The organism is Psychrobacter sp. AOP7-A1-24, assembly GCF_052376235.1.
Lineage (GTDB): Bacteria > Pseudomonadota > Gammaproteobacteria > Pseudomonadales > Moraxellaceae > Psychrobacter.
Window position 1 is genome coordinate 115,343 of sequence record NZ_JBQSVM010000002.1, and the last position, 57,671, is coordinate 173,013.

The following is a 57,671-nucleotide window of genomic DNA, read 5'->3' on the forward strand; positions in this document are numbered from 1 at the left end:
CTGTTTTGATCTAAGTCATAAGATAAGCTGAGTGGTGAGAATTTTTCGATGTCTGTTTGAGTAACACCGACATTTTCTAAAATCTGTGCCTCAGTCTTTATTTCAGTATCTACTTCTACGCTATCACTTTCCTGCAGTTTGCTGACTGCGGACTGCTGATTGGTCATTAAGATGGTGTCTGCATTTTCAACTGTTGTACCACTCATCGCCGTTTGAGACTCAGCCAAGACCACCTTTGGGTTACCTGAGATCGTGCTTTGAAACGTCTTTGCCAAATCAACAGGTTGTTTGGTTGTAGTATAACTTGGCGTTTTACCTTGCTCAGCAACCTTGTCAAAACAAGCTAAACGAGCCGCACTAGACTGTACTTGAGTACATTCAGAAAATAGTTCGGCTTGTTTAGCAATAAATTCTTTGCTGATTATTTTGCTGCTTTGTGTGCTCACATTAGAAGATATCGCATTGTTATCGAGATCCTGTAATAGGTCAAGATCCTCATATTCAAACGCAGCTTCGGGTGCTGGCAGTTCGTTATAGGTTTGAGAGTCATCAGCAGCTTGTACTTGTATCGCGGTACAACCCAACGCAAGAGCAACTGCAATACGAAGAGGCATATTTGCATTCTGGTAAGACGGTTCTTGGCGACGCTGAGTAATAGTATGGGCAAACATAAGTGTCCTTTATCTAACTAGCACAGTGCTAGCAGAGTATATGAGGTAATCAATATAGCCATTAGCGTTATCGCTAAAATAGAATTGACTAAGTATGTCAGTTAATCGCAGATATTAGGAGCAGAAAAAAAGGAAATGGTTGCCCCTGCTGCATTGTTTCTTTATTGTAATGAAAATATAAGCATGATACTAGCTTTATCGATAGTTAAAATAAGCACCCATCTATATAATTATATATATAACAAATACTTATTAAATATTCTATCTTATGAATTTAATGATATTAAAAAAGCCAGCATACTCTTTTTAGTATACTGGCCTTGTTAATACTCTTAAGAATTTTCAAAAAATCACACTGGCTTTTTAAGCATTAGTTATCAAATATTAATCATTCAGCGCATCCAATGTCTGCTCAAACTCTACGCGACCTATCTCACCGACTTGTTGCTGTGTCAGCTGACCTTCTTGATAGTATAGCAGCGCAGGCGGACCGAACAGCTTATAACGTGACAAAATGGCTTTTGATTCTTCGGTTGTTTCTGTGATATCAAGCCTCACTAGTTGCCAGTCTTGCATTTGATCTGGACGATTATGAAACAAGTTCTTATCCATAATGCGGCACTCAATACACCACTCTGCTGTCAGATCGACAATCACATTCGGATTGGCTGCTACAATGGCATCTAACTCAGCCAACGTAGTGATCGTTTTATCCGTAGTGCTACCATTATTTACTGGTTGACCAGATGTTGACTGTACCATCATCGGTGCTGAACCCAATGATGCTAATGGATGCAAGCTATCGTCATTGCCCAGTGCAGCGCCAACAATTAAACAGGCTGCCCAAATACCGGCGATAAGGCTCAATGCTTGAGTCAGCATACGACCTTTACCCAGCCAACTCCACGCCCATGTTGCCACAACCATAAACCATAACGCCCATACCATAAGCATAACTGGCGATATAAAGACACGTTCAATCAATAACAAGGCTACAGCAAATAGTAATAAAGCAAAACCTTGTTTGACCCAATTCATCCACTCGCCCGCTTTTGGCATAATCTTGCCTTGAGTAGCACCAATCAAAATAAGTGGCACTGACAAACCAAACCCAAGCATAAATAAAGCGGCAAAGCCGAGCAAAGGACTACCAATAGTAGAAACCGCTAATAATGCCCCAAACAATGGTGCGGAAACGCAAGGCGACACGACTAACGCAGATAAAAATCCAGCAATCAAACTGCCGCCTGTACTACCAAGCTTACTGTCGCCTGCTTGACTTAACCCTTGCATTTTTTGACTAATCGCTTGTGGTAATCGCACACTGAAAAGCCCCAGCATGTATAGCGCAAGTAGTACAAACACAATGGCAAAGCTGATGAGAATAACAGGGTTTTGTAGCCAACCAATAATACCTAAAGATTCACCAAAGACTGCGATGACAGCGCCTAAAATACCATAAGCAGTCGCGACCCCAATCGCATAACTGGTGGTCAAGACGACACCGCGTTTGACCGTTGGGTTTTTTTCACGGGCGACAATATTCGCCACAATAGGTAGCATTGGTAGAACACACGGCGTTAAAGCTAAGCCTAAGCCTGCTAAAAATAATAATGCTAACGCCAACCAAGGGTGAGAAGCTAAACCAAAAGGATCGCCATCGACAAAGCTATTGTCTAAGGCGCTTTCGCCATTAATTGTCTCACCCGATACGTTGCTGTCTGCTGCAGAAATCGTACTCATCGCCGCACTACTGTCTAAAGAGTCATACTCTACAGCGCTGTCATCTATTAAGTCATAATCAATAGCACCATCTTCTGTCAGAGCTTTCGTATCATCAGGTACAGCATTATCAAGAACTGCTGTACTTGGCTCTTCTGGTGTCTCGGTAGCATTTGCAGATGAATTAGTTGTACTCGCAGTACTATCGCTATTTACCGTTGCCTGTGCCGAGGCGGCTTCAATACTGACAGTCGTATTAATCTTTTCAGGTGGATAGCACAGTCCCGCTTTTGCACAACCCTGCCAACCGACAACAATAGCAGCATCTTCTATATTTTCACCACTGTTGTTCGTCAGTGTGGTGGTAGCGACCATGTTTGCTTGATCAAATACCAACACCTGACCGAAGGTCGGATCATCTATTGAATAAGGTGTCTGGCTGAAGGTAAAAGGTGCAGCAGTCACGCCAGCGGGTAGCGTAAGCTTGATTTGTTTTTTATAGACATAATACTCAGGAGTGATATCGAAGTTAATAGCCAACCGCGTACCCGATTCGACAGGAGTGCTATTCGTACTCACCTGAAACGCTTGATCTACTGGCAAAAATTTTGACTTTGATGAGCTTTCACTACTACCGAAAAGATCACCTAATCCTGCCGCTTGTACCGTTGATGTCGCTGATAAACCTGTCAGCAATGAACCACTAGCGATAGCAAGCGCTAAGATACGGGCTTTTTTTGAATGAGTAGATACGCTAGATGATGAGGACTTTCGTGATGTCTTGATGGACATGAATGGCTACCTATTATTACCGATATATGGATCAATCTGCTCGATATTTATCTGCGTGTCGCCGCAATATCTATCTTGGTTTTAACTTTTTCTGGTGGATAGCATAGTCCAGCGGTTGCACACCCTTGCCAGCCAATAATAATAGGTGCGTTTTTGGCCCCCTTACCATTACTCGTCGTCAACGTCGTGGTTGCAATGACACTCCTTTGCGTAAATACAGGAACCTGACCAAAGGTCGGATCATCGACTGATACTGGTGCTTGATTAAAAGTAAACGGCGTAGCGCTTATTCCTTTAGGGAAGCTCAACGTCAGCTTATCTTTATAGACATAATGCCCTGGCGTAATCTCAAAGCTGATCGACAATCGTGTGCCTTTAGAAGTCGCTTTGGTATTACTGACTACCTGAAAAGCTTCATCAACTGGTAGGAATTTTGATTTTGCTGAGGAACTATTTTTAAATAAGTCATTTAGCCCTGCTGCTTGTGCATTGATCGACGTCATTGACAAGGCAGTTGCCAACGAAGTACTTGCAACTGTTAGAACCAATTTATAAAGATTTTTAGAAAAGTATTTATTAGACTTTTGAATCGACATAGATGATTACCTTTAATTGCAGTTTGCGATGACTGTTTTGCTGAATACCTAGATATATTTATAGCACTGACTATAAGGCTTGTATTAAACAGCAGGCAGTTTGTCTACTGATAAAAAATATCAACCAATAGAAGAGTATTGGTTGATATTTATAAATTATTGAAAGCGCATTAATGAATGAGTATTTCATTCTACAAAGCTATATCAGTATTAGAGTTTATACTCTATACGTCTATTATTACGCTTTATAGCTGAGCATAAAGATCCGTATCTTGCCCTTCGCCACCTTGTTGCCCATCAGCACCCAACGAAAACAAATCATAAGGTCGCCCTTCACTACCTGGTGCAACATACTGCATCTCATTTTCCCAGCCATCGGTTGGATAACCACCTTTGATATACCCACCTTCAGGATAGTTTTTTGCATCAGCAGGCGGTGTCGTAAGCGCTTCTAGACCTTGAGCAGTTGTCGGATAGCGCGAATTATCAACCTTGTACATATCTAGCGCGTTTGAGACAGTAGCAAGCGCAGTCTCAGTTGTTTTAACACGGGCCCTATCACTTTGACCGACTACTTTTGGTACCACCAAGCCAGCAAGAATGGCTAGGATAACGATAACAACCATAATCTCGATAAGAGTGAACCCTGCTTGACCAGACTCTCTCGCTGCACTGCAGTGCATGGCTGAAGCAGCTATCTTGTGGTCATTTGCAATATTTGAATGGGATTGCGTATCCTGAATAGCACTTTTTGGCGTCATATTTACTTGGAATTTATTAGTCATAATCATCGCTTTGGTCATCGCAGTTATGTAAACAGTAAAAGTGGCGTTCTATCGTGGCTCTCATCAATGAGCTCTAAAACTATCGTCACTATAAACCATGGTTTTATTTTTATCCAGCGCAGTGCCCAGTTTGAGTTTGGGTTTACTATTTTAACCGAAGCTAAATGTTGGCTGACCCAAATGTGCGATTATTAACTCGCGCTTACTATAGCGCGAGGCGCTTATTCACCATAGTAGAAATATCGTCTGGTCAACAATATACAACAGTAAGCAAACCTTAAGAAAGCTAATCCAAGGTTTAGTAAGCAAGTTAAGTGATCAGAATAGAATAAAAAATAGTTAGATAGAGATTTTGGAGATTGAAATTTAGCTATAAGTAAAGAATATGATAGTTCACTGGCTAGCGCATGAACCTAGCCTGCTAAATCATTCATATTGACGATGGGTAGCATAACCGCCATCACAATAATCATGACTACCACACCCATTAGTACCAGCATTAGAGGCTCAAGTAGTGATAATAAGGTGCTGATAAAATTGGTAGCTTCTGCCTCCTGCATATTGGCGGCACGGCTAAGCATACCTTCAAGCTCACCTGAGTTTTCTCCACTTTTTATCATCTGTACCATCATCGGCGGAAAATAAGTAGATTTCTCTAGTTGACTAGACAAGCTAGAGCCTTCTGTCACCCTGTCAGCAGCAGTGATAATAGTTTTTTGAATATGTAAATTGGTCGTGACCGCGGCACCGATATGTAATGCCTCAATTAACGGTACTCCCGAACGTACTAGTATCGCAAGGGTACTAGCAAATCGTGCGGCATTCAGTCCTTTGGACAATCTAGCTAATATGGGCAATCTAAGCACCACACTATCAATTGATAATTTGCCTGCCTGCGTTTGGGCAAAACGGTAGAATAAAAAAGCGGTACTTGCCAATACCAATAGTATCAACCACCACCACTGAGTAATAATATTCGATAGCGTGAGAACGACTTGGGTAATGAGAGGTAGCGCTTGCTCAGATTGCTCAAAAACTTTGACAATCTTGGGTACGACGAAACTCATCAGTCCCATAATTACCGCAACTGCCATGACCATTAGGACAATCGGATAGACCATTGTCCCTTGGATTTTCTTTTGGAGGGCAAAACGGTTTTCGGTGTAGTCTGCTAGCTGATTGAGGATAAGGTCAAGATGACCAGATTTTTCGCCTGCGGCGATGGTGGCGATATATAACGGCGGAAAGCTAGCAGCTTGTTGTAGAGCACGCGCTAAACTCAGCCCTTCTAAGACATGTGAGCGCACTGCAAGCATTAGAGATTTGATATGAGTCTTTGGTGATTGCTTAGCAACCGCGGCTAAGGTTTCTTCGAGTGGGATACCCGCTGCCAATAATACAGATAACTGACGTGTCAGCAATGCCAACTCGTATGCGGACGGCTTTTTATAGCGGCTTTTGCTTTGATTTTGTTTGTCGTTGACAGGGTTGACTTCAACTGGTGTCCATTGCTTATCACGCAGCTGCTGGCGAATTTGCCTTGCAGAATCCCCTTCTAGCAAGCCTTTTTGAACCACGCCGTGGTCGTCAAGCGCTTTAAAGTGATAGGCAGGCATAGCAACAGATATCCTAAAGGGCTTACAGGTAGACAGTTATAATGTGTGATTTAACAGCAATATATGAACTTAATATATTGATCTCAAAACAATGGCGTTGAGTCATTACTATCAGGCATCAAACCTTGTAATAACAAGACATCCAAATGCTGCTGCTGTAGCTTTTTATCAAAATCATTAACCTCAGCGATCAGCATTCTTTCAATGCGTTTATCGCTCGCAAAAACGCTCAAGCGTGCACAGATAACAGCCAACTGATAAATACGTTTTTTGCAATAACCGTCTAAACCTTGTAATAGCCTGACCATATATGGCGTCTCCAGACTGGCATAGTCATAGTCAGCGACAACCTGCTGTCCAAGGGCTGTAACGCCATAAGTAATCGACAGATGGGCACAATAATAACAACTGAATAAATAACCAACCACATGACCGATATAATAGCCTCGATCGTAAGTAAAACTACTCACGCCAAAGTGCCCAAGTACATAACTGTTGAGGCTGCCTTGGTCGCGAATCGGCTTGCCGTGCTTTAACTTACCAATCGTAGCAAAGCACAATGGGTTGCGACCATCTTGAGTTGTTAACTGCCAACCAGCGGGCTGCTGCGCAGGCATATGACGCACGATATCTGCAATGATGTCATCAACCACATGTAGCTGTTGCCAGAGTCTTTCGAGCTTATCCGTATCCATCAGGCCGCGTTTATCAAGCTGCTGCGCCAGTAAGTATTGCTGATATTCTGCAAATTGCGGCTTCAAGGTCTGTACTAAATAAGTAGGACGCGTATTGGCAGATGCCATATATAACAATCGAGTACGCTCGTGCTGAGCACGATAAAGCGCAACACGCTGCGTAGCGATACCGGTTTCTTGAGTAGCAGGTTTTGCAGCTACAGCAAGGCTATCGGATGTTTCAGACGTTACTAATTCAGTTGTTGCTTCATCGGCATCTGACAAGGTAAACAGTTTTAATAATGCCGCTTTATCAAGTGTCTCTACCGTGTCATTTTTTGGCGTGTCTTTGTCGGCATTCGGGTTCTCTATAGCAGTGCTCTTATTAACATTACTTTCTGTTTTAGCAGTTGTAGCAGTCTCTTGTTGGCCTTTGCTTTCTACATTTAGCTTTGCGGTCGGTTCAGTCATAACATACCATCAGCAGCGAAAATAAACATCGTCTCAATCCTTTTATAGACCTATCATATAAGGACGTATAATGCGTTATAAAATTAACGCTTTTGTCTCGACGACTCATCAACCCATAGTACCTGAACACAGACTCATTGTCAGCTGCCCTTAACTAAAATAGCCATAGCAAGTTACCAGAGGTCTTATATCTATGAATGACTCAACATTTATAAATAATATGTATTCACAAACTAAAAAAGCGCTAATGACATATAAATGACCTTAGCGCTTCTAATCGAGATTCTACTTAGTTAACTTGAATAAACAGCCACTAGAGCTATGCAAGATTGTTTTGTCGATACTGCTGACGGTATGCTTTTGGCGAGACACCATATACACGTTTGAACGCCTGACTAAAGGTCGAGTCTGAAGCATAACCCACCATCTCGCTGATACGGCTAATACTGTTTTGCTGTAAGCGTAAATAGCGTGCTGCTAACCGTAAGCGGTAATCAATCAGATAAGTCAGTGGCGGCATACCGACAGTATCTTTGAAACGCTGCGCAAAGCTGGAGCGCGACATTCCTGCTACTTCGGCAAGCTGATGAATGGTCCAGCTTTCACTCGGTGCCCCATGCATCGCAGCTAGCGCCTTAGTTAAAAACGGATCTTTCATGGCTTTGAGCCAGTTTTCTGTGGCTTCAGGTAAGCTTTCAATATATACGCGCAAACACTCAATCATCATAATACTTGCCCAATGATTGATTACAGCCGTTTTTCCCATACGCTCACGCTCAGACTCTAGCGTTAGTAGTTTTATTTCTACATCAATCACTTCAAATCTACCATCAGCGGCATCATTAAGCTCAGGTAATATCGATGGCAGCACTGACAGTAAAGGATTAATCATCTCTTTGTCATACTTGCATTCAATCAGTATCAAAGATGAATTGGGGTCTCCATCACCATTGATATCAAGCGTACCATCTTTGCAATTGCTTAGTAGCTTATCGAGCGGTTCGGCAACTTCACCATGGTAGTTGAGTGCGTAGCTTACATGTTTGTGCGCATTCGGAATCATGATCATGTCACCAGCGTGAGCTTCTCGTAGACCATTTCCAACATCGATGCAAAACCCACCAGACATTACTAAGTAGAATAAAATAGTGTCTTTTCTAGTGATAGAATAAGACCAGTTGCCAGTGCCATTTAGACGATAATACTTAGTTTCAAATAAATGTACGTTTTGCAGCAATACACTTAGTGCGTCCATCAATCAATTCCTCAACAATACAGATTAATAACGGTTTATTCTAAAAAGGTAATAACGTTCCCGACATCATGCTCTGTCGGTTTGCCATATGCCAGTGCTCACTCCAATAGATATTTGCTAGGCAATACAATGGCGCAATAATACTTAAATATGATGCACGATTTAGAATTTCATGTCTAATTACTTATTAGCATTACTAAATAGTGATAAAGTAGACACGGTCATACTAAACCTTAAGGAAAGTCTGTATAAAATTTTAATGAAAGGGTAGGAGTTTATCTAGTATTGAAAGTACTATTAAACTTGATATGTTTACTCTTATAGAAGTAATAGAAAGTTAAAATCAAATAGACACAAAAAAATCGCCATCAAGGGCGAGTGCTATTATTTATATTTTTATATAAAGGTAGGATTTACATGCAGATAAAACAAAATATGGGGCGACTGATGGGACTCGAACCCACGACAACCGAGATCACAACCCGGGGCTCTACCAACTGAGCTACAACCGCCATAATTATTGCCAAAGAAGAGGCAAGATTTGCAGGCTAAGTGGTGCGCCTGGCAGGATTCGAACCTGCGACCACCTCCTTAGAAGGGAGATGCTCTATCCAGCTGAGCTACAGGCGCTCTTAGAGGACTTTTATATACTAAACTTAATTTACGATATATTTTACTATATCAAAAACTAAATCGTTATACATAAAAAAAAGCCTGTAAGGCTCTTGAAATAGATGGTCGGAGTGATAGGATTCGAACCTACGACCCTCTGGTCCCAAACCAGATGCGCTACCAAACTGCGCCACACTCCGAAATTTTCTATTATCACGATAATTTGTTGATTAACTCGTTGTTGGTGATGCCGCTAACTTGTTAATGTTCCTCGCTATCGAGGTGCACATATTAAGGGGTAAAGGCGATTGTGTCAACACCTATTTTCAATTAATTTAAAATAATCGCTAATTTTTTTAAAATTACGTCAATTTTGCCAAAATAGCGGTAGTAAGACCCTTTATTTATTTATCTATCAGTCACTCACGCTGTCACTGACGACCGTATTATGTTTCATCCAGATGTGGCAACACGTCACCGTTGAGTGTACCCGTCAGAACATCAAACGGCATTAACCATAAATGGGCATTAGCTGATGCACTATTTTTGACATCATCGCTAATGTCGCTTTTAGTATCACCACTGCCACAGTGAATTTGTTGCTTGAGTGCCGCTGGCTGCCTATCACCTCCTAGCACCGGGTAAATTAACCAGACCTGTCCTGCTAAGTAAGCTTGTGCATAGCTGGTCAATTGATAAGCGTCGCTTGCACTAATTGCAGCGGCATGCGGTAAATGTTTCCACTTAATATCGATGACGTGGCTGTAGCGTCCTCTGGTCTTGTCTTGAGCTGTAATTTGACTAACTACTATATTACTCTGGTTATGATAATCATCAGAGACAGTTTTGAATATCAGTAAATCAGGCCGTATAGATAAGCACGCCAATCCCTCAGCATCGTTTAGCCAGACACTTTTGGTTTGATACAAAGGATGATAGTTGCTACTAATCTGTTGAAACATTGATGCGATACGCTGACTTGCCCATTGTTCAAAAGCTTGATTCATATCAATCAACAAACACAATCTTATCTGAGAGCTATTTTGTCTACCTGGATCGATACCGTTGCCTGTCGCAGCCGTCGTCTGCTTCAACAGCCAATATGCTAGGTTTACTAACTGCTGCGCGGCATGCAGTTTTTGCTTTTGAAGTGGTTGAACGTCTAGCTGATGCTTTGCTTTAGCATATATTACTGCTATCTGCTGTATTTCACGGTTATTTAGCGTAGACACCTGCTGCCATGGCTGCAACAGTTTTGAAGAAACAAGCTGGGGTAATAAAGGCATTAAGTAAACCAATGCACTCTTAATCAACCGATTGGCCAACATGTCATGACTTAATACACTACTTTCACAGATGAACTTATGCGGTTGCATACTATTGTGACGCAGTTGTTCTTTGATGAGCAGTCGACCTTGCAGTGATGCCTGATTGTCAATCTGAGCCTGATAATGCTTGGTTGGTTGATAATCAATCAAACGCTGCAAAAATTGCTCAATCAGCCAGTCTGATATAGGCAATGCTTTTAACGGTAAAGGAGTGGACTGAGAACTAAATTGACCAAAATTCTTCGTATTGGGTAGCTTACGATTGTTGCTCGTATCAAGATGTATCAAGTCCGATAGCATACCTTGTACCCAGTAACGGGTCTGGACAATATCGCTGGTCTGAGTAGACTGGTTTAGCTTTGGCAATATCTCAAGCGTCATGCCACTGGGTAGTAGAATAATCCCGATATAATGCCCAACTTTAAGCTGCCATTGTCCTTGCTTACGCTTGATAGTAAATACTGCAAACTCTTGCGCTATTAGCCAATCGAAATCAGATGCTTGCAAAAAATCATGCACGGTCAGACGTTGATGCTCAAACACGGTAATAACATTCATCGTAACGACACTACTGTTAGGAATACGAGTCTGACGACTAATTACCCTAATAGAATGTTCCTTGGCGTAGTATGGATTATTCGTTATCACTGAACAGTCACCCTGCTAGTACAAACGCTGATAGATAGCAGCATTGTTAAACTCACCATCTTTAGCAATCAAGTCGGCATTGATAGTATAACTATTCATACTCATAGACTGTCCAAGAAAAGAACCCTGCCCTGCAAACATTTGGGGTTCAGCAGAAGCGTTGTTTTGGTGGCTCATCGGATTATACAAGTCGTCACTCATCAATGCTTTACCGTCCTGTACGAACTGCTTGCTCGTTGGTTGCTGCTCATCCCTAAAGATATACTGCAGCACAGTCATTTGACCACCAGCTGCTTGAGCCAATTGGGGAATAATTTGTTCAACGAGAACTGTTTGTAACTGCTCTAGCTGAGTGACTGCAAATAAAAACGCATGTCCTAACTGCGCCTCTACTCCCAGTGTCTGCACGATACGTCTATTCAAGCCTGTTAGTAATTTACTCAAATCTATCGCACCTGCTTCTAAACCATCAGATAGGCCGATATCAGTGTCATTGCTGTCATAAATTGTCGATAGTAAATTAGGCTGCGGCAGACAATCAATAAAGCGAAAACGTCGGCGTAATGCCATATCAAGTGGCGCTAAAGAATGATCTTGGGTATTCATCGTGGCATAAATATCGACATTGGCAGGAACACTAAAAGTACGCCCAGAATACGCCAAACTCACTGTCATCGCATTCGGCTTGCCCGCTCGTTTATCAGGCTCTATCAAGCTAAGAAGCTCACCAAACACTCGTGATACATTAGCACGGTTAATTTCATCAATTAGTATTGCATAACGCTGCTGAGGGTCACGGGCGGCACGTTGGCATAGCTTCAGGAATGCTCCATCTTGCACCGCGTAACTCATTTGAGTTTGATTAGCGGAGCTATTATTTGCTTGAGTGGCGCCACTCATGACAGGTCGTATACCTTCTACAAACTCTTCATAACCATAGGCTTGATGGAAGCTCACCATACTAAAACGCTGCTGACCGATGTTTTGATTTTGATGGATTTGGTTGTCACGCTGTGCCTGCTGAAACTCTACTAATTGCTGTGATAAATCTTCTAGTAGCACTATACTTTCAGGCAATAAATACCACGATCCACTATTGTCTTTATCAAAATAAGCTTGGCTAGCACGATTATCAAAACTGACTGTTTGAGAGTTCGTAGGACTATGTCTGCGTAACTCTAACCAAGCTGTACTATCCAGATTTTTATCACGTGAGTTCTGAGCAGCCTTCGTCATAAAAAAAGGATGATCAATAATTTCTCGAACCTTTAGCAAATCTTGCTGTTCAGCGCGTAAGTCTAAAAACACCAAACATAATACTTCGCGCCAGCTTAGACCTTGTAGTAGCTGCTCTAATAAGTCTTCATTTTCAGTCTTGGGTAGATAGTCGGTATATTGCTTCGCGATTTGCAGCAATCTATAGGTTTTACCTGTACCAGCAACGCCCGTATAAATAATATTGGTCGGTTCATGAGCAGACATATCAGGCATAACGTTATCCAGCGGCATTGAAAACAGGTTTGAAACAGACATGCTAACATTTTGTCATTATAACGTGGCTGTCTATTGGCATGGTAACTATAGTCAACCCTCTATAAATTAGATACGGTGTCAGTCTCACTTAGTCTGCTATTTGTAGCCCTTTCACTCGGCTTCCTTGTATCTAAGTTATATTGAACTGACTATACCAATCACTTAATAATACTAATGTCCAAATGATACTGATATATAAGATAACTAGGCTACTTTAAATGGCGATCTAAACTGATGACATAACCTAGCAACATAGCCACGCTACCATTGTTTTATAAGCGCAGCAGTTCATGCTAATAATAGTAGGAAGACAATGGTTGATGTAACATAGTATTTGCAGCGGATTTTATAATCTATATTTTTCGCCACTATCATAAAAAGCTGTATTAAGAATGTCATTCAACTCATTTACGTCAAGGAATTTTGTATGCCAGGATTATTAAAAAAACTACCCACCAAGTTGACCAATAAACTGCCAGCCAAAGCATCTGACAGCACAAAATCATCAGTTGAGAAACCCAGCAGCACGCTAAAACCAATTAGCAATCAGTTTACTAAACTGTTATCCGTCACCAAATACCTGCCTGCTGGAGCACGCTCAAGTATTTTATCTAAAGCCTTTGGTAAGGTTGTCCCATATGTCGGCACCACTGGTATTTATTATGAGACGGTAGAACCAAACCAAGTCGTCGTCAGTCTCAGCAACAATAAAGCCGTCCAAAACCATATCGGTTCTATCCATGCAGTCGCCATCACGTTATTGGCTGAGACGGCAACGGGGTTTATTCTGGGTTTAAACTTACCCTCTGACCGTATCCTGCTGATTAAGTCTTACTCAGTAAATTTCCATCGCCCGATCAAAAAAGGTCAAATTGCTGCTGTAGCAAGCTTGTCTGACGAGCAACGTTTGGATATCCTAAATACTCCAAAAGGTGAGATGGTTATCCCTTGTGTCATCAAAGATCGTGAGTCTGACAGCGACCGCGATCCAATTGTGGTTGAGATGATTTGGGCATGGATACCAAAAGCTGAACTAGAGGCACGTCGGCAAGGTAAAGCGTTTGAAAAAGTCGCAGAGAATGACACTAAGACCGAGGCACCAATCGAAGAAAGCGATGTATCATCTACTCAACACAATAGTGATGATCAGTAGTTAATACACAATTGATAACCAACAAACTCAATGAGGAAACAGTATGTCTAAACTTAGTACTTCCCTATCTACGCTATCGCTCGTCGCTATGTGCTCATTGGGTTTTGTTCATAGCGCTAATGCCAACACGACGACTGCTGTTAGCATTGCTAATTCTAGCCCTGTTTTCTTAGGTGATGGCGGTACTTATCCTTTTTCAGAAGCCGTACGCGTGGGCAACACATTATATATGTCAGGGCAAATTGGCTTTAAAGATGGCAAGCTGGTCAAAGGTGGTATCAAATCTGAAACCAAGCAAGTATTAGATAATATCCATAGCACGCTATTAAAATACGGCTACCAACAGTCTGATATCGTTAAATGTATGGTTATGCTGACCGACATGGATGATTTTGATGACTTTAACAAAGTCTACAAGGCTGAATTGATGAAACCATATCCTGCACGCTCAGCTTTTGGTGTATCAGAACTAGCCGCTGGCGCAAGCGTTGAAGTTGAATGTATGGCTGCAAAATAATAGCGGCTAAAAACGCTAAAGCTTTAAAATCAGAAAAATATTAAAATAACTGGCTACTCACGTCAGTTATTTTTATCTGTTATGCCTATATTTTTTACAAGTATTTATACCAAGCTCGTGTCGTCCGTTAACGCGCTTTCTTTCGTCACTCGCAGCACTTCCTCCAATGTCGTGCGCCCTTCTATTACCTTACGTAAGCCATCTGCACGAATCGACGGGGTTTGCTGGCGTGCATACTCTTCCAGCTCATACTCGGCTGTATTGCTATGAATCATACGGCGCAATGTATCGTCGATTGGCACGACCTCATATATAGCGGTACGTCCTTTAAACCCTGACTGATTACATTTATCGCAGCCAACTGGCTTCGGCAAACGAATCGACTCATTTGCTATAGGTCCGGCATTACTCTCTTGCACTGACCCAATACCAATTTCCGTAAAAATTTTGGCTTGCTCAGTATCGGCATCTTGCCAGCTTTGACAATGTGAACACAAGGTACGCACCAAACGCTGCGCTACTACGCCAATCAGCGACGATGATAACAGAAATGGCTCAACACCCATGTCCTGCAATCGAGTGACCGCACCGATAGCAGTATTGGTATGCAGTGTCGATAATACTAAGTGCCCTGTCAAAGAAGCTTGCACAGCAATCTCTGCTGTCTCTAAATCACGAATTTCACCAACCATTACCACATCGGGATCTTGTCGCAACATTGCACGCAAACTTTTAGCAAACGTCATGTCGACCTTATTGTTGACCTGTGTTTGCCCGATACCATCAAGCTGAAACTCAATCGGATCTTCAGCAGTTAAAATATTGCGCGTTTGATCATTTAAATCGGTCAATGCAGAATATAGCGTGGTAGTTTTACCCGAGCCAGTCGGCCCTGTCACCAAAATAATGCCATGCGGGCGATGGATTAAGCGCTTTAGCTCAGTATAGTCACTATCAGACAACCCCAAATATGTCATGTTAAGGCGGCCAGCTTGCTTGTCTAGTAGGCGCATCACCACACGCTCACCAAAGCTTGATGGTAAGGTCGATACACGCACATCGACCTCTCGCCCTGCCAACCTTAAGCTAATACGACCATCTTGCGGTACCCGCTTTTCAGCGATATCCAATCTAGCCATTACTTTAATACGCGAGACTAGCAGCGGAGCCAGTTGGCGTTTTGGTGCGATGATTTCTTTTAACTCACCATCAACTCGGAAACGGACGACTAATCGCTTTTCAAAGGTTTCGATATGAATATCTGATGCGCTTAAGCGAATAGCTTCGGACAATAAGGCGTTGATCAGGCGAATGATAGGCGCATCGTCCTGCTGATCCATCAAGTCTTCAGTTTCAGGAACGCTATCTGCCAAGCTATCGAGATCAGGATGGTCTTCAAGTCCAGCAGCAATATGCTGTGACTCTCCTGTATTGCCAGCATAAACCGCATTCATACGTTTTTCAAAATCATCCGCGCTGACACTTTCGTAAGTGGGGACACCGCGAACGCCTTGCTGTTGTAGAAACCGCACCGCTTCATTGATCGCTGACAATGGGGTCGCTTTGGTAAGTACCAATGTCGGTGGCAACTCAGGATCTATCGCAAGTATGGCCAAAACCTGATGGCGTTTCGCAAAGCTGTATGGCAACTGCATCATAAAGACGACCCAATAAATGAAGATAAGATAAAAAGAACGCACGCCAAGACATGGTAGATGCCTTGTCCTTAACAGTTCGAATCAAAAAAGACTGCCAGTAAGGTTGCATGAGTTTGTTATAATAGCATTTTGTTTTAGACGGGTATTATTTTATGTGATTGGTGCTTTATACCTATCACATATTATGGCTATAAGAGTTAGCATATCATGCGATTTTTTGCAGACAGCTTGCCATTGTTTATTACAACTTTTAGATCGCTTAGATTACCCATCATACTTTGTCTGTTCCCTTCTCCCGCTCGATATTAGGATTTTCCGTTATGTCAGAGAACATTAGCATTACTAATCCAACACCACTTCTACAAGATACCTTTACTGTCGGTAGCCGTACTTTTTCTTCGCGTCTGCTGGTCGGTACAGGTAAATATAAAGATATGACAGAGACTGGAGAAGCCATTGCCGCTTCAGCAGCCGAAATCGTGACCGTTGCTATTCGCCGTGTCAATATTGGACAAAATAGCGATGAGCCCAACTTATTAGATGTAATTTCACCTGATAAATATACGATATTACCTAATACTGCTGGCTGCTTTGACGCCGAAACTGCCGTTCGTACTTGCAAGCTTGCTCGCGAGCTATTGGGCGGTCACAATTTGGTTAAGCTTGAAGTATTGGGTGATGAAAAAACCCTATATCCAAACGTTATGGAAACGCTAAAAGCGGCCAAAGTATTGATCGATGATGGTTTTGAAGTAATGGTTTATACGTCAGATGACCCTATCGTCGCACAAGAATTAGAAAGCATGGGCTGTGTCGCTATCATGCCGCTTGGTAGCTTGATTGGTTCAGGACTTGGTCTACTCAATCGTCACACGCTTAGTATCATAATTGAAAACGCTAAGGTACCAGTATTGGTTGACGCTGGTGTCGGTACTGCGTCTGATGCTGCACTTGCCATGGAGCTTGGCTGTGATGGTGTACTGATGAACTCAGCCATTGCCAATGCACAGAACCCGGTGATGATGGCACACGCAATGAAGCATGCTATGTGGGCAGGTCGCGCTGCGTTTTTGGCAGGTCGTATGCCAATGCGTAAGATGGCTACGGCCAGTTCACCTCAGACAGGTTACTTCTTTCAGTAATTTGAAGTATGGATGACATATCATAATAGAGCGTATTGATTATTTACGTATAGTGCTGTCAGTGCTATGTTTCATTACTTAATACGCTCTATAAAATAATAAAAATGTTATTTCATTGAATATCTACTTGTTATAGTTTTCGTATAACACTTATCGTTATAAAAGGATTTATTATGCGACTTCTCACAGCAGTCGACCAGTTATTCCTACTTCTTGAGTCGCGTAAACAGCCCATGCACGTTGGTGGACTGTTTGTCTTTGAGTTACCAGATAATGCTGATAGCGATTTTGTCTATCAATTGGTAAAACAAATGCAAGAATCCGATGTGCCGCCCAGCTTTCCTTTTAATCAGGTGCTTGAACACTTGGCTTTTTGGAAAAAAGATAAGGACTTTGATGTTGAGCATCATTTACATCATGTCGCTTTGCCAAGTCCTGGGCGTGTTCGCGAGCTAATGATGTATGTCTCAAGAGAGCATGGGCGTTTGTTAGATCGTGCCATGCCTTTGTGGGAATGTCACGTTATTGAAGGTATTCAGCCAGAAGTTGAAGGTGGACCTGAACGTTTTGCTTGGTACTTTAAGATTCATCACTCTTTGGTTGATGGCATCGCAGCGATGCGTCTAGTCAAAAAATCCCTGTCACAGTCGCCGACTGAACCGGTTACTTTGCCTGTCTGGTCGTTAATGGCACGCCATCGCAACCAAGTAAACGCTATCTTACCTAAGGAAAGATCGTTTAGACGCATCTTAAAAGAACAAATATCAACCATCAAACCTGTCTTTGCAGAAGTGATAGACAATATAAAAAATTACGGTGATGAAGGGTATGTTAGTACCTTTGATGCACCAATGAGTATTTTGAACAGACGCATATCGGCCTCAAGAAGAGTCGCTGCTCAGTCTTATGACATACAGCGTTTTAACGATATCGCTGAAAGGCTCAAAATTAGTAGGAACGATGTGGTACTGGCGGTATGTGCAGGCGCTATTCGTCGTTACTTAATCGCGATGGATGCGTTACCAACCAAGCCTCTTATTGCTTTTGTTCCGATGTCGCTACGTACCGACAATAGTATGTCTGGTAATCAGTTGTCATTTGTTTTAGCGAATTTGGGCACCCATTTAGACAACCCACTACGCAGAATGGAACTTATTCACCGTAGCATGAATAACGGTAAACGCCGCTTTCGACGCATGAATCAAGCGCAAGTAATCAACTACAGTGTCGTCTCCTATCTGTGGCAGGGTATCAATTTGGCTACTGGTCTATTTCCTAAAAAACAAGCCTTCAATCTCATCATCTCAAATGTACCTGGCTCTGAAAAGCCATTGTACTGGAATGGCGCACGTCTGCAGTCTTTGTACCCTGCTTCTATTGTCTTTAATGGTCAAGCGATGAATATCACTTTAGCCAGTTACTTAGATAAGATAGAGTTTGGCATCACAGCGTGTAGTAAGGCCCTACCACATATGCAAGACATACTGATGCATATAGAAGAAGAGCTCGACCTGTTAGAGACAACCAGCAAAGAGCTTGAGTTTCAAGGTATCACGGTAAAAGATAAGACACGTCAAAAAGCAAAAAAGCGGGCTCCATAATGGAACCAGCTTTTCAGTATATGTTCTAAAAGCGACTACCAGCTGTAATCATTTTTAGTTGTATGAGCTTTAGATAATATTTCTTTTCGATACGCCGATTTTAAATAACGTCACCCCAAGCTGGTACAACCATTTGCATCAATGGTTTTAGTAGCTTAACGTTACAAGCGAAGATCGAGCCTGAAGTCATAGAGTTGTGTGCGCCAGTATGATCCACTACGACACCGCGTGCTTCAGTCACAATCAATTCACCTGCCGCAATATCCCACGGCTTAATTGACATCTCAAAGTAACCATCAAAACGACCCGCAGCCACGTAGCATAAATCAAGCGCTGCTGAACCCATACGACGAACCTGACCACCTGCTTCAGAGACCTTTTGCAAACTCTCAAAGTGCTGTTTGGCAAAAGAAACTACTTCACCATTACGCTTACGCTCAAGCGGATGACCTGTCGTAAAGAAACCACCGTCGATAGTTTTACGTTCGCTCACTTGCATACGGCGATTATTTAAACGTGCGCCTTTACCACGGCTCGCTGAGAACATCTCATCACGAACAGGATCATAAACCACACCATGCTGGGTAACGCCTTTGTGCTGTACAGCGATGGATACGCAGAACTGTGGTACACCATGAACAAAGTTTTTAGTGCCATCTAGCGGATCGATAATCCAGCACCAGTCAGCATCTTCGCCGCGACCTTCTTGCATACCAAACTCTTCACCCAAAAATGAATGATTAGGATAGCTGGCTTTTAGCGTCTCAATGGTAAGCTCTTCGCTAAAGCGATCGATGCGAGTAACCAAACCATCAAGCCCTTTAGACTCAATATCTAACTCGATTTTGTGACGGTTTTGATGCGCATATAAAATCTCTTTACCAACTTTTTCAGCAGTACGCGCTGCGATGACGACCATGGGTTCCATAAATAACCTATTTGCTTAATGAATGAATATAAAAAATAAGACCAACTCTGTGCCCACAACATGCCAAACAGCCGCCGCATCACACCACATCTATGCGATTAAAAACGTGTCTTTTATACGTAAAAACTTATAAACGACAACCGCATTATACTAAAATTGTTCGATAAAAACGAAAAAACCGTCACGCTGACCACGCCCGTATTTTGGCGATCATCTAAACTGCGCAAATTGTAAAAAAGTTAGCACCTACGGCTAGCAGGCGTTTGCTCTGTTTAAGGAGCATATATCCGTTTTTATTAATACCTTTTTAGCGCATTAATTTTTAAAATAATATTGTAACGTTAAACACAGTATCTACGATAACAGCATCTTAAGCTGTTTGAGCACGCCTTCAACATCTAAACCACAGTCGGCCCACTGCTCTGCTTGGGAGCCATGTGCAATAAAGCGATCAGGAATACCGATATTAGCAATAGCTGGACGATTTTTCTTAAAGGCATCGGACTCGTTGAGCAAATACTCATTTACCGCACTACCTGCGCCGCCCATAATCATGTGCTCTTCTAGGGTTGCTATATGAGTGACCCCTTGCGCCAATAACGTCTCAAGCATTGCTGTGTCTAGCGGTTTTACCCAGCGCATATTGACCACATGTATCTGACATTCTAACGCTGAATCGTCTGCTAAGATTTCTGCGGCTTGCTGAGCAGTTGCTACCATCGTACCAAAAGCCAATAATGCCAATTTGTAAGGCGCATCAGATTTACCTAATACTAACTCAACGACCGCTTCACCAACTTTATAGTTTTGGGCTGGCTGCTTAATATCAGCACCTGTACCTGTACCACGTGGATAACGTACGGCCGTGCAGCCTGGATATTCATAGCAAGTATTGAGTAAATGGTAGCATTCGTTCTCGTCTTTCGGCGCTGCAATCACCATATTAGGCACACAACGCAAAAATCCAAAATCAAACACACCAGCATGCGTGGCACCATCTTCGCCAACTAAGCCCGCTCGATCAATGGCAAACATAACATCGAGGTTTTGTAAAGCCACGTCATGGATCAGCTGATCATATCCGCGCTGCAAGAACGTTGAATAAATCGCGACAATAGGTTTGACGCCTTGAGTCGCCATCCCAGCCGCTAGCGTGACCGCGTGTTGCTCAGCAATGGCCACATCAAAAAAACGCTCTGGAAAATGACGAGCAAAATCTGTCATCCCTGAGCCTTCTTCCATGGCTGGTGTGATGGCTAGCAACTTATCGTCTTCGGCCGCTTTATCACACAAAAACTGCCCAAACACTTGCGAATATTTTAACGTTGGTTTTGTGCTTGGCTGTTTCTTTGGCTGCTCTATAGAATCAGCTTTAGAACTTTTATGCTCTTCATGATTTTCGACTGGCAGTTTACTGATTGCATGATAGCCCACTGGATCTAACTCTGCTGATGCAAATCCTTTACCTTTAGTGGTATAGATATGCACCAACACTGGACCTTTTACTTGCTTGGCCAGTGACAATACGCGCAGTAGTTCAGGGATATTATGACCATCAAATGGACCAAAATAGGTAAAACCAATGGCTTTAAATAAATTATCTTCTAGCTGCGGAACGTCGCGCATCTCTTTGTGACGCTTGCGGCGATCAAACGCTTGCATATCAGGACGATGACAAAGTACTGGCTCGCCTGACTCAGAGATATCCACTTGGTAGCCCGACTCCCAAAGCATTGCCAAATGTCTTGAAAATCCGCCAATAGAGCAAGATATCGACATATCATTGTCATTTAGAATGACTAGCAAATCAGCATCTTGCTGTACTGCATCATTCATCGCCTCAAATGCCATGCCGCCTGTCATCGCACCATCACCGATGATACAGGCAACGGTTTGCTCGCGGCCTTGATAACGCAATGCAAGACTCATGCCCAGACCAGCTGAAATAGAGGTCGATGAGTGTCCGACACCGAATGTATCGTAGACAGACTCTGCGCGCTCAGGGAATGCTGTCAGACCATCCTTAGATCTGATAGTACCTAGCTGCTCGCGGCGGCCTGTCAATACTTTATGAGCATAGGCTTGGTGACCCACGTCCCAAACGATTTGGTCTTGCGGCGCATCTAACAAATAATGCAAAACGATTGTCAGTTCAACCACGCCCAAATTAGCACCAAAATGCCCACCGCTCTGACCAGCTGAATACAATAAAAAAAGGCGCAACTCATCAGCCAGCGTAATAAGATTGGCCGTTGAAAGCGTGCTAAGTTCAGTGGGTGTATCAATTGCATCAAGCAATGGCGTATGAGGACGCACACGTGGAATCACAGTATAGGTCTGCTGTAAGCTCGATAGCTGAGCAGCAGAATCCAGCACTGATGTAGATAGGAACTGAGACTTTGGAGAATGAGGTGACTGCTGCATAAACCGTACGATACCTACCAATCTGCTGACAAGACGTGTCTTTTAAATATAGCGATGACTATATTTAAAAGACGTCAATAATACCTACATCATTATTGATGTAATTGACCATATAATTATTCATGCAACTTTCGTATTTGTATAGCTGCGCTACTTACGACAGGTGACACGCTATCATAATAGAATACGCGTCAACACCGCCCTTTTGATATCAAAATATTGATGCGTTTACGCTATTAACTACTGAGGGGTGACATTATGCCCTATTATTTCGCATCAATAGCGAATGTTAGTGACGACATAGTAATGTAAGGGTAAAGACTTGTCACTGTATCCGTCAAAATAGTATGGCATAATAGCATTTTTTTTTAATTGTCGCTTTAATCATCGTGCGTCGTCTATGAACTTTGTGTGTTTTTATAACAAACGCAATGAGCACGCTGTCCTTGTGAGCAGGTTATACTGGTATTATCTTGGTATTAGCAGTAAAGTTGAGGTGACATACTTATCTCGACTAATATTTATCTCGTAAACAGTCGTTATCTCGAACAGTAACTATCTCAAACAGCGTTCGTTTCAAACAGCAATAACATACTTTTCACCGCCACAACTTTAGGCTTATGTAGGACAGCAATGTCATATCAATTTATCACTAGTGCCAAATTACCCACTCGTCATGGCGAGTTTGATATTCATATCTTCGAAAATAGCGAAGGTCAAGAGCATGTTATGCTGACCGTTGGTCTGCCTGTGGTCGACCAAAAGACAGTTGATATGGCTAGCCAATCTTCAGACGACACAATATTGAGCCAAAAAGACGAATCAGTATCAAAACAAGTACCGCTCATTCGTATTCATTCTGAATGTCTAACAGGCGATGCGTTTAGCTCATTGAAATGTGATTGCGGACCGCAGTTGAATACTGCCATGCAAGCCATTCAAGAGTCAGGTTGCGGTGCGATTTTATATTTGCGTCAAGAAGGTCGCGGTATCGGCTTGACCAACAAGATTCGTGCGTATGCCCTACAAGATCAAGGCCATGATACATTGGATGCCAATCTCATGTTAGGCTTGCCTGCTGATGCACGTATCTACGACATGTGTGGTCCGATGCTTGCCCATGTTGGGGTTGATGCCGTCAGGCTCATCACCAACAATCCAAACAAAGTCGCTTATCTGACTGAGCATGGTATTGATGTTGTTGAACGTGTGCCATTATTGGTCGGTGTCAACGATATGAATGCTGAGTACCTAGCAACCAAACGTGATCGCATGGGCCACTTGTTTGATAAGAATATCAGTCTTGATACAGATGTTTCTCACGACACAGACCTTAATACAGCCATACACCTAAATAAATAGATATCATATGAGTATTGCAAATACAGATAACGAAACAGACTTATCAACGGTCGCGTCAGTGACGACGCCAACCCATGATGACATTATGAGAGTGCGCGAGTTTTTAGTTGATTTACAGGCGCGTATTTGTGAAGCACTAGAAGCACAAGAGCGCGATGGCGGCACTAATAACAACGAGCATGCAACCTTTGTTCCTGATGACTGGGAACGTCCTGAAGGCGGCGGCGGTCGGTCATGCGTATTGGCAGATGGCGAAGTCATCGAAAAAGCTGGCGTCATGTTCAGCCATATTCATGTACATAATTTGCCTGCCTCTGCTACTGCACGTCACCCTAATATCGCTGGACGCAAAGCTCAAGCAATGGGCGTGTCACTGGTAGTTCATCCCAAAAATCCAAACGTACCTACGAGCCATGCCAATGTGCGTTTATTCGTAGCAGAAGCGGAAGGCGAAGCGCCGATCTGGTGGTTTGGTGGTGGTTTTGACTTAACGCCCTTTTATCCGGTATTAGAGGACTGCGTACATTGGCATCAAGTCTGTCATGACCTGTGCGCACCATTCGGAGATAATATCTACGCTGACTTTAAACAATGGTGTGATGAGTATTTTCATCTGCGCCATCGTGATGAGCAGCGTGGTATTGGCGGTCTGTTTTATGATGATGTTAGTACTGAAAGTCGCGGCTGGGACTTTGAAACTTGCTTTAACTTTATGAAGGCAGTAGGCAACGGTTATCTTGACGGTATCATGCCGATTTTTGAACAACGTAAAAATACGCCTTATACTGAAGCGCAGCGCGATTTTCAGCTCTATCGCCGTGGCCGTTACGTCGAATACAATCTGGTCTATGATCGTGGCACGCTATTTGGGCTACAAAGCAATGGGCGTATCGAGTCAATTCTAGTCAGTATGCCACCGCTTGCTAGCTGGCATTATCGTTTTGAGCCTACTGAAGGGACGCCTGAATTTGAATTGACTGATTATTATCTAAAGCCGCGTGATTGGTTGGCATTGTAGGTTTTGTAAGTCAGGTTTTATCAATATCGCAATATTCATATCTTGAAAGAATTTTGGGAAGGTCAGCCTCTATCGCTGGCCTTCTTTATTATCAGTACTATCTAAACGACCCACTCTCACGTTGTTATCGTACAGAAATACGTTGCGCACTTATCAAACAGACACCACAATCAGCCATAACCATGTTAAGTTATGCTTATTTAAAATATTACGAGGATATAACAACTATATCATCCTCATTGCATAGATAACCGTTACAATAGAAGACGTTCTTTATTAGCAACTGTGCTCAAAAGAATTTTAGGCAGTATTTTGTATAACTATATTTTAAGTCAAAGCGAGCGTTTCTAATTGCGCTTACTATTAGCCAAGTTTAAAGGAGTAAGTCATATGGCACAGGTTCATACCAACAAATCTTTCAAGTCTCTGTTTAGCGTTACTTTGATGGCGGCGGCACTCGGTCTAACGGCCTGTAGCACGTCAACAGGGACTAACCCTGATGTACAAGCGCGTCAAGACAGCATGAAAAACTGGGGCGACGCGGTGGGCGTTATGGGTGATATGGCAAAAGCACCTGATACCTTTGATGCTGAAGTATTTAAAGAGCAAGCCGCCTTCTTGGCAGAAGATGCTGCCAAACCTTGGAGCCATTTTGAAGACCCAGAAGCGGTAGGCAATGCTACCGAAGCAGTTTGGTCTGATGCTGACGGCTTCAGTGCCGAAGCTGAAAACTTCCAAAAAGTCACGGCTGAGCTAAATGCTGCAGCACAAAATGCTACAAGCATGGACGACGTCAAACCTGCCTTTGGACAAGTTGGTGCAAGCTGTAAATCATGCCATACTGACTTTAGAGCAAAATCTGAATAAGTCTTTATACTTATAGTAGACAGATAAATTAGTAGATAGATAAATTAGTAGATAGATAAATACGAAAAACCGCCATACCACTGGGTATGGCGGTTTTTTAGTTGTCTGAGTTATTATAGGAATTGAACTCTTGATCTCAACTGAACATCTAATAAGCGCACTACTCTGCCACTGTTTTATTCATATTCACAGCTTCTTGCTGCTCGTTCATTTTATTAACGATAGCACCTACTGAAGGATCACTCAAATCAATCGTACGTATTGGGAATGGAATGTTTACACCCGCTGCATCCAACGAATCTTTAATACCTACAATTACTTGATGAATCGAGGCGACCTTATGAGCTTGTGTCCCGTCTTCGATAAACCAGCGTACCATTAGGTCAATGGACGAACCACCAAAACCAGTGGCAATCACGCTTGGCGTTGCTTTCTTTGAGACGCTCTCTATCTTATCTAACGCTTTTATAATCTCAGCTTTGGCAGTTTCGATATCATCTTCATAACCAATACCCACTGCAACCTGTAGACGGCGCTGCTTATAAGCGGTATTGACGGTTAACGCCGAAGTATAAAGATCTGAGTTTGGGATCACTACTTGCCTGCCATCATAGGTCTTGATGGTGATTGCCCGTATTTTGATATCTTCGACCGTTCCTTCATACTCTCCTGAGACAATTTGATCACCGATACGAAACGGCTCTGAGATCAATAGCAAAATACCAGAGAGCAAGTTTTGAAAAATATCTTTAAAAGCAAAACCGATAGCGACCGAACCAATACCAAGCGCACCAATTAGCTTAGCAGGGGTAAACCCTGGTACCGCAATAACCATCGCTATCATAAAGCCAATAAAGAAAATGAGTGCCCCGCCTACCCGCTGAAATACTTTCACCAAGTTCTGATGCCGACTACGACTGCCTAATAATTTGTGAACAATTTTTTTGAAGACAATGGATAAGAACCAAAAAATTAGGACAACAATGATTGATGCAACAAAATATGGGATTCGTTCAACAAAGCTAACCCATATATCGTTTGCTGAGCCAAGGATGCTTTGATACGTTATTCCATCTGTCGTCGTAGACTGCGCAGCTGTCTCAGCACTCAGTGTTGTTCCTGCCTCAGAAGTAGGCATTTGGGTGATACTCCTTTGTTTTATTTATTCCTATCAGTACATTTATCTCAATAGATGCGGTCGTCCTAACAGTTAACCCATCAAATCAGCCTGAACGATTTCAATCCAGTAGCCGTCGACATCTTTGATAAAGGCAATGTTTTTCATGCTGCCATCTTCTGGGCGTTTTTTGAATTCGACGTCATTTTTATCAAACCAAGCAACCGCTTCATCCAAACTTGGAACGCTAAAACAAATATGACCAAAACCCTGTGGATCTTGATTACCATCATGATAGCTAAAGTCAGCTTTTGTCTCGGTACCGTAGTTATGCGTCAACTCCAAAATCCCACGCTGACGGAAGGCAAAGATTTCTAGGTCGTCACCTGTTGGCAAGTTTTCGCGCTCGCTCTCGGTCAATTTAGCCAAGAAATATAAATCGAACCCCATATCAGGGAATTTTTTAACGGCAAGCAAGGTCATACCTAAGACACCAGTGTAAAACGCTAATGACTTAGCAGGGTCTTTGACACGCAGCATGGTGTGGTTAAAGGTAAAACCTGTGGTCTGTGATGAAATTGGCTGGACACCGTCCGTACTGACGCTGCTAGCAGGCTGGTCTATTGCGTCATTATTGTTGTTAGATGAAGTAGACATAATTATCCTAATATAATTCAAAAAATAAATGCATAAATACGCAAATCATGATCGTCACAATTTGCGTCGTTCTCTTATCATAATAAAAAACAGCGAAATAACTGATAGCGTTTTGTAAGAATATGAACAAGGTATGTTCTTCTCCACGCCCCGACCAGTTATCTAAAGCTGCCTAGCTATCTAAAAAGCGCACCTTTCCTGTCTCTAAGTCATACTCAGCACCGACAACAAGTAGCTGACCACTATTGGTCAGGTCTTCTAGTGCACGTGACCCATGTTTTAGCTGACTGACTGACATACGTACGTTAGCGCGAATAGAGCGATCGACCAATGCATCCGCATCGACGTCTTGACCATTGGCTGTTGCCAATTCGTGCAAGTTGTAAACGCTTGGGCGAATACGATCAACGATAGATTGCAAATTAGGTGAATAGTTCTGCTCAGGATTAATCAGCGTTTCAACACAAGCAGTGACAGCGCCGCAATTTGAGTGTCCAAGTACCACTACCAACTGTGTACCAAAAGCTTCAGCGGCAAATTCGATTGAGCCAATCTGTGATGGTGCAACGACGTTACCCGCCACTCGTATAACGAACAAATCTCCCAAACCCTGATCGAAAACAATCTCAACGGGTACTCGTGCATCTGAGCAACCCAAAATAATGGCCAATGGATTTTGGTCCTTGACCAACTCTGGGCGACGCTGCATATATTGATCGGTACTGGTGAGGCTATCAACGTAGCGTGCATTACCTGCTTTTAAAAGCTCAAGCGCTTCTTGACCTGTGGATGGACGTATATCGTTAGGCATGAGAGATCCTTTATCATCAATAATATTAGAGTTATAAGCTGTTTTGTACAAATGTACTTAAGCACAGACCGGCTAATCATAGCCAAAACATTAGGCTAGCCATGTTTGTCAGCTATAACGTGATTGTATAGGAATAAAAACCAAAAAACGGTAAAAAAATTTGTCTAAATATCGCTGCGTGAATGCAATCACATTTAAAAATACAGCTGTCCATATCGCTGCTACGACAGTATGAGTCGCGTAATTTATAACGAACTTGCACTGACTTATATCAAGGGTTTGTTATAATACGCAGCATTCAGGCAGCATTCAGATCGTGCTTACGCTCATGCCAATCCCTTTGATAACAATCAGCTGTATATAGATATTGGACGCTTAGGAAAAGATATTATGACCGATTTATCTCAACGTACACATAACACCTCTGCGTCATCTCATGATGATCAGGTGCTGCTGCAATTGACTGGTCTAAAAAAAACTTATGATCGAACCGAAGTTCTAAAAGACATCAATCTCGATATCAAACATGGTGAGTTTTTGACCCTACTTGGCCCATCAGGCTGCGGCAAAACGACGTTACTGCGTTTGATTGCCGGCTTTGAGCAGCCAAATGCTGGGGCAATATATTTGGACGGTGTACAGATGGCAGGGTTGCCCGCCGATAAGCGTCCAGTCAATACCGTATTTCAACAATATGCGTTGTTCCCTCATATGAGCGTCGCTCAAAATGTAGCGTATGGACTAAAGCTAAAAAAAGTACCGAAAGATGAGATTCAAAGACGTGTCAGCGAGATGCTAGCCATGGTACAGCTAAAGCATTTAGCTAACCGCAAGCCGCAAGATTTATCTGGTGGTCAGCAGCAGCGAGTTGCTATTGCACGCGCGGTGATTAACCGTCCTAAACTGCTATTGCTTGATGAGCCATTATCCGCGCTCGATCATAAACTGCGCCTACAAATGCAATCTGAGCTGAAGCTCCTGCAACGTGAGCTGGGCATTACCTTTGTCTTCGTGACCCATGATCAAGAAGAAGCGCTGTCGATGTCAGATCGTATTGCCGTGATGAAAGACGGCACCTTCCAGCAAATCGGCACGCCTATCGAGATTTATGAAACCCCTGCCAACCTATTTACTGCCAAGTTTATTGGCGAGACCAATTTGTTTAGAGCTGAGGTCAAAGGTGTTTATCCAAACCAGCCAGATCGCGATGGTAAAGTGACCAACGGACGTATCGAGGTCGAAGTTTGCGAAGCACAGGCGCAAGAAGGGCCAACCACATTACGTAACTTACGTCGTCCCAGTTTTGCCAATGACGTGCAAGTGGGCAATATCGTTAATTTATTACTGCGCCCCGAGGACTTACGAATATATGACCCAAAAGATAATGAGCATAGTGGATTGATAGGCCGTGTCATCGAGAGTAACTATAAGGGCAGTACGTTAGACTCAATTATCGAATTGGCAAATGGCCATATCATTAAGGCTTCTGAGTTTTTCGATGAAGACGACCCGAGCTTTGATTACAAACTAAACGAAGGTGTCAAAGTCTCGTGGGTAGATGGCTGGGAGTGGGTATTGCCAGAAGACTCTAAAACTGTCTCAGACACGACTGTACAAAAGGATGGTAGCTGATGGCTCGCAACCACTTAGGTAGTAAAAGTCCATTTCGTACCGTCACGCTTTGGCTAATTTGGGGTTGGCTCCTAATATTTGCGCTACTGCCAAATATACTAGTCATCGCTGTTAGTTTTTTGACCCGCGATAGCAGCGCTTTTATCAGCTTACCTGTCAGCATCGACAGCTACGTACGTATGATTGATCCGTTGTATTTTGAAGTATTTGTCCATTCACTATGGATGGCTGGCATCACAACGATTATCTGCCTACTGCTTGGCTATCCTTTTGCATGGCTAGTCTCCAAGGCAAAAGTGCGATGGCAGCCATTGTTGATGCTGCTACTGATATTGCCATTTTGGACCAACTCATTGGTACGAACGTATGCACTCAAATTACTGTTTGCTAATAACGGTTTGATTAATAAATTGCTACTAGCAATTGGCGTAATCGATACGCCTATCGATATTTTATATACTCAAGGTGCAGTGATTGCCGGACTAGCTTACTTGTTATTTCCATTTATGGTACTGCCCCTATATGCAGTATTTACTGACTTACGCAACGATATGCTGCTGGCCTCACAAGATTTGGGGGCAACTAGAGCACAGACCTTTTGGTATGTGGTACTGCCACTCACGACACCAGGCATTATCTCTGGAGTACTGTTAGTGCTATTGCCTGCAATGGGTATGTTTTATGTGGCGGATATTTTGGGTGGATCTCGTAACTTATTGGTCGGTAATATCATCAAAAACCAATTTTTGGATGCGCGAGACTGGCCCTTTGGTGCAGCAGCCAGCGTATTGCTGACACTGGCGATGGCGGTATTATTACTTGCCTACCGCGCCAGTAGCCGCCGCATTGGCAAAACTGACTTTAATGAGGTGGCCTAATGTCCCATAGCTCACCGAATAAAAAAAATCGTACGCTCAAGATTGGTAGTATCGCCGCCAAAGGATATCTCGGACTGATTTATGCCTTGTTATACCTGCCCATCGTTATTTTGGTGGTGATGTCCTTTAACAAGTCAAAGATTGGCTACAACTGGGGCGGATTTAGCTTAAAGTGGTATGAGTCACTATTTAATAACCAAGCGATGCTCGATGCGTTTTGGCACTCTATTGTCTTAGGTTTGGTGGCAGCCACTGTTTCAACTTTGATAGGCACACTCACTGCCCTAGCCTTACATCGTTACAATTTTCGTGGTAAAGGCTTACTAAATGGGCTGCTATTTGTCCTCATGATGTCGCCTGAGATTGTACTGGCTATCTCATTATTGGCGCTGTTCCTACTGATTGGCTTGCAGTTAGGCTTTGTCTCGTTACTATTGGCTCACATTACTTTTTGCTTACCTTTTGTTGTGATTACCGTCTTTGCACGATTGAGTAGCTTGGATGAACGCTTGATGGAGGCAGCACGCGACTTGGGTGCTAATGAATCAACCATGGTGCGCACCGTATTGATTCCAGTTATTTTGCCTGCGGTCATGGCAGGTTGGTTACTAGCTTTCACTTTATCGCTAGATGATGTAGTAGTGTCGACCTTTGTCACAGGGCCTAGCTATGAGATTTTGCCATTGCGCATTTATTCTATGGTGCGCGTAGGACTCAAGCCAGAAGTCAACGCGATTGGTACGTTACTGCTAGTTGCTTCACTAGTATTGGTCGTTATCTCACAGTTACTGTTACGCAAGCGCTAGATGTTGATTGCTTGCTAACTGATCATTGATAACGGACTATGAGTGTAAGTCAGCGCTATATTGACTATAATGAATTTTTCTCACCTTAGCGGTTAGGTACTATTATGCTTGAGCTTCGTCATCTTAATACATTAACCGCGCTACGAGCGCACGGTTCACTTGCAGCAGCGGCAGATGAGTTGCATGTTACTGCCTCGGCCGTTTCGCACCAATTAAAAGAGCTTGAAAATTATTACGACATCAGCTTAGTCAATCGCCGAACTCGTCCGCTTAGCTTTACGCCAGCGGGTAAGGCGGTTTTATCATTAGCAGACAATATCCTGCCACAAGTTACCCGTACCAAATCCAACCTCAAACGCTTAGCACACGGTCAAGCAGGTAGATTACGCCTAGCATCAGAGTGCCACAGCTGCTTTGATTGGCTTATGCCGATACTTAACCACTATCGCCGTGAATGGTCGGATGTCGAGCTAGACTTTGCCACAGGGTTTGAACCTGAGCCACATCATCTCTTGATGGAAGGTGATATTGATCTACTTATCACTACCAGTGATTTACCGCTCGACGGTATCAGCTATCAGCCATTGTTTGAGTATGAAAGCCGTCTGGTGCTGTCACCAACACATGATTTAGCTGCTCAGAAATTTATTGTCCCTGATGATTTGATTAACGAAACATTAATTGCTTATCCGGTAGAAGCCAAGCGTCTCGACATCATTGCCAATTTTATGACACCAGCACAAGTAAGTTTTGAAAGTGTTCGTACCACAGAACTGACCGCTATGCTAATTCAATTGGTTGCTAGTGAACGCGGCGTAGCGGCATTGCCTGATTGGGTAGTTGCTGAATACGAGAAAAAAGGTTGGGTCGTCTCACGACCACTAGGAAAGGGTGTGCATTGTCAACTGTATGCTGCGACGCGTACCTCAAGTCAAGATATAGCGTACATGCAGGGATTTGCCAGTTTATTAGAAGGTATAGTAAAGCCAGTTTGATATTCCACTGTTTACTACATTTTTTGATTATAAAATATCGTTCGCTTTCTTACGTTACGGTAGGTGTTGGGAGAAATTATGGCTTCCTAGTGAGGACTTGAATCTTTAGCTGTGGGCTAGTGCTATCAAAGTTCTAACTAGCCGAGATATTTTACAGTGTAATTTGTGGTGTACCTACCATACATATTCTATTCGTGATCGATGCAACATACAAAAATCGAAATATATGCTATCTCTTAGAGATTTGAGTCCCCGACAATCCTGGGGCGGTTCAACATGCAAGTTACACAACAAGTCGTATTTAAGGATAAGTATAATGAAAATTGAAATACGTCATGCCGAGCCAGAAGATGCAGAAGCGTTGCAAGCTATTCATGCAGATGAAGCCTTATATGCAAATACTTTGCAGTTGCCTATGCCGTCCAAGATCCTATGGCGTAAACGACTGGCGGATATACCTGAAAATACGTATTTTCTGGTGGCTGAAGTTGAGGGTGAAGTAGTAGGATGTCTAGGGCTTGAGACCATGATATCAAAACGTCGACGCCATGTAGCAAGTTTTGGGGTCAGCGTGAAGTCCGCGTCACAAGGTAAGGGTGTGGGGCGAGCGCTTATAACTGCAGCGCTGGACTTGGCCGATAATTGGCTGGATATAAAACGTATTGAGATTACTGCTTATACCGATAACACCGGAGGCATTGGTTTGTATAAAAGCTTGGGCTTTGTGATAGAAGGTGAAATGGTGGATTATGCTTATCGCAACGGCGAGTATGTCAATGCCTATCAGATGGCAAGAATTCGGAAAGCTAAAAATGGATGATCCTGGGTATACCTCAAGGGAACCAGCTATTTCACCCTAAAAACCTATTAACAGACTACTTAAATCAGACCACTGATTAAGCAGGTGATATCGATAAAAGCTCAAAGTACGCACTTAAAGAAATAAAATCCAAGCGCAGTTGCTAGTAAGGTTAGCCCAACATGCAAACCGATGAGAGCTAAACCTGCTAGCAATCGCCCGTCATGGACAAAGCCAAACACCTCTGCACTAAACGTACTAAACGTAGTCAATCCGCCTAGAAAACCAGTAATCACAAATACGCGTATATGATCGGATAGATTGCTACCCATGCGCTCAAACCATACTAGCGCAAGCCCTATCAGCAGTCCGCCTAAGATATTGGCACTCAGTGTGCCGAGTGGCACCCAACCGTGTAAGGCATTGAAACGCGATAGCCACGCCCGCAAGCAAGCACCAAATGCTGCGCCCAAACCAATAGCAAGCCACTGCATAGACAGTCCTTAATTTATATAGACGTATTGGACCAGATGCTCATTTATACAGCTGGTAACTCTGTCATTGGCCAACGCGGAATGCAGCTAACGGCCAAATCATCAGACTGTCCTGCTTGCAAACGCTCAAAACCTGCATACGCAATCATCGCACCATTATCCGTACATAGCGCAGGCGGTGCATAATGGACCGTCGCATTGATCTTAGCCAGTTCTGCCTCTAGCGTCTCACGCAGATGAGTATTGGCACTAACCCCGCCCGCAATCACTAAGCGACTCATATCTGCTTGCTTGAGCGCTTTGACGCATTTCTTCACTAACGTATCGACCACTGCATGCTGAAAACTGGCGGCAATATCAGCACGAACCTGCGGATCGCTATCAGCGCCATTACCAGACCCTCCCGAGTGTGGCGTATCTTTAATAAGGTTATGCACGGCCGTTTTCATACCACTAAATGAAAAGTCTAGACCTCGATGTAGCATCGGTCTTGGTAGCGCGTAAGCATCAGGATTGCCAGTTTCTGCCAGTTTGGCAATATTAGGGCCACCAGGATAAGGCAAACCTAACATTTTAGCCGCTTTATCAAAGCACTCACCTGCAGCATCATCTATTGACTCACCCAATATCTCATATTGTCCAACACCATGAGCAGCAATAAGTAACGTATGTCCACCAGATACCAGTAGCGAGACAAAAGGAAAGGCTGGAGGGTTCGCACCCATCAGCGGCGCCAACAGGTGTCCTTCCATGTGATGAATACCAATCGCTGGGATATCTAAGCCATACGCCAAGCTACGACCGAATAATGCGCCTGTCATCAATGCACCAATCAGGCCAGGCCCCTTAGTATAGGCAATCGCATCGATGTCACTTTTTTTCATATCGCATTGTTCTAGCAGCTCATTGAGTAACGGCACTAGCTTACGAATATGATCACGACTGGCAAGCTCAGGCACAACGCCACCATAAAGTGCATGCAGCTCAATCTGAGAGTACAGCACTTGCCCGACCAGACCTTGGTTGTCACTGTTTATTTGCTCGCTATCAAAAATCGCCAGCCCTGTCTCATCACAAGAGGTCTCTAAGCCCAATACTTTCATATTTTTGCCTTTATACTTTCATTTTCGTGCTTTTTTGTCGCACTTTTTATCTTACATCAATTTGAGAAACTGGGTAACGAATACAACCAGCCTTGTGCTATCTCTAGTAACACAAACTCGCTTAATACAGCTGTCATATTTTTAAAATTGGCATGACAAAAAACGTGCATAAAAAGACCGTCATTGTCAGTCACAACGACGGTCAGTTTAGCAAATTTCAATAGCTGACATCTTCTAATATACTGTATCAGCTTACCGACGCTAGCATATAATCAACAGCCGCTTTAACTTGTGCTTCGCTGACACCGTTTACCGCTTGCGCTGGCATTTTATTAAAACCTTTCGCCGAGTGCATATACAGCGTTTCTTTATCTTTGGTCAGACGAGCCGCCCAAGCCGCCGAGTCACCATATTTCGGTGCATTGAGTAAGCCAGCAGCATGACAAACCTGACAGTTTGATTCATACAATTTGGCACCCGCATCTGCAGCTAATACTTCAGGCTCAGTAGGGGCTTCCGGTGTCGCCACCTCTTCACCTATTACATCAGGAGATTCTGACTCTGTTTCTACTTTTGTTTGTGGCTCAACCGCAGGCTCAGGCATCGTATCCTCAGCTACAGTTGTTTCTTCCACAGCGGTGGCTGGTTCATTGGCTGATGCAGCCTCTTCAGTAACTGTATTATCGTTACTACACGCACTCACTGCTAATACTACGCTCATGCCGATTGCAGACAATTTCAGTTTGTTCATATACGGTTGTATATCAATCATGGTTTTACCCTTACTTAGTCAGTCTGCAATCAGTGAATAATGCGTCATATAGGCTTAAAATAATTACGTATACTACTAATGACTGTTTAATAGTCAACTCAGCACTAGATTACTCAGCAGTGGCTGCAGTTGTATCGTCAGTAGTCGCCATATCAGCGCTATCAGTAGAAGCAGCAGCATCCGCACTATCGGCAGCTGTTGCTTCTGCAGTAGCAGACTCAGTGTCAGCCGCTCCTGCTTCTGCAGTAGCTGTACCATCAGCTTCTGTACCAGCTGCATCAGTCGCTGGCATTGGTGCTGTTTCTGGGAAATCCATCTCTTCAACTGGTGGCGAATTTTTGATCGCAAGCTCAGCAGCTTCATCAACGCGATCGATTGCTAGTACTTCTTCATGCTCTTCACCGCCGCAAGCACTCACGCTCACACCTAAAGCTACGATAAGTGCCGTGCTTAATACCGTGTTAAATACTGTTTTTTTCATTCCAACATCCTCAATAAAATACACACAAAACGGTTCATAGGCCTACTACAATATAGGAATTATCATAGCATAAACTCCAATCAAACCGTTATAGACGGTAGGGATTTTTTATTGATAAAGCATTGTATATATATCGAATTCGTAGCTTGATAGCTATATTCAAATCATTATCTAATTGAATTACTTATCGGCAATAAATCCTTAAAATCATTGACTTTGTTGGTATTTTTTATTAGAATACCTGCCCTTACGCTAATGCGTGAGAATTGTCCTAGTTTGAGCTGATGCCTGTAATCTTGAGATATTACGGCTAAATACTAATACACAGCCAAACTAATGCCCTTATATCTCATCCTAATCGAGGAGTCTTCATGCCTGCAGTTAAGGTTAAAGAAAACGAACCAGTTGATATCGCTATCCGTCGTTTCAAACGTGCTTGTGAAAAAGCTGGTGTATTGTCAGACGTACGTAAGCGTGAGTTTTATGAAAAACCAACGCAAGTACGCAAGCGTAAAAAAGCTGCTGCCGTAAAGCGTTATAAAAAGAAGTTACAACGCGAAACTATTCGTACCACTCGTATGTACTAATCAGTAATCTGATTTAGCTACGTACAAGCGCTACACTAACGCCACTGTTATCAATTGATATCAGTGGCGTTTTTTATGCTACAATTTTTGTTATTACTGCTGACATAATTTTTATTAAAGCCATCATCAGCAGGTTCAATTCTATAAATTTAACACTCAACATCTACCGAATAGCATTTAATAGATCGATAAGGATAATAGCAGTGAGCCAACTTAAACAGACGTTAGCAGACAATATCAAAGTTTCAATGAAAGCTCGTGATCTTGAGCGCGTTAAAGTACTGCGCAACGTGCAGTCAGTAGTGAAACAAATCGAGATTGACCGTCAGACAGAACTTGATGATGCACAAGTACTAGAAGTTCTGCAAAAGCAGCTAAAACAGCGTCAAGAGTCACTTACGATCTTTACAGAAAACGGCCGTGATGACTTGGCTACTAAAGAGCAGTTTGAGATTGATATCATCAACGAGTTCATGCCGCAGCAAATGAGTCAAGACGAGATTATGGCATTGGTCAATACTGAAATCGCTGAGCAAGGTGCTACGTCTATGCGCGATATGGGCAGTGTCATGGGCGTGCTCAAAAACAAAACAGCTGGCCGCGCTGATCCTGCCATGATTTCTAAAATGGTTAAAGACGCGTTACAAGGCTAATTTCTAATAGATACTCTTGGATTGTCAGACGATAGCGTTTGTGTGATTCATCAACAGCTAAACTGCTACCCCAAAATGAGCTGTCTGGCCTATAAACGATTGGTCGCTAAAAAACCGCGTATTTAATTAACCGCTTAGGGCTTAAAGTCTCTGGCGGTTTTTATTGCTTTGATTTCTGCATTAATATGCGCTAGTAATGGACGCGCACTATTGGCTTGTTCCGTGGTTTGCAGATCTTCCGTCAACTGTTTGGCCTGCGTCAAAGAGGTCAGCGCACTCTCATAGCGTCCATTCCATAACTGATCATAACTACGATAGCGTAATGCATTAATCGTCGCGATATTGGCTAGTTGTGGTGACGTGGTAGTTTTAGCAAGTTTTTCGTTGGCGAGTTGCAAACTTTGCCATGCGTAACGATCGCTTGAATGCTGTTCTGTTAATAGCTTTAGCAATGCTTGAGCCTTTATCGGTTGATTACTGTTAGTCAGCGCTTCAGCCAGATAAAGGCGTAAGTCACGGCGTTCAGGGTATAGACGCTGCTGGCTTTCTAAGACGTCTACGGTTTGTTGCCACTTACCTTGCTCACTCAATAGCTGACTGTGCGTAATCGACAGTAGCGGCTCCAAATTCTGACGTTGCGTACGTGATAAAGCGTTTATCTCAGCCAGTATTTTATTGGCATCTGTAAAGCGCTGCTGCTCCCCATACCAATGCATTAGCGCAAGTTTGGCCCCAAGGCTGTTTTTGGCGGCCGTTGTCAGTGTGACTTCAGAGGCATGTTTACCAGTCACTTGTACGCGCCAATATAACAAATCAAACAGTGCTTGATGGCGCTGCTGTTGGCTCAATGAGAGCGATGGATAACGCTGGGCGCGACTTTGTGATTCACTCAGTCGCTCATTACTCAACGGATGCGAGCGCACAAAGCTCGGCAAAAACTGATTTTCAACTTGGTTTAACTGACTCTGTTGATTCATCGTCGCAAAGAATCTTGGCATCGCGCGAGGGTCGTAACCCGCTTGAGTCATAATCTGCATACCTACTCTATCAGCCTCGCGTTCGTTACTACGGCTAAACGACATACTGCTATTCATAGAAGCGGTTTGACTGCCCGCCATTACCGCGGCGGCTGCATCACCATCAACTGCTGAGGCAGCAATCGCGGCTAGCATACCGCCTATCTGCATCAGCAAGGCCTTTTTACGTTCGTCAACGCCACTTTCATAATGTCGCTGACTGATATGCGCAACTTCATGCGCAACAACGCTCGCTAGCTCATCCATGCTACTAGCAGCCAATATCGTACCTGTGTTGATGCCAATTACGCCACCAGGCGCTGCGAAAGCATTGATACTAGGGTTATCGAGTATGACGACACCAAGTGGTGCTTGCTGGCGGGCTTGAGCATTGAGACGCCATGTCATATTTTTTATCGTTTCTTGTACCCAGGGATCATGTTCCATTTTGACGCGGCCATTGATATTCTGTAACGACCACTCGCCAAGCATTTTATTTTGGTATTGCTCAGCAAACCTCAGTCTCTGCCCGCGCAAATTTGGTAAATCTAGTGTTTGCGGATCTGTGACTTGCCACGAATTATCAGCAAATGGCTGCGTTTGACTATCACGGCTATGCGCACCACTAGCTATGGCTAGTAGCATCACTGATAACCCTACTTTGATACTATTTGGCAAAGCTAAACTCATAAAGTAATGGTTACCTTTTTGCTTAGATAACATAAGTGGCAAGCCTACGGAATTTTTGGCTATTAAAGGTTTATTGTTGCTGTCAGGTCGCTTCGTTCTATTAGCGTGGTACAAGTGCGTATCCTATAAGATAATTGACGACGTCTTTTCGACTATACGAGCTTGTTTATATAAGGTCAATTCTACAATGCACTTAACTACCAATAACTTAGCCACCCGTCACGATTGCGCAACATGGCTATGTAATTATTCGTCAGGTAACTATTTATTAGGTCTATTAGGTTATTAGGTCAGTCTTAACCGTATGACGCTTGATCGAGTAATTGCTAATCGAGTAATTCTTGGCTAGATAATTCTAGTGAACCGAACGCAGCGTTGATTATATTCAACTGCAACTATACATTGTCTATTTGGTATAATGAGTAACAATGATAGTAGGTCTAGATGACTGTTATAACGATCTCGTAATTTATAATTGATAGATTATGTTCGTACTCAATATCGAAGCCTATTGCTAATACTACCAATTAAACTATAGATATCTACAAGGTTTAAGTTATGTCCGCTGATAGTGAACCAGTCATCGAACGTGTATCGCATTTTATCCGACTATCAGCGAACTTGCCTGATACACAGCAGAACGATATTGCTAGTTTACTAAAGCTGCTACCGACTAAAAGTCACGAAACAGATAGTGTAAACGCAGAGCCGTCTGAACTAAATATAAAAAACTTTGTTGATGGACGCGGTCTTGCATGCCCGATGCCACTATTAAAAACCAAAGTCGCACTACGTGATGTAATAGCTGGTGAGTCGTTATATGTGGTTGCAACTGACCCTAATTCGCAAGCTGATATCGCAGCGTTTTGTAGACAAAGCCGACAATCACAGACGGCAGACTGTTTGGATTTGGCGGTTAATGAAGTTACTGACCACTCATCAGGTGATGGCACATCATTACAGCGTTTCGCTACAATATATCACTTCATCATTACTAAAACTGATAGCAACTAAGCGCTGCTATCCTTTACAATTAAATCATAAAGATTTTATCTGACTATTTGCTTAACTATTTAACCAAGGTCAAGAATATGGCTAATAATTCTACTGATGCTGTGAATACAAATAAAAAAGATGACGCAGCTCCTATAAAAAACGATGCACGCGATGCTGCATTAAAAGCCGCGGCTCAGCGACCACCTTATGACGCGAGTACATTAGGCAATACTAGTACGCGCGACTTAGTACCCGCTATGCCAACTCATCTGTCAGCACCAGGGGTCAACTTGGGTGCGTATATCAATACTGTCCATCAAATTCCTATTTTGACAACAGTACAAGAACAAGAGCTAGCGCATCGCTACTATGATGAGGGTGATGTTGAAGCTGCTCGTCTACTAGTGATGTCGCATCTTCGTTTTGTGATTCATATTGCACGTAGCTACTCGGGCTACGGATTGCCGCAAGCAGATTTAATCCAAGAAGGTAACTTAGGATTGATGAAAGCGGTCAAACGCTTTGACCCAAACAAAGGCGTACGCTTAGTGTCATTTGCTGTACATTGGATCAAAGCTGAAATTCATGAGTTCGTGATTCGTAACTGGCGTATTGTCAAGGTTGCAACTACCAAGGCTCATCGTAAATTGTTCTTTAACTTACGCAGCCTCAAGAAGACTAACAACCAGCTGACACTAGAAGAAGCAGACGCTATCGCTAATGACTTAAATGTCACGCGTAAACAAGTGTTAGAGATGGAGTCACGTCTAACCTCTTATGACGCTTCGTTTGAAGCGCAGTCGAGCGACGATGATGATGGTCGCTACGCCCCTCAGCTATTTTTGGAAGATGGTATCGATCCAGCTGAGCAATTAGAAGAAGAGGATTGGGAAGAAAACAACTCATCAGCACTCATCGCTGCTATGGGCACTTTAGATGATCGTTCACGCGATATCGTCGAACAGCGCTGGCTCTCTGAGCAAAAATCCACCTTGCATGAATTAGCAGCGGTTTACTCTATCTCAGCTGAGCGTGTCCGTCAGATTGAAAAAAATGCTATGGACAAGATTCGTGATGCCATGACCATCGATAGTGTAATTTTGCCAGATGATATTCAGTAACCTCAACATAGTACGAGTTGTGCCATGTTAAATTGGATCGGTATTGCAGCAGTTAATATGGCTGTCGCTGTGGCTCTAGGTGCGTTTGGTGCACACGGTCTAGAAGGTCGTGTCAGCATCCAACAGCTTGAATGGTGGCATACGGCAACGCTGTATCTGTTTGTACATGCACTTGGATTATTGCTTGTTGGTTTACTGATTCGTTTGAAATATATTACTCAAACGACAGCATGGTTGTTGCAAATTGGCATTATCATTTTTGCTGGCAGCTTGTATGCGATGACGCTTGGTGCACCGCGTTGGTTTGGTGCGATTACGCCTATTGGTGGCATTCTTATGATCGTAGGCTGGCTATGGCTTGCCGTTTCTGCATTCCGACTAAAAGACTCAGTTAGCTAGTCTGTTCAAAGTTTATTTTAGCTCGTAGTCTTAGTTATCTATAAAATAAATTTTATTAGTCAAAAGATACGTAACATATAAACAGGAATTTTAAAATATTAGGGAGTATTTGATATGAGCACTATCAGTGTCAATGGTAAAAGCTTACAAACCACTCATCAAACCGTTCAGCTAGTTATCAATGAGCTTGGGCTTAGTCAGGGTCGTTATGCTGTAGAAGTAGATGGTGAGCTGATGCCAAAAAGTGAACTTGCTCAATTACGTGTGGTAGAAGGTATGGATATCGAAGTAGTACAAGCTGTTGGTGGCGGTTAATAGTATTTAGATAATTAAATCTAAGCAGACAGCAATCCTCTACTATTTATATTCCTCGATACCAAAAAAGACCTCAACGTATTACACGTTAGAGGTCTTTTTTATGTCAATTACAAACTAGTGCAGCAGCTACTTATAAATTTTTTATTCTCTTAGTCTACTTTCACTAGATTATAATGATAACGTTCAAAGTTTAAACTATGCAGCTGGTACTGCTTCTGCAGGGGTTAGATCCTGATAGCGACCATCACGTCCTGCACCCTGAGTTTTTTTGCGCTCTTGACGGGTTTTGTACTTACGCACTTGTCTATCTAGCTTGTCTGCCATCTCGTTAATGGCTTTGTACATATCATCTTCAGACGCTTGGACAAACATTTCTTGACCCGAGACACGCATAATCGCTTCAGCTTTATGGCTTTTTTTACCGCCATCACTAGCACCGCTGTTGTCTAACGATAGAATCACTTGAATACTTTGTATCTGATCGAAGTGACGCTCTACTTTTTCAAGCTTTTCGCGTACTGCTGTGTCCATAGCTTCGGTAACGCTGATATGATGACCACTGATAGAAACATTCATATTGTTGTCCTTTTATTCATGACTTACAATCAACAGATGAGGTAGCATTCTTGCTCTTGTCATCCTGCCTTACCATCAACTATGCCGATGCCTATAGTAATGTGTCGACGTATCCCTTTATCGTCTCCTTTGTTAGTTGTGAATGAATACTATAAATCGGCACTTGGTTTTTGTTGTTGGTATGACTCTAATTTGTCATGAAAGTCGTCCAGTAGCAAGCCATTTAATTGTAATTAAGTGTAACAAAAACTGTTGTTTCTTTTAGGTTTCTATATAATCAAAAAATTTTATTTTTTATATCTCATTTATATCGTATAGACAGATAGTCATTAGCGTTGTAAAAAACAGGCTTATATAGTTAGTATTTCTGTTTGCGCTGAGTGGACGAACCAATATTCATCGCTTCACGATATTTGGCGACAGTTCTTCTGGCTATATCGATACCATCTGTTAACAGCTCATCTTTGATACGACTGTCTGATAAGGGTTTTTTGGGATCTTCATCAGCGACAAGCTTTTTGATCATGGCACTGATAGCAGTCGACGAGATATCTCCATCCGCACCACTCACATGAGATGAGAAGAAGTGTTTCAAAGAAAATAGCCCTTGCGGCGTCAAGATGGTTTTGCTGGTGGTAAGGCGTGAGACCGTAGATTCATGTAGATCAACTTCTTCAGCAATTGCTTTTAATATCAAAGGTTGCATGGCGGTTGCACCATGCTGCAGGAATTCTTGCTGATAACGTACGATGCTGGTCGCTACTTTTAATAGGTTTTGATTACGCTCTTCGATACTACGAATAAACAGCCTAGCATCAGTAAGATTTTCGCGCAGATATTGATTGTCAGGGCTATCATCACCGCGCTTGACTAAGTTGGCATATTCTTGGTTTACGCGTAATTTTGGCAAAGTATCTGGATTGAGACGCACATACCAGCCATCTTCTGCTGCTTCAGAGTTGTTTGTCGTCTTATTTTTTCTGACAGGTGTGACTAAAACATCAGGAATGTCGTAGCTTTCAGGCAGCTGGGCATAGTCGGGCTGGCTTGACTGAAACAGTAGCCCTGGTGACGCGTTTAAGGTACGTAGTAGCGTTAGAGCAGGTGTAATGTATTCTGGTGCAAGCCCTGTGCGTTCTGTTAGTGCTTTAATATTATTGCTGACTAAATGCTCACTTGCTGATAGCAACGCTTGAGCTTCTTGTAGGTATTCGGTGTGAGTATCTAGCTTTGATAGCTGAATCGATAAGCACTCACTTAGATGACGCGCCCCTACACCAACTGGATCACAAGACTGAATAATACGTAATACTGCTAAAACTTCTTCTTTCTCAACACGATCATCCCATTGATAGAAATTTGCCATCGTATCAAAGCTCTGCAGCAGCTCATCTATATCGATTCGGATGAAGCCCATATCATCCATGGAATCTATCAAATACTCTGCAATCAACGTATCAGCTTCTGAGAGGCGTTTAAAATTCAGCTGCCAACGCACATGATCTTGAATAGTAGACGAAGTACCACCTTGATCACTATCAAAACTTTCAGCCACTCTACTATTGCCAGTTCCTGTTGCAGCAGAAGCATAGTTACCCGTATCAAAGCTATCAGTATTGAAACTGCTGTAGCCATCCATATCTATCGCACTATCATCGATATTAGACTGCTGAAGCTTATCTAAACTATCACCACTATACTCTGCACTGGTATCCAGCGCTGAGTCAAACGAGTCATTACTGCTACTTTGATTCCAACTATCTAGTGTTAATGACTCACTCCATTCCTCTGCTTCACCATTACCATTATCGTATTCGTCATCGTTTTCAATACGTTCAAGCAATGGATTACTATCCAGCTTTGCTTGAACCTCTTGTGCAAGCTCAAGACTAGAGAGCTGCAGCAATTTTATGGCTTGCTGCATCTGCGGGGTTAGCTTTTGTGAGTTGCTCAGCGTGGTCGCCAATCCGAACGACATACTCATGGGCGCCTTATTGCACTCCGATTTTGGTGATATTTTGTTTATTCTGTCATTTAAGGTAACGACTTAAATCTTATCAGGACATGACGATAGCATTTTTTGTCACAATTTTGCTATGATAATTTATGTTCTGTCCGAGTACGTTTGATTCGCTATCTACAACAGACTACTATCTTAATAAGTATAACCAATCTATAAACACGAGCAGTCTCTTCATTTCCGCGCAAATATTACAATAAATAAGCGACGGTGAATGGGCGACACAGCTCATACCCAATAGGAATATTTTCATGAATCCAAACAACCCTCAATTTAACGTCGCTGCTATTCAAATGAATAGTCAGCAGGATGTTGAGAATAATTTAGCAGATATCCAAGCCGCCATTACAGACGCACAAGCTCAAGGGGCTGAGCTCGTTGTATTGCCTGAGAACTGCTGTAGCATGGGTCAGCAATCCGCTACTGCCGAGCGTTTTGATGACTTATCAGCGACGATAGCAGACTACGCACGCACTGCCAGTATACATGTACTAGCAGGCTCGTTGCCCTGTCATTATCGCCCTGATGGTACTGTCGTTCCTGACGGTAGATTACGCCAAGTGAGTCAACTGTTTGCACCAGACGGTACACGTGTTGCTCGTTACGACAAGATTCATCTGTTTACCGCAACTGTAGCTGATAAGCATGGCAGCTATAACGAAGCGGCGACCTTTGAGCCGGGTACGCAGACCGTCATTGCGCCACTCGCAGTAGATAATGCAGTCTATCAACTTGGCATGATGGTATGTTTCGATTTGCGTTTTCCGGCATTGGCGCAGCGTCTGCGACAAGCCGGTGCTGAACTATTGAGTGCACCCTCCGCCTTTACTTACTTGACAGGACAAGCACACTGGTCACTGCTGTTACAGGCTCGTGCTCTAGATAGTCAATGTATGGTTATTGGCGCGGCACAAGGTGGCGATCATCTCTACAAAGATGGTAGCACGCGCCAGACGTGGGGACATGCAGCCATTACAGCATTTGACAGCAGTATTATCGCAAGCTATGACGATAGCAAACTGGATAAGCAATATGCCATCGTCATGGCGTCATTAGACAAACAAGCACAGGAACAAGGCCGCCAAAAACTACCTATTTTTGATTGCCATCGTTTGGCGTAGATGATGGAATACAATGGATGTCGTGCCTAATTGCTAGGGCAAATCTTCATTTTGAGTATGAGATGCTCGTGGATGGGCGCGATCATAAACCTGCGTTAATTTTGCAAAATCAACGTGAGTATAGATTTGCGTGGTACTAATATCGCTATGCCCGAGCATCTCTTGCACGGCGCGCAAATCGCCGCTGCCAGACAACATATGTGATGCAAAACAATGACGCAATAAATGTGGATACATATTCTGTGCAATACCTGCGCGAGTAGCAGCAACTTTCAAGCGCTGCTGCACTGCGCGTGTTGATAGTCTGGTACCGAGCTTCTCACTGATAAATAATGCGTCATCCATCTGCTCTACCCACAGGTTACGATGTGGTAGGTAGCGACTAATCGCTGCTGCTGCCTTTACCCCTAATGGCACTAGACGTGTTTTATTTCCTTTACCTGTAACTCGTACCCGTAAGTCAGACAAGTCTATGTCTGCTGTATCGAGTGCGACCAGCTCGCCAACACGCAACCCACTACTGTAAAGTAATTCAAACATAGCCTTGTCACGTAGCCATAGGCGCGCTTGCTCTGGTGTATCAGGAATCTCTTGATCAAGTAGTTGAGTCAGTAAATCGACATCAGCGATAGAAGGCAGCGGTCTAGGACTACGCTTTAGCTGATAGCCAGTGGTTGGATTAATACGTGCTAGCTCTTCTTCAATCATCCAGCCATAAAAATGCCGAATCGCAGACAGCTCTTGCTGAACACTGGCAAGCGCTAGCTTATCTTCATCAAGGCGTTGACTGATATGTTGGGCAAGTTGACGTTTATCACAGCGTGTCCACGTCAAACGCTTCCCACGTAAAAAGAACGCCAGTTGATTTAAACCAGCGAAATAAGCAGTCAAGGTATGAGGCGAATGGTTGCGCACAGATAGAGTATTGAGCCAACGATGTACAGGTGCGAGTAGCTCTTGTAATGCAGAATCGGACTCTATAGTGGCGACCAGCTCAGTAGATAGCCAAGGTAATGAACTAGCCGCTTGGCTTTCTTGATTAGTAGACATAACCATATTAGAACCATCCTTGGCATTTATACGATTGACCTAACAACAGGTATTAGCCTTCAGCATTAGGCTTGAGACCCGCTTGTGCCATCAGACCATCTGGACTAAACACGCCTTCATAAACGAAAGCGGTCGGGCCCGTCATCGTGACCGAATAGCCTGGCTGCCACTTGATAATCATGCTGCCACCATATAGCTGCGCGCGGACCTCTTCACCCTCATCAAGCCAACCTTCACGTATACCAACGGCCACTGCTGCGCACGCGCCCGTACCGCAAGCTTGTGTCTCACCCACACCGCGCTCGTATACACGTAGGCGTATGTGACGCTGGTTCATCACTTGCATAAAGCCCACATTGACGCGGTCTGGGAATGCAGGGTGCGACTCAATTGCCTTGCCTAGAGTCTCAACCTCTGCATCAAGTACGTCATCGACTCTTATTACAGCGTGCGGGTTGCCCATATTGGCAACATATAGCTGTACAGGCGTACCATTTACATCGAGATGATAAGTGTTTTGAATTTTGGTCGTCGCTCTTGGACTAAATGGGATTTCATCTGGCTCAAATTTAGGCTTGCCCATATCGACATCTACCCAACCGTAGCGATCAGTGGTCAGAGAGATGATACCGCTAGCTGTCTCAACGCGTAGACGCTGCTTAAATGATAGTTTACGTGCTTGTACAAAACGCGCAAAACAGCGCGCGCCATTGCCGCACTGTTCGACTTCGGTGCCATCAGTATTAAAAATACGGTAACTGAAGTCGACATCAGGGCGCATAGGCGGCTCGACCACGAGCAATTGATCAAAACCAATACCTAGATGACGATCGCCCAATAACTGCACCAAATCCTTGGTCAAATCGAGGCGTTGGGTCACTAAATCAATGACCATGAAATCATTACCCAACCCATGCATTTTAGTAAACTCTATTAGCATATCTTTGATGTCCTATCCTATTTTTATGTATGCCTTATATTAGCACGCTGTCAGATACAATCATAATTATCACCACTATCAAATATCGAGTTATATGTATATCTTACAACTAACCTGCTTGCTTGGCATTGGGCTTAGCATTAAGCACAAAAAAACCCACTGTTATCATCACAGTGGGTTCTCTCTAATCGACAAAGCTATAAACAAAAATGATCTCATCAGAATAATCATTAAATATAACTGTCGATGACTATATCAACATGAGCAACTTCAATACTGCTTATGATGCTATTTATCCTGCCACAACGTTTCATCTGCATATAATGCTTCAATCGTTTCGCGCTTACGAATAAGTTGATGGCTATCACCTGACACCATTACTTCGCTAGCACGTGGGCGTGAATTGTAGTTGCTGCTCATGGTAAAGCCATAAGCACCTGCACCAGTGATAGCCAATACATCGCCTGTGGTCAATGATAACAAACGATCTTTTGCCAAGAAATCACCCGTTTCACAAATCGCGCCAACGATATCCCACGGCTGCGTACCATCCGTATCGATACCAGCACTAGGTAATACACTTGGAATCACCGCCATTTCAGCTTGATATAATGCAGGACGAATCAAGTCATTCATAGCGGCATCAACGATAGCAAAGTTTTTATGCTCAGTCGGCTTGAGTACGTCCACTTGGGTCAACAGCACGCCAGCATTGGCAACAATACTACGACCTGGCTCAAAGAACACGGTCAAACCAAGTTCGCTAAGTTTTGGCAATAATGCTTGGGCAAACTCATCGATAGATACAGGCGTCTCATCAATATAGCGCACACCTAAACCGCCGCCCAAATCGATATGCTGTAACTCAATGCCAGCATCACGCAAGCTATGTATCAGCTCAATAACTTTATCTAACGCTGCAACAAATGGCTCTACCTCTGTCAACTGCGAACCGATATGACAATCAATACCAACGATGTTGATATGTGATAGGTCAGCCGCTTGCTGATAGACCGCTAGTGCGTCTTCGTGAGTGATACCAAACTTGTTGTCTTTAAGACCAGTCGATATATATGGATGGGTTTTGGCATCGACGTTAGGATTGACGCGTAATGAAGTTGGCGCAGGCTTATCAAGTGACTTTGCGACTTCATTGATCAAAGTCAGCTCGCTGATAGACTCGACGTTAAAACAGCCGATACCTTGAGTCAACGCATATTCGATATCACCGTATGTTTTGCCAACACCTGAAAATACCACGCGTGCTGCTGCGCCACCTGCTGCCAACACGCGCATCAGCTCACCGCGAGAGACAATATCAAACCCAGCACCTGCCTGCGCTAAGACACCAAGCACGGCAAGATTAGAGTTTGCTTTTACGGCATAGCATACCTGATGATTCAGACTGGCAAAACTATCGGTATAGGCTTGATAAACGTCTAATATTGCCTGCTTTGAATACACATAGCATGGTGTACCATATTGTTTCGCCAACTCATCAATACTGACCTGCTCCATATACAGCGCATCGTCGCGATAGCTTAGCGCTGGCAAGTGAGCACTCAACGCTTTAGGGTCAACATATAACCCTTGCTCAGTTTGGATAGCAACAGATTCACCAGTGGTAGAATCGCTCAAGTCAGCAGGTAGTTCAGAAGGACTCATATAAACATCTCTAATATAATCAGATTATCAAGGGTGGAAATAAAATAACAGTGGAGATAGGGTTTGGCTAGCAATTACTGGCTTAAGCAACTAATAGTCGTTGGGGTCAGTACTAGGTTCAGGTAGCACCATCTGCTCTTCTAGATAGCGAGTTTTTTGATAGTTATCCTCATCGATACCCGCAAAGGCGGCATCTTGTGGATGACTAGTACTCTCCAGTACAGACGCATTGCCTTCTATCGTTTGGCTACTGGAGTCTGCCAGATACAGATCGCCTTTTTGCCCGCAGCCTGACAATCCTACTATAACCGCACTACCTATAAACAAAGTGGCGACAATCTGACGACTGGTACGAACGTATGAGCTAGCATGGTTAGCTGCTGATGGGCGGTGTGTAGTAGACATATAATAGATAACCTATGAGCTTACAACGGCATAATGGCGATAGTAAATCGTGATAAATAAAAACCAAACAAATGGTCAAACCCACAGCTACCGTGCTGACGTTATGACCATTTTAATCATAGCATTATTACATAAAGCTGTATGGATACTGAATATGATTGGTGAATAAATTTGCGTGATGTTGGATATTTTCTAAAACATCATTCGGATTTTTATAGTAATATCGTTTGCAGGTTTAGAGATGAATGCATGACATCGGGATGTCTTGACAATATTTCTTACAATTTTATCTGTAATAGTACTGCACGACCATCTATTCAACTCATCCTCTCACATACCTACAACCTACTGATTACAATTAACTTATTTCTCGTTTAGCCCTTTATTAATCACACACTTTAAACCTTACCCCTATCATGGTGTAGAAACAAAAGTGTGTTACATTATATTCCCAGTTTGCGGCGGCAATAGGATGCTAGCCTGAAATGTATACGCATTAATTCATAAGCATGGATGCATAGCAATGTCAGAAATAGCAACCCAGATATAAATAGAATCAGCAACATCCTTGCTTGATATGCTCAGCATGGATATGGCTGACTTTTATTTATCTAACGGTTATCAGCCTCATCAATTCCATATAGCAACAACACTATGTCTCAGCTGTGACTGTTCACTGCAGCACTTGGGATATCAGCGATGTAGAACTTGATGATCGTAAAACAGGACGTGGCAATAGACGTCTTTTTTATATCAAGCAAACGATATAATTGATTTGCCCTTTATAAAAACCAATCTAAGGATAGAGTATGAGCGCCAACCTAAGTAACACTTTTGATGATAAGAACAGTGAAACATCAACCCTAACTAACCCCACTTTAGTTCTCAACTGCGGTTCGTCTTCTATCAAATACGCGTTGATTAGTGACGACAACTCTACTCGTATCACTGGTCTTGCCGAAAACTTAGGACTCGATACTGCCCGTATCAAACACACGACACTAAATGGTGAGAAGTTAGAAATTCCTATCTCAGGTGGTCGTCATCAGTTAGCACTACAAAAAATTCTTGAGCTATTAGAACAGTATCATTTTATCGCAGTTGGTCATCGCGTGGTTCATGGTGGCCGTGAGTACTCTGAAGCGGTTCGTGTTGATGAACACGTGCTGGACGAAGTAAAACGCTTAAAAATACTCGCACCTCTACACAACCCTGCCCATGCTTTAGGTATCGAAGCGGTACAAGCGATTTATCCTGATATTCCTCAAGTTGTCGTCTTTGATACGGCTTTCCACCAAACCATGCCTCCTGTTGCTTTCCGCTATCCAATACCAAAAGCCCTGTACGAAGAACACAGAATTCGCCGTTATGGCTTTCATGGTACGTCTCATGCCTATGTCTCAGAGCGCGCCAGTGAAATCACTGAGGTAAAAGGGCCTCATGGCTGGCTAACAGCCCATCTGGGCAATGGCTGCTCAGCAACTGCTATTTATGACGGTAAGAGTCTCGATACCAGTATGGGTCTAACCCCGCTTGAGGGACTCATGATGGGTACACGTAGTGGCGATGTTGACCCAAGCCTTCACATCCACCTAAAACGCCAGCTCGGTATGAGCTTGGAAGAAGTGGATACCATGCTCAATAGTGAAAGTGGTCTACTGGGTATCTCAGGATTGTCTAACGACCTACGTACGGTCGAACAAGCGGCAAACGAAGGTCATGCAGATGCCAAGCTCGCTATCGAGATGTTCTGTTACCGCGTCGGCAAATATCTTGCCAGCTTAAGCTGCGCACTGCCAGAGTTCACTGGCATTATCTTTACAGGTGGTATCGGTGAAAACTCAGTCACTACTCGTACCAGTATCTTAGAAGTAATGCGTCACTTCGGCATCAAAGTAAACGCTGACAAAAATGCAAGCTTGTTTGGTGGTAGTGAAGGCAACTTCCACGCAGACGATAGCAGCATTGAGCTATGGGTTGTACCAACCGATGAAGAGTGCCGCATTGCCCAAGAAACTCGTGACGCATTAAAGTTAGTATAAGCCTATCGACTATCATGCCTTGCGCTTACCTTCTAGACGCTTATAAAGCGTTTGGAGGGTATAAAGTGAAGCGCTTGGCATTTTTATGCTGCTCAGAATGATTCAAAGCCTAAAATAAAATAAATTGTAGGACATATTATGCAAACCATTTTACTTGTTCCCATTAGTCGCGGTATCGGTGTGACGTCAGCCGCACTGGGCCTCATCCGTGCCTTTGACTATAACGGTAGTAAAGCAGGCTTTATGAAGCCGTTTTTGCAAGATGATACGCTAGACAAACAGCACAGCTTAGACAGCTCAAGTGCCTTGACCATGCATGCATTTGGCCTAAATCCACCCGAGTCTATCAGCCGTCAACACGTCGAGCGTATGCTAGGTGATGACAATCTCGATGACTTGATGGAAGAAGTGATCGCCAATTATCACACCATCGATGATGGTCATGACGTCATTATCTGTGAAGGTTTAGTACCGACTACTGAGACTTCTTATGCCTCACAGGTCAACCGTGCGCTTGCTCACGCGCTAGATGCCAAGGTTATATTTGTCAGTACTGCTGATATCAGTAAGCCTGCCTATTTAGCAGACAAACTGGACGTCCATGCCCGTGATTTCGGTGGTATTGTCAACTCACGTACACTTGGTGTGATATTAATGCGTGTACAAGACGTGCCCAACACATTTGATAATCAGCCTGTCGCACCTGGTGAGGCTGTTGTCAGCTTAGATCCGAACTTCCTACAAGAAGTTCAGCGCCTATCGCCTTCGTTCAACACTGAAGTATTCCGTCTCATCGGTGTTGTGCCTTTTAGTGACTCACTGTCTGTACCCCGCACATGGGATATCGCAACAGAGCTTGATGCTACTTGGCTAAATGTTGGGGAAGCAAAATCACGTCGTATTAATCGTATTAGCCTAACTGCTCGTTCCGTGGCACGCGTCAACGAAGTCTTTAAGCGTGGTACGTTAGTCGTCGTGCCTGGCGATCGTGATGACCTGCTATTGGCTGCTGGACTGGCCTGTATTAATGGGATTCCATTGGCAGGTCTGGTATTGACCGGTGGTGTCACGCCAAGCGAGACAGTTGCTGAGCTTTGGCAGTCAGCGCTCAAAACTGGTATACCAGTTATGAGTGTCGAAAATGACAGTTATGAAACGGTACAAAGCCTGATGCATATGAGCTCTGAGATTCCAAGTGATGATACAGAACGTGCTGATGAAGTCGCTCGTTATGTGGCTGCGCATCTGGATCTGAGCTGGATTAAAGAATACTTCAGTCGCGACCATGAACCGCGCTTGTCACCATCAGCGTTTCGCCATCAGCTGGTTAAAAAATCACAGCATGCTAAAAAACGTATCGTACTACCAGAAGGTGCTGAACCACGTACAATCGAAGCTGCTTGTATCTGTCAGAGTCGCGGTATCGCCAACTGCGTACTAATTGCTAAGCGTAGTGAAGTTGATCAGGTTGTCAAAAACCGTGATCTAACGCTGCCTGAAGGATTAGAAATCATCGATCCTGAAAATATAGATATGAGTAAATATGTTGCTGCTGTCGTAGATCGCCGTAACGGAAAAACCACTGCAGAAGTCGCTGCTGAATACCTAAAAGACACCGTCTATCTAGGTACTATTATGCTACAGCTAGACGAAGTAGATGGTCTCGTCTCAGGTGCGATTCATACCACTGCCAATACGGTACGCCCAGCATTCCAGCTAATCAAGACCGCACCCCAGTATTCACTCGTGTCGTCAGTATTCTTTATGCTGTTACCTGAGCAAGTGGTCGTCTATGGTGACTGTGCGATCAACCCAGACCCTAACGCTGAAGAGTTAGCCGAAATCGCCATTCAATCAGCACAGTCTGCCGCTGCCTTTGGTATCGATCCAAAAGTTGCGATGATCAGCTACTCTACTGGCTCATCAGGTGCTGGCGCTGATGTCGAAAAAGTCGCTCGTGCGACTCAAATCGTTCGTGAGCGCGCACCAGACCTCAAAGTCGATGGCCCACTGCAATATGATGCAGCATCGGTCATGAGCGTAGGTAAACAAAAAGCACCTGACTCACCTGTCGCAGGTCAAGCCAACGTCTTTATCTTCCCTGACTTAAATACAGGTAACACCACTTATAAAGCGGTACAGCGTAGTGCCAACGTCGTCAGTGTCGGACCTATGCTACAAGGCCTGAATAAGCCAGTGAATGATTTATCACGTGGTGCCTTAGTCGATGATATCGTCTATACCATCGCGCTGACTGCTATTCAAGCGTATAGTGATTTGATTTAATTGCTGTAAAACTCGCTAATTAAAATCCTATACAAAACCGACTATCATGATGATGGTCGGTTTTTTATTAGCATCGTGGTGACAGATACTCATATGCCCTCTACAATAGCGCTATCATCAAATCATTTCACCTAAACAAGGTTAGCCAGTAAAAGAGCAAGGTGCAGAAACCTTTACGTGCGCCATACCTACTTTTATACATTTATTTATGCCAAATACGAGCAACAACCCTCAAGAAACAACACCTGCACCTGCCATTCGTGCCTATCTTGGTGGCTCGTTTGATCCTGTACATAATGGTCATCTAGAAGTAGCGATGTCTGTCTATCAGCACCTACTGCCAATCGCAAAGCAGGAACAGCGCCCCCTACATGTGTCTTTACTACCCAATGCCCGCTCACCATTTAAGACGCAGAGTACAGACCCTAACCATCGTTTAGCGATGTTGAAACTAGCAATAAAAAATACGCCGATACAAATTAGCGAGCTAGAGCTGTGGCAAGCGCCGCCTGTCTATACGATCAATAGCGTACGTACGTTGAGACAACAACACCCTAATGATAGCTTGATATTTATCATGGGTATGGACAGCGCCCACAGTTTGAATAAATGGAAAGATGGATTACGTCTCACTGATCATGTCAATCTATGGGTTTTCAATCGTCAGAGCAGTACCGATGTGAGTGTTGGCGTTAACGAAAAAATTTTTGACAACACTATGCCTTCTAAAAACCATACAGCGAACGCGCAAGATATTGCTTTCTTAAAGTCGCAACTCCCATTGTCACTGCAACCACATGCAACAGAATCAATGATCGAGCTATTAATTCCACCCACTCAGCGCTCGACGGATAGCTCGAACACAAATAGCAATGATCCAAATAGTACTGACTTAAAAGCTGACTTGAAAAACACCAATCAAGGACACATTTATATAGATACACGACCTATTACTGCTGTATCGAGCACACAAATACGCGAGCAGTTGCAGAAGTTAGAGCATCGAACAAATAAAATACCAGTCGCTGATAGGCAAATCGCATCTATAGCACCAATAAATGATATCATTAGCAATACTGAATCGAATCCATTAGCTAAATGGCTAAATCCTGCTGTTTATCAATATATTATCGTCCATCAGCTATATTCTGCTGCCCAATTCCGTTAAAATCGCCTTATCTGTGTCTTTTTGCCTATCCTGTTTCTATGCGTGACTGACAACCTATGATCAGTTGAATAAGACAAATTGACGTTTTACCCCTTTATTTTACATATTTATGATTCAAGAGATTAAAATTTATGACCAACACCATGACTGAAGAACGCCTAACAGAATGCTTGACCCTAGTACAAAACGCTCTAGATGATATGAAAGCAAAGAACATCACTGTAATGAATGTAGAAAAATTGACTGACGTAACAGAGCGCATTATCATCGCTGATGGTACCTCAAAACGCCATGTACGTGCGATGGCTGATAGCGTTGGCGCTGATGCTAAAAAAGCGGGCTTTATGCCGCTTGGACGTGAAGGTGGTATCGACTCTGACTGGACATTGATTGATTTAGGCGCGGTTGTCGTCCACATCATGACCCCGCAAGCACGTGAGTTTTATGACTTAGAAGGTCTATGGTCATCACCTGACCAATTGGCTGAGCTGGTTGCCACACCGCGCGAAAAGAAAACCGCGGGTCGTCGTAACAAAAACAAATAAGACTATTAGATACAACATCGTGTCATACAAGAAGCACTAGATTGAAAAGGCCAGAATATTTATTCTGGTCTTTTTTTATATAAATTTTGCAGTTATTAACCAGTATAATCAGATAAATCATTGAGTACAGATCAGCCGCTAAAGTTAAACAGCCCTCGCCTATTCATTCTAACTACTAGGAAATCTTATGAACGAAGAATCGATAATTTCATCATCTGAGCAAACTCCAATAGACTTTAATCAAGACCTGCCTCTACATATCGCTACCCTCACTTGTGTTCGCGCTGGCAAAGCAATGCCATTCGCTCGCGAAGAAATGAGCGCCATTGATAAAGCGCCAGTCAAATCACCTGTTGCGGTCAACTTTATGGGCTTAACCACTGATGAGCAAGCTGATCGCAAACATCATGGTGGCCCACTAAAAGCTGTACATCAACTGGCACCTGCAACTTATGAGAAAATCAATACAGAATTTGACCTAAAGGTACGAGTCGGTACGCTCGGCGAAAATCTCACTACCCAAGCCGTCAATGGTCTGCCTGAAATGACCGAATCTACCGTTTGTATTGGTGACGTTTTCCAATATGGTGGGCATTTTGAAAACGGTCAAGATAGCAGTAATGATAATAACGTTCAGCTACGTATCGTCCAGCCGCGCCGTCCCTGCTACAAAATCAACGATCAGATCGGTCAATTTACCAAAGTACCAAATATCGCAGCATGGGTAAGTAAACAAGGTATCTCTGGTTGGTATTTCAAAGTCGTTCAAGATGGCATTATAGATGCTGACTTACCTGTATATTTGGTTGAGCGCCCTTATCCATTTGCGACGTTAGAAAAGCTTTGGAAGTTATCTAATTCAAAAGAGAAGTATCATGCAGATATTATTGAACCGTGGCTCGCAATTGACTGTTTAGAGGACAGTTGGAAAAAGGTTCTGGCTAAAAAAATTCAACAGGATTGAAAAGGTAACACTCGATAAAAACCTTTAGTATGACTTTTCTATTTATAAGAGATAGCCAATACCTTGCGTAATGGCATCAAAGGTTTTTCATGTTCTATGTCAGCTCTATAATCAACACTCCCTCCTTCTCTATCTATAATCGTGAAGGAGCAATCCATGAGTGAACAGACAGAAAGTATCAGCTATCTACAAGCAATAGCGATTAGCGTCGGCGCAATTATCGGCTGGGGTGCTTATGTCATGCCAGGTGATTTATTTTTGCCGCAGTCACAGCTATTGGGTTCTTCTGTCGCTATTATTATCGGTACTATAGCCATTTATATGGTTGCGCGTGCCTATATTAATTTGCTAACCCAAACGCCAGAGAACGAGTCAGGCGGTATCTATTGGATTGAAAAATACATCAATCGCAAGCATGCCTATATTTATGGTTGGGGCGTCACGATAGGCTATATTTCTATTATCGCGCTCAATATATCGGCCGTTGCGTTGCTGCTACGATATCTATTGCCTAGTGGCTTACAGCTAGGCTATCTGTATACGATTGCTGGTTGGGAAGTCTACGCCAGTGAGGTGTTCCTATGCAGTGCGGCTATTATTCTGTTCAGTTATATTAATTTAAAAGGCGTACGAGTTGGCGCAAAAATTCAGCTCTATATCGCCCTTTTTATGATTCTATCAGTCACTGCTCTGTTCTTTACGTCGCTTTGGATGACGCCAACGACCCAAGCATTTTTGCCAGCTGATATGTCTAGCGGCTCTGTCACTAGTCTGGCATGGTTACCTATTTTGGCTGTTATGCCGTGGGCGTATGTCGGTTTTGAGACCACACCGCAGATTTCAAAAGCCATTAGCGATTCAAAAACCAAGACCAAAAGTATTATCTTAATTTCTCTTATCGCTGGTGTATTGTTTTACTTTTTAATCAACTACTTTACTGCACTAAACATGAGCTTTGACTATCAAACAATCAAAGACAGCCACTGGGCGACAGGTGAAGGCATAGACAATCGGATTGGTAGCATCGGCATCTGGCTGCTATCGATAGCCATGATTGGCTCGATAATGAGTGGCATTAATGGCTTTATATTGTCATCGGTTAAGCTCTTAGAGTCTATGGGCGACACGTCGTTATTACCCAGTTTGTTTACAGATAAAAACAATCGGTTTAGTAAGCAAAAGACCATTATA

Annotated in this window: 51 protein-coding genes and 3 tRNA genes (2 of these 54 running past the window's edge); 25 read left to right on the plus strand and 29 right to left on the minus strand. The window is 43.2% G+C overall.

The window, feature by feature from the left end; all coding sequences use genetic code 11:
* From ACT3QQ_RS01515 to ACT3QQ_RS01570, 12 genes are all read right to left on the minus strand, one after another.
* On the minus strand, positions 1-671 hold the 5' end (the start) of the coding sequence (locus ACT3QQ_RS01515; protein WP_444526632.1) for a phospholipase A. 778 nt of this gene lie to the left of the window's left edge; the window shows 671 of its 1,449 coding nt (coding positions 1-671); the start codon lies at positions 669-671; its stop codon lies off the left edge, out of view.
* Positions 672-1,055: 384 nt separating this feature from the next.
* Complete coding sequence (gene dsbD, locus ACT3QQ_RS01520) at positions 1,056-3,185, minus strand: protein-disulfide reductase DsbD (RefSeq protein WP_444526633.1); 2,130 nt, start codon at positions 3,183-3,185, stop codon at positions 1,056-1,058.
* 47 nt (positions 3,186-3,232) lie between these two features.
* On the minus strand, positions 3,233-3,781 hold the full coding sequence (locus ACT3QQ_RS01525) for a protein-disulfide reductase DsbD N-terminal domain-containing protein (RefSeq protein ID WP_444526634.1): 549 nt from the start codon (positions 3,779-3,781) through the stop codon (positions 3,233-3,235).
* A gap of 245 nt (positions 3,782-4,026) precedes the next feature.
* The gene (gspG, locus tag ACT3QQ_RS01530; protein ID WP_444521200.1) at positions 4,027-4,464 is read right to left on the minus strand and encodes a type II secretion system major pseudopilin GspG; all 438 of its coding nucleotides are present in this window, start codon (positions 4,462-4,464) and stop codon (positions 4,027-4,029) included.
* 515 nt (positions 4,465-4,979) lie between these two features.
* Positions 4,980-6,182, minus strand: coding sequence for a type II secretion system inner membrane protein GspF (gspF, locus tag ACT3QQ_RS01535; RefSeq protein ID WP_444526635.1), 1,203 nt, complete (start codon positions 6,180-6,182; stop codon positions 4,980-4,982).
* 83 nt (positions 6,183-6,265) lie between these two features.
* Positions 6,266-7,327: a hypothetical protein gene (locus ACT3QQ_RS01540; protein ID WP_444526636.1), complete on the minus strand. Its 1,062-nt coding sequence runs from the start codon at positions 7,325-7,327 to the stop codon at positions 6,266-6,268.
* A gap of 319 nt (positions 7,328-7,646) precedes the next feature.
* On the minus strand, positions 7,647-8,582 hold the full coding sequence (locus ACT3QQ_RS01545) for an AraC family transcriptional regulator (RefSeq protein WP_444526637.1): 936 nt from the start codon (positions 8,580-8,582) through the stop codon (positions 7,647-7,649).
* A gap of 436 nt (positions 8,583-9,018) precedes the next feature.
* Positions 9,019-9,094 (minus strand) — tRNA-His (locus tag ACT3QQ_RS01550).
* A 41-nt stretch (positions 9,095-9,135) separates the two neighbouring features.
* Positions 9,136-9,212, minus strand: a tRNA-Arg gene (locus tag ACT3QQ_RS01555).
* A 105-nt stretch (positions 9,213-9,317) separates the two neighbouring features.
* Positions 9,318-9,394 (minus strand) — tRNA-Pro (locus tag ACT3QQ_RS01560).
* A 246-nt stretch (positions 9,395-9,640) separates the two neighbouring features.
* Positions 9,641-11,170, minus strand: coding sequence for an McrC family protein (locus tag ACT3QQ_RS01565; RefSeq protein WP_444526638.1), 1,530 nt, complete (start codon positions 11,168-11,170; stop codon positions 9,641-9,643).
* A 15-nt stretch (positions 11,171-11,185) separates the two neighbouring features.
* Complete coding sequence (locus ACT3QQ_RS01570; RefSeq protein ID WP_444526639.1) at positions 11,186-12,703, minus strand: McrB family protein; 1,518 nt, start codon at positions 12,701-12,703, stop codon at positions 11,186-11,188.
* A gap of 427 nt (positions 12,704-13,130) precedes the next feature.
* Between ACT3QQ_RS01570 and ACT3QQ_RS01575 the strand changes: the two genes are divergently transcribed.
* On the plus strand, positions 13,131-13,856 hold the full coding sequence (locus ACT3QQ_RS01575) for a DUF4442 domain-containing protein (RefSeq protein ID WP_444526640.1): 726 nt from the start codon (positions 13,131-13,133) through the stop codon (positions 13,854-13,856).
* 43 nt (positions 13,857-13,899) lie between these two features.
* Positions 13,900-14,373: a RidA family protein gene (locus ACT3QQ_RS01580; protein WP_444526641.1), complete on the plus strand. Its 474-nt coding sequence runs from the start codon at positions 13,900-13,902 to the stop codon at positions 14,371-14,373.
* Between the two features lie 104 nt (positions 14,374-14,477).
* Here the strand turns inward: ACT3QQ_RS01580 and gspE are convergent, their stop codons facing one another.
* Positions 14,478-16,031, minus strand: coding sequence for a type II secretion system ATPase GspE (gene gspE / locus ACT3QQ_RS01585; protein WP_444526642.1), 1,554 nt, complete (start codon positions 16,029-16,031; stop codon positions 14,478-14,480).
* A 320-nt stretch (positions 16,032-16,351) separates the two neighbouring features.
* On the opposite strand from gspE, the gene ACT3QQ_RS01590 reads away from it, so the two are divergent.
* Together ACT3QQ_RS01590 and ACT3QQ_RS01595 are read left to right on the plus strand one after the other, a co-directional pair.
* A complete protein-coding gene (locus ACT3QQ_RS01590; RefSeq protein WP_444522231.1) occupies positions 16,352-17,173 on the plus strand; it encodes a thiazole synthase in 822 nt (273 codons plus the stop codon).
* A 173-nt stretch (positions 17,174-17,346) separates the two neighbouring features.
* Entirely contained in the window at positions 17,347-18,774 is a 1,428-nt protein-coding gene (locus ACT3QQ_RS01595) for a WS/DGAT/MGAT family O-acyltransferase (RefSeq protein ID WP_444526643.1), read from the plus strand.
* A 100-nt stretch (positions 18,775-18,874) separates the two neighbouring features.
* On the opposite strand, the gene ACT3QQ_RS01600 is transcribed toward ACT3QQ_RS01595, so the two are convergent.
* Positions 18,875-19,702 carry an inositol monophosphatase family protein gene (locus tag ACT3QQ_RS01600; RefSeq protein ID WP_444521175.1) on the minus strand — a complete coding sequence of 276 codons (828 nt, stop codon included), beginning with the start codon at positions 19,700-19,702 and terminating at the stop codon, positions 18,875-18,877.
* Positions 19,703-20,056: 354 nt separating this feature from the next.
* Positions 20,057-22,126 carry a 1-deoxy-D-xylulose-5-phosphate synthase gene (gene dxs, locus ACT3QQ_RS01605; protein WP_444526644.1) on the minus strand — a complete coding sequence of 690 codons (2,070 nt, stop codon included), beginning with the start codon at positions 22,124-22,126 and terminating at the stop codon, positions 20,057-20,059.
* A gap of 633 nt (positions 22,127-22,759) precedes the next feature.
* Here dxs and ribA point away from each other — a divergent pair.
* From ribA to ACT3QQ_RS01620, 3 genes are all read left to right on the plus strand, one after another.
* Positions 22,760-23,488 carry a GTP cyclohydrolase II gene (gene ribA, locus ACT3QQ_RS01610; protein ID WP_444526645.1) on the plus strand — a complete coding sequence of 243 codons (729 nt, stop codon included), beginning with the start codon at positions 22,760-22,762 and terminating at the stop codon, positions 23,486-23,488.
* 7 nt (positions 23,489-23,495) lie between these two features.
* Positions 23,496-24,506 carry an oxygen-dependent coproporphyrinogen oxidase gene (gene hemF / locus ACT3QQ_RS01615; RefSeq protein ID WP_444526646.1) on the plus strand — a complete coding sequence of 337 codons (1,011 nt, stop codon included), beginning with the start codon at positions 23,496-23,498 and terminating at the stop codon, positions 24,504-24,506.
* Positions 24,507-24,896: 390 nt separating this feature from the next.
* On the plus strand, positions 24,897-25,373 hold the full coding sequence (locus ACT3QQ_RS01620; protein ID WP_444522236.1) for a c-type cytochrome: 477 nt from the start codon (positions 24,897-24,899) through the stop codon (positions 25,371-25,373).
* Positions 25,374-25,533: 160 nt separating this feature from the next.
* Here ACT3QQ_RS01620 and ACT3QQ_RS01625 read toward each other — a convergent pair whose 3' ends face one another.
* The 3 genes from ACT3QQ_RS01625 to ACT3QQ_RS01635 form a co-directional block, all read right to left on the minus strand.
* Positions 25,534-26,511 (minus strand): mechanosensitive ion channel family protein, encoded by a 978-nt coding sequence (locus tag ACT3QQ_RS01625; RefSeq protein ID WP_444526647.1) that lies wholly within the window; start codon positions 26,509-26,511, stop codon positions 25,534-25,536.
* Between the two features lie 72 nt (positions 26,512-26,583).
* Complete coding sequence (gloA, locus tag ACT3QQ_RS01630) at positions 26,584-27,147, minus strand: lactoylglutathione lyase (RefSeq protein WP_444526648.1); 564 nt, start codon at positions 27,145-27,147, stop codon at positions 26,584-26,586.
* Positions 27,148-27,319: 172 nt separating this feature from the next.
* The gene (locus ACT3QQ_RS01635) at positions 27,320-27,958 is read right to left on the minus strand and encodes a carbonic anhydrase (protein WP_444526649.1); all 639 of its coding nucleotides are present in this window, start codon (positions 27,956-27,958) and stop codon (positions 27,320-27,322) included.
* 390 nt (positions 27,959-28,348) lie between these two features.
* Between ACT3QQ_RS01635 and potA the strand changes: the two genes are divergently transcribed.
* The 5 genes from potA to ACT3QQ_RS01660 all read left to right on the plus strand — a co-directional run bounded on the left by potA (position 28,349) and on the right by ACT3QQ_RS01660 (position 33,089).
* The gene (gene potA / locus ACT3QQ_RS01640) at positions 28,349-29,590 is read left to right on the plus strand and encodes a spermidine/putrescine ABC transporter ATP-binding protein PotA (protein WP_444526650.1); all 1,242 of its coding nucleotides are present in this window, start codon (positions 28,349-28,351) and stop codon (positions 29,588-29,590) included.
* Positions 29,590-30,468, plus strand: a complete 879-nt coding sequence (gene potB, locus ACT3QQ_RS01645; RefSeq protein WP_444526651.1) for a spermidine/putrescine ABC transporter permease PotB — start codon at positions 29,590-29,592, stop codon at positions 30,466-30,468. Before potA ends, potB begins: the two co-directional genes overlap by 1 nt.
* Complete coding sequence (gene potC / locus ACT3QQ_RS01650; protein WP_444526652.1) at positions 30,468-31,274, plus strand: spermidine/putrescine ABC transporter permease PotC; 807 nt, start codon at positions 30,468-30,470, stop codon at positions 31,272-31,274. Before potB ends, potC begins: the two co-directional genes overlap by 1 nt.
* A 104-nt stretch (positions 31,275-31,378) precedes the next feature.
* Positions 31,379-32,269, plus strand: coding sequence for a LysR family transcriptional regulator (locus ACT3QQ_RS01655; protein ID WP_444526653.1), 891 nt, complete (start codon positions 31,379-31,381; stop codon positions 32,267-32,269).
* 316 nt (positions 32,270-32,585) lie between these two features.
* Positions 32,586-33,089, plus strand: a complete 504-nt coding sequence (locus ACT3QQ_RS01660) for a GNAT family N-acetyltransferase (RefSeq protein WP_444526654.1) — start codon at positions 32,586-32,588, stop codon at positions 33,087-33,089.
* Between the two features lie 101 nt (positions 33,090-33,190).
* Here the strand turns inward: ACT3QQ_RS01660 and crcB are convergent, their stop codons facing one another.
* The 4 genes from crcB to ACT3QQ_RS01680 form a co-directional block, all read right to left on the minus strand.
* The gene (gene crcB, locus ACT3QQ_RS01665) at positions 33,191-33,562 is read right to left on the minus strand and encodes a fluoride efflux transporter CrcB (protein WP_444526655.1); all 372 of its coding nucleotides are present in this window, start codon (positions 33,560-33,562) and stop codon (positions 33,191-33,193) included.
* 44 nt (positions 33,563-33,606) lie between these two features.
* Positions 33,607-34,665 carry a tRNA (adenosine(37)-N6)-threonylcarbamoyltransferase complex transferase subunit TsaD gene (gene tsaD, locus ACT3QQ_RS01670; protein ID WP_341609869.1) on the minus strand — a complete coding sequence of 353 codons (1,059 nt, stop codon included), beginning with the start codon at positions 34,663-34,665 and terminating at the stop codon, positions 33,607-33,609.
* Between the two features lie 247 nt (positions 34,666-34,912).
* Positions 34,913-35,437, minus strand: coding sequence for a c-type cytochrome (locus ACT3QQ_RS01675; protein WP_444526656.1), 525 nt, complete (start codon positions 35,435-35,437; stop codon positions 34,913-34,915).
* A gap of 109 nt (positions 35,438-35,546) precedes the next feature.
* A complete protein-coding gene (locus ACT3QQ_RS01680) occupies positions 35,547-35,918 on the minus strand; it encodes a hypothetical protein (RefSeq protein ID WP_444526657.1) in 372 nt (123 codons plus the stop codon).
* Positions 35,919-36,289: 371 nt separating this feature from the next.
* On the opposite strand from ACT3QQ_RS01680, the gene rpsU reads away from it, so the two are divergent.
* Positions 36,290-36,505: a 30S ribosomal protein S21 gene (rpsU, locus tag ACT3QQ_RS01685; protein ID WP_010195908.1), complete on the plus strand. Its 216-nt coding sequence runs from the start codon at positions 36,290-36,292 to the stop codon at positions 36,503-36,505.
* 203 nt (positions 36,506-36,708) lie between these two features.
* A complete protein-coding gene (locus ACT3QQ_RS01690) occupies positions 36,709-37,158 on the plus strand; it encodes a GatB/YqeY domain-containing protein (RefSeq protein ID WP_444526658.1) in 450 nt (149 codons plus the stop codon).
* Positions 37,159-37,292: 134 nt separating this feature from the next.
* Here the strand turns inward: ACT3QQ_RS01690 and ACT3QQ_RS01695 are convergent, their stop codons facing one another.
* Positions 37,293-38,897: a M48 family metalloprotease gene (locus tag ACT3QQ_RS01695; RefSeq protein ID WP_444526659.1), complete on the minus strand. Its 1,605-nt coding sequence runs from the start codon at positions 38,895-38,897 to the stop codon at positions 37,293-37,295.
* 525 nt (positions 38,898-39,422) lie between these two features.
* Here ACT3QQ_RS01695 and ACT3QQ_RS01700 point away from each other — a divergent pair.
* From ACT3QQ_RS01700 to thiS, 4 genes are all read left to right on the plus strand, one after another.
* Positions 39,423-39,878 (plus strand): sulfurtransferase TusA family protein, encoded by a 456-nt coding sequence (locus ACT3QQ_RS01700; protein ID WP_444526660.1) that lies wholly within the window; start codon positions 39,423-39,425, stop codon positions 39,876-39,878.
* A 239-nt stretch (positions 39,879-40,117) separates the two neighbouring features.
* Positions 40,118-40,981 carry an RNA polymerase sigma factor RpoH gene (gene rpoH / locus ACT3QQ_RS01705; RefSeq protein WP_444521199.1) on the plus strand — a complete coding sequence of 288 codons (864 nt, stop codon included), beginning with the start codon at positions 40,118-40,120 and terminating at the stop codon, positions 40,979-40,981.
* 24 nt (positions 40,982-41,005) lie between these two features.
* Positions 41,006-41,380, plus strand: a complete 375-nt coding sequence (locus tag ACT3QQ_RS01710; RefSeq protein ID WP_444526661.1) for a DUF423 domain-containing protein — start codon at positions 41,006-41,008, stop codon at positions 41,378-41,380.
* A gap of 114 nt (positions 41,381-41,494) precedes the next feature.
* A complete protein-coding gene (gene thiS, locus ACT3QQ_RS01715) occupies positions 41,495-41,695 on the plus strand; it encodes a sulfur carrier protein ThiS (RefSeq protein WP_444521154.1) in 201 nt (66 codons plus the stop codon).
* Positions 41,696-41,893: 198 nt separating this feature from the next.
* On the opposite strand, the gene hpf is transcribed toward thiS, so the two are convergent.
* Both hpf and rpoN read right to left on the minus strand, forming a co-directional pair.
* The gene (gene hpf / locus ACT3QQ_RS01720) at positions 41,894-42,274 is read right to left on the minus strand and encodes a ribosome hibernation-promoting factor, HPF/YfiA family (RefSeq protein ID WP_444521153.1); all 381 of its coding nucleotides are present in this window, start codon (positions 42,272-42,274) and stop codon (positions 41,894-41,896) included.
* Between the two features lie 358 nt (positions 42,275-42,632).
* Complete coding sequence (rpoN, locus tag ACT3QQ_RS01725) at positions 42,633-44,258, minus strand: RNA polymerase factor sigma-54 (protein ID WP_444526662.1); 1,626 nt, start codon at positions 44,256-44,258, stop codon at positions 42,633-42,635.
* A 287-nt stretch (positions 44,259-44,545) separates the two neighbouring features.
* Here rpoN and ACT3QQ_RS01730 point away from each other — a divergent pair, with 287 nt between their 5' ends.
* Positions 44,546-45,415, plus strand: a complete 870-nt coding sequence (locus ACT3QQ_RS01730; protein WP_444526663.1) for a nitrilase-related carbon-nitrogen hydrolase — start codon at positions 44,546-44,548, stop codon at positions 45,413-45,415.
* A 33-nt stretch (positions 45,416-45,448) separates the two neighbouring features.
* Here ACT3QQ_RS01730 and ACT3QQ_RS01735 read toward each other — a convergent pair whose 3' ends face one another.
* The 4 genes from ACT3QQ_RS01735 to lptM all read right to left on the minus strand — a co-directional run bounded on the left by ACT3QQ_RS01735 (position 45,449) and on the right by lptM (position 49,475).
* Positions 45,449-46,471 carry a tyrosine recombinase XerC gene (locus ACT3QQ_RS01735; RefSeq protein ID WP_444526664.1) on the minus strand — a complete coding sequence of 341 codons (1,023 nt, stop codon included), beginning with the start codon at positions 46,469-46,471 and terminating at the stop codon, positions 45,449-45,451.
* A 46-nt stretch (positions 46,472-46,517) separates the two neighbouring features.
* On the minus strand, positions 46,518-47,405 hold the full coding sequence (gene dapF / locus ACT3QQ_RS01740) for a diaminopimelate epimerase (protein ID WP_444521149.1): 888 nt from the start codon (positions 47,403-47,405) through the stop codon (positions 46,518-46,520).
* A 288-nt stretch (positions 47,406-47,693) separates the two neighbouring features.
* Positions 47,694-49,070, minus strand: a complete 1,377-nt coding sequence (gene lysA / locus ACT3QQ_RS01745) for a diaminopimelate decarboxylase (RefSeq protein ID WP_444526665.1) — start codon at positions 49,068-49,070, stop codon at positions 47,694-47,696.
* Positions 49,071-49,160: 90 nt separating this feature from the next.
* Positions 49,161-49,475 carry an LPS translocon maturation chaperone LptM gene (lptM, locus tag ACT3QQ_RS01750; protein WP_444526666.1) on the minus strand — a complete coding sequence of 105 codons (315 nt, stop codon included), beginning with the start codon at positions 49,473-49,475 and terminating at the stop codon, positions 49,161-49,163.
* Positions 49,476-50,284: 809 nt separating this feature from the next.
* Here lptM and ACT3QQ_RS01755 point away from each other — a divergent pair.
* The 6 genes from ACT3QQ_RS01755 to ACT3QQ_RS01780 form a co-directional block, all read left to right on the plus strand.
* On the plus strand, positions 50,285-51,517 hold the full coding sequence (locus ACT3QQ_RS01755; protein WP_444526667.1) for an acetate/propionate family kinase: 1,233 nt from the start codon (positions 50,285-50,287) through the stop codon (positions 51,515-51,517).
* 138 nt (positions 51,518-51,655) lie between these two features.
* Positions 51,656-53,803, plus strand: a complete 2,148-nt coding sequence (pta, locus tag ACT3QQ_RS01760) for a phosphate acetyltransferase (protein WP_444526668.1) — start codon at positions 51,656-51,658, stop codon at positions 53,801-53,803.
* A 208-nt stretch (positions 53,804-54,011) separates the two neighbouring features.
* The gene (locus ACT3QQ_RS01765) at positions 54,012-54,971 is read left to right on the plus strand and encodes a nicotinate-nicotinamide nucleotide adenylyltransferase (protein WP_444526669.1); all 960 of its coding nucleotides are present in this window, start codon (positions 54,012-54,014) and stop codon (positions 54,969-54,971) included.
* A gap of 131 nt (positions 54,972-55,102) precedes the next feature.
* On the plus strand, positions 55,103-55,516 hold the full coding sequence (gene rsfS, locus ACT3QQ_RS01770) for a ribosome silencing factor (protein WP_444521143.1): 414 nt from the start codon (positions 55,103-55,105) through the stop codon (positions 55,514-55,516).
* 187 nt (positions 55,517-55,703) lie between these two features.
* A complete protein-coding gene (locus ACT3QQ_RS01775) occupies positions 55,704-56,480 on the plus strand; it encodes an MOSC domain-containing protein (protein WP_444526670.1) in 777 nt (258 codons plus the stop codon).
* A 156-nt stretch (positions 56,481-56,636) separates the two neighbouring features.
* Positions 56,637-57,671, plus strand: partial view of an APC family permease gene (locus ACT3QQ_RS01780; RefSeq protein ID WP_444526671.1) — the 5' portion only. It continues 330 nt past the right edge of the window; 1,035 of the gene's 1,365 nt are visible here — the first part of the coding sequence; its start codon is at positions 56,637-56,639; its stop codon lies beyond the right edge, outside the window.

What these genes read in the sequence shown, in the direction of transcription:
- hpf (WP_444521153.1), bottom strand. Translation starts at nt 42,274, where the DNA reads ATGAATGTTTCTATCAGTGGTCATCATATCAGCGTTACCGAAGCTATG.
- rpsU (WP_010195908.1), top strand. Translation starts at nt 36,290, where the DNA reads ATGCCTGCAGTTAAGGTTAAAGAAAACGAACCAGTTGATATCGCTATC.
- ACT3QQ_RS01675 (WP_444526656.1), bottom strand. Translation starts at nt 35,437, where the DNA reads ATGATTGATATACAACCGTATATGAACAAACTGAAATTGTCTGCAATC.
- gspG (WP_444521200.1), bottom strand. Translation starts at nt 4,464, where the DNA reads ATGCACTGCAGTGCAGCGAGAGAGTCTGGTCAAGCAGGGTTCACTCTT.
- thiS (WP_444521154.1), top strand. Translation starts at nt 41,495, where the DNA reads ATGAGCACTATCAGTGTCAATGGTAAAAGCTTACAAACCACTCATCAA.
- dsbD (WP_444526633.1), bottom strand. Translation starts at nt 3,185, where the DNA reads ATGTCCATCAAGACATCACGAAAGTCCTCATCATCTAGCGTATCTACT.
- ACT3QQ_RS01695 (WP_444526659.1), bottom strand. Translation starts at nt 38,897, where the DNA reads ATGTTATCTAAGCAAAAAGGTAACCATTACTTTATGAGTTTAGCTTTG.
- ACT3QQ_RS01765 (WP_444526669.1), top strand. Translation starts at nt 54,012, where the DNA reads ATGCCAAATACGAGCAACAACCCTCAAGAAACAACACCTGCACCTGCC.
- ACT3QQ_RS01575 (WP_444526640.1), top strand. Translation starts at nt 13,131, where the DNA reads ATGCCAGGATTATTAAAAAAACTACCCACCAAGTTGACCAATAAACTG.
- crcB (WP_444526655.1), bottom strand. Translation starts at nt 33,562, where the DNA reads ATGCAGTGGCTTGCTATTGGTTTGGGCGCAGCATTTGGTGCTTGCTTG.
- ACT3QQ_RS01735 (WP_444526664.1), bottom strand. Translation starts at nt 46,471, where the DNA reads ATGGTTATGTCTACTAATCAAGAAAGCCAAGCGGCTAGTTCATTACCT.
- lptM (WP_444526666.1), bottom strand. Translation starts at nt 49,475, where the DNA reads ATGTCTACTACACACCGCCCATCAGCAGCTAACCATGCTAGCTCATAC.
- gloA (WP_444526648.1), bottom strand. Translation starts at nt 27,147, where the DNA reads ATGTCTACTTCATCTAACAACAATAATGACGCAATAGACCAGCCTGCT.
- rpoN (WP_444526662.1), bottom strand. Translation starts at nt 44,258, where the DNA reads ATGAGTATGTCGTTCGGATTGGCGACCACGCTGAGCAACTCACAAAAG.
- ACT3QQ_RS01570 (WP_444526639.1), bottom strand. Translation starts at nt 12,703, where the DNA reads ATGTCTGTTTCAAACCTGTTTTCAATGCCGCTGGATAACGTTATGCCT.
- potB (WP_444526651.1), top strand. Translation starts at nt 29,590, where the DNA reads ATGGCTCGCAACCACTTAGGTAGTAAAAGTCCATTTCGTACCGTCACG.
- ACT3QQ_RS01660 (WP_444526654.1), top strand. Translation starts at nt 32,586, where the DNA reads ATGAAAATTGAAATACGTCATGCCGAGCCAGAAGATGCAGAAGCGTTG.
- ACT3QQ_RS01545 (WP_444526637.1), bottom strand. Translation starts at nt 8,582, where the DNA reads ATGGACGCACTAAGTGTATTGCTGCAAAACGTACATTTATTTGAAACT.
- tsaD (WP_341609869.1), bottom strand. Translation starts at nt 34,665, where the DNA reads ATGAAAGTATTGGGCTTAGAGACCTCTTGTGATGAGACAGGGCTGGCG.
- ACT3QQ_RS01635 (WP_444526649.1), bottom strand. Translation starts at nt 27,958, where the DNA reads ATGCCTAACGATATACGTCCATCCACAGGTCAAGAAGCGCTTGAGCTT.
- ACT3QQ_RS01655 (WP_444526653.1), top strand. Translation starts at nt 31,379, where the DNA reads ATGCTTGAGCTTCGTCATCTTAATACATTAACCGCGCTACGAGCGCAC.
- ACT3QQ_RS01700 (WP_444526660.1), top strand. Translation starts at nt 39,423, where the DNA reads ATGTCCGCTGATAGTGAACCAGTCATCGAACGTGTATCGCATTTTATC.
- pta (WP_444526668.1), top strand. Translation starts at nt 51,656, where the DNA reads ATGCAAACCATTTTACTTGTTCCCATTAGTCGCGGTATCGGTGTGACG.
- dxs (WP_444526644.1), bottom strand. Translation starts at nt 22,126, where the DNA reads ATGCAGCAGTCACCTCATTCTCCAAAGTCTCAGTTCCTATCTACATCA.
- ACT3QQ_RS01710 (WP_444526661.1), top strand. Translation starts at nt 41,006, where the DNA reads ATGTTAAATTGGATCGGTATTGCAGCAGTTAATATGGCTGTCGCTGTG.
- ACT3QQ_RS01580 (WP_444526641.1), top strand. Translation starts at nt 13,900, where the DNA reads ATGTCTAAACTTAGTACTTCCCTATCTACGCTATCGCTCGTCGCTATG.
- ACT3QQ_RS01590 (WP_444522231.1), top strand. Translation starts at nt 16,352, where the DNA reads ATGTCAGAGAACATTAGCATTACTAATCCAACACCACTTCTACAAGAT.
- rpoH (WP_444521199.1), top strand. Translation starts at nt 40,118, where the DNA reads ATGCCAACTCATCTGTCAGCACCAGGGGTCAACTTGGGTGCGTATATC.
- ACT3QQ_RS01595 (WP_444526643.1), top strand. Translation starts at nt 17,347, where the DNA reads ATGCGACTTCTCACAGCAGTCGACCAGTTATTCCTACTTCTTGAGTCG.
- ribA (WP_444526645.1), top strand. Translation starts at nt 22,760, where the DNA reads ATGTCATATCAATTTATCACTAGTGCCAAATTACCCACTCGTCATGGC.
- ACT3QQ_RS01680 (WP_444526657.1), bottom strand. Translation starts at nt 35,918, where the DNA reads ATGAAAAAAACAGTATTTAACACGGTATTAAGCACGGCACTTATCGTA.
- rsfS (WP_444521143.1), top strand. Translation starts at nt 55,103, where the DNA reads ATGACCAACACCATGACTGAAGAACGCCTAACAGAATGCTTGACCCTA.
- ACT3QQ_RS01600 (WP_444521175.1), bottom strand. Translation starts at nt 19,702, where the DNA reads ATGGAACCCATGGTCGTCATCGCAGCGCGTACTGCTGAAAAAGTTGGT.
- ACT3QQ_RS01540 (WP_444526636.1), bottom strand. Translation starts at nt 7,327, where the DNA reads ATGACTGAACCGACCGCAAAGCTAAATGTAGAAAGCAAAGGCCAACAA.
- potC (WP_444526652.1), top strand. Translation starts at nt 30,468, where the DNA reads ATGTCCCATAGCTCACCGAATAAAAAAAATCGTACGCTCAAGATTGGT.
- ACT3QQ_RS01775 (WP_444526670.1), top strand. Translation starts at nt 55,704, where the DNA reads ATGAACGAAGAATCGATAATTTCATCATCTGAGCAAACTCCAATAGAC.
- ACT3QQ_RS01730 (WP_444526663.1), top strand. Translation starts at nt 44,546, where the DNA reads ATGAATCCAAACAACCCTCAATTTAACGTCGCTGCTATTCAAATGAAT.
- dapF (WP_444521149.1), bottom strand. Translation starts at nt 47,405, where the DNA reads ATGCTAATAGAGTTTACTAAAATGCATGGGTTGGGTAATGATTTCATG.
- potA (WP_444526650.1), top strand. Translation starts at nt 28,349, where the DNA reads ATGACCGATTTATCTCAACGTACACATAACACCTCTGCGTCATCTCAT.
- gspE (WP_444526642.1), bottom strand. Translation starts at nt 16,031, where the DNA reads ATGATGCAGTTGCCATACAGCTTTGCGAAACGCCATCAGGTTTTGGCC.
- gspF (WP_444526635.1), bottom strand. Translation starts at nt 6,182, where the DNA reads ATGCCTGCCTATCACTTTAAAGCGCTTGACGACCACGGCGTGGTTCAA.
- lysA (WP_444526665.1), bottom strand. Translation starts at nt 49,070, where the DNA reads ATGAGTCCTTCTGAACTACCTGCTGACTTGAGCGATTCTACCACTGGT.
- ACT3QQ_RS01625 (WP_444526647.1), bottom strand. Translation starts at nt 26,511, where the DNA reads ATGCCTACTTCTGAGGCAGGAACAACACTGAGTGCTGAGACAGCTGCG.
- ACT3QQ_RS01525 (WP_444526634.1), bottom strand. Translation starts at nt 3,781, where the DNA reads ATGTCGATTCAAAAGTCTAATAAATACTTTTCTAAAAATCTTTATAAA.
- hemF (WP_444526646.1), top strand. Translation starts at nt 23,496, where the DNA reads ATGAGTATTGCAAATACAGATAACGAAACAGACTTATCAACGGTCGCG.
- ACT3QQ_RS01755 (WP_444526667.1), top strand. Translation starts at nt 50,285, where the DNA reads ATGAGCGCCAACCTAAGTAACACTTTTGATGATAAGAACAGTGAAACA.
- ACT3QQ_RS01620 (WP_444522236.1), top strand. Translation starts at nt 24,897, where the DNA reads ATGGCACAGGTTCATACCAACAAATCTTTCAAGTCTCTGTTTAGCGTT.